This is a genomic window from Pseudomonas sp. ZT5P21 (genome assembly GCF_054897785.1).
Window position 1 is genome coordinate 3,024,577 of the sequence record NZ_CM142705.1, and the last position, 57,671, is coordinate 3,082,247.

General features: G+C 60.4%; 49 protein-coding genes and 1 pseudogene (2 of these 50 only partly in view). 33 read left to right on the forward strand and 17 right to left on the reverse strand.

Features of this window, described 5'->3' with window-relative positions; translation table 11 throughout:
- The 4 genes from ACYZT9_RS14215 to ACYZT9_RS14230 all read right to left on the reverse strand — a co-directional run.
- Positions 1-495, reverse strand: partial view of an MFS transporter gene (locus ACYZT9_RS14215; RefSeq protein ID WP_462006073.1) — the start only. The gene continues 825 nt to the left of window position 1, outside the view; the window shows 495 of its 1,320 coding nt (coding positions 1-495); its start codon is at positions 493-495; its stop codon lies off the left edge, out of view.
- 91 nt (positions 496-586) lie between these two features.
- Positions 587-1,639 (reverse strand): beta-keto acid cleavage family enzyme, encoded by a 1,053-nt coding sequence (locus ACYZT9_RS14220; protein ID WP_462006074.1) that lies wholly within the window; start codon positions 1,637-1,639, stop codon positions 587-589.
- Between the two features lie 86 nt (positions 1,640-1,725).
- Positions 1,726-2,574 carry a TauD/TfdA dioxygenase family protein gene (locus tag ACYZT9_RS14225; RefSeq protein ID WP_462006075.1) on the reverse strand — a complete coding sequence of 283 codons (849 nt, stop codon included), beginning with the start codon at positions 2,572-2,574 and terminating at the stop codon, positions 1,726-1,728.
- A 14-nt stretch (positions 2,575-2,588) separates the two neighbouring features.
- On the reverse strand, positions 2,589-3,569 hold the full coding sequence (locus ACYZT9_RS14230) for a quinone oxidoreductase family protein (protein ID WP_462006076.1): 981 nt from the start codon (positions 3,567-3,569) through the stop codon (positions 2,589-2,591).
- Positions 3,570-3,895: 326 nt separating this feature from the next.
- Here ACYZT9_RS14230 and ACYZT9_RS14235 point away from each other — a divergent pair, with 326 nt between their 5' ends.
- Genes ACYZT9_RS14235 through ACYZT9_RS14245 form a run of 3 tightly spaced genes read left to right on the forward strand, consistent with a single transcriptional unit; the run spans position 3,896 to position 9,622 of the window.
- The gene (locus ACYZT9_RS14235) at positions 3,896-4,978 is read left to right on the forward strand and encodes an efflux RND transporter periplasmic adaptor subunit (RefSeq protein ID WP_462006077.1); all 1,083 of its coding nucleotides are present in this window, start codon (positions 3,896-3,898) and stop codon (positions 4,976-4,978) included.
- Positions 4,975-8,184, forward strand: a complete 3,210-nt coding sequence (locus ACYZT9_RS14240; protein WP_462006078.1) for an efflux RND transporter permease subunit — start codon at positions 4,975-4,977, stop codon at positions 8,182-8,184. Before ACYZT9_RS14235 ends, ACYZT9_RS14240 begins: the two co-directional genes overlap by 4 nt.
- Position 8,185: 1 nt before the next feature.
- Entirely contained in the window at positions 8,186-9,622 is a 1,437-nt protein-coding gene (locus ACYZT9_RS14245; RefSeq protein WP_462006079.1) for an efflux transporter outer membrane subunit, read from the forward strand.
- A gap of 58 nt (positions 9,623-9,680) precedes the next feature.
- Here ACYZT9_RS14245 and ACYZT9_RS14250 read toward each other — a convergent pair whose 3' ends face one another.
- Positions 9,681-11,468 carry a SulP family inorganic anion transporter gene (locus ACYZT9_RS14250; RefSeq protein ID WP_462006080.1) on the reverse strand — a complete coding sequence of 596 codons (1,788 nt, stop codon included), beginning with the start codon at positions 11,466-11,468 and terminating at the stop codon, positions 9,681-9,683.
- Positions 11,469-11,514: 46 nt separating this feature from the next.
- The gene (locus ACYZT9_RS14255) at positions 11,515-12,177 is read right to left on the reverse strand and encodes a hypothetical protein (protein WP_462006081.1); all 663 of its coding nucleotides are present in this window, start codon (positions 12,175-12,177) and stop codon (positions 11,515-11,517) included.
- Between the two features lie 179 nt (positions 12,178-12,356).
- On the opposite strand from ACYZT9_RS14255, the gene ACYZT9_RS14260 reads away from it, so the two are divergent.
- The 5 genes from ACYZT9_RS14260 to ACYZT9_RS14280 all read left to right on the forward strand — a co-directional run bounded on the left by ACYZT9_RS14260 (position 12,357) and on the right by ACYZT9_RS14280 (position 18,647).
- Positions 12,357-14,069 (forward strand): cation:proton antiporter, encoded by a 1,713-nt coding sequence (locus ACYZT9_RS14260; protein WP_462006082.1) that lies wholly within the window; start codon positions 12,357-12,359, stop codon positions 14,067-14,069.
- 137 nt (positions 14,070-14,206) lie between these two features.
- Positions 14,207-14,881: a DUF3313 domain-containing protein gene (locus tag ACYZT9_RS14265; RefSeq protein ID WP_462006083.1), complete on the forward strand. Its 675-nt coding sequence runs from the start codon at positions 14,207-14,209 to the stop codon at positions 14,879-14,881.
- Positions 14,882-14,990: 109 nt separating this feature from the next.
- Positions 14,991-16,511, forward strand: coding sequence for an efflux transporter outer membrane subunit (locus ACYZT9_RS14270; protein ID WP_462006084.1), 1,521 nt, complete (start codon positions 14,991-14,993; stop codon positions 16,509-16,511).
- Complete coding sequence (locus tag ACYZT9_RS14275) at positions 16,508-17,632, forward strand: HlyD family secretion protein (RefSeq protein WP_462006085.1); 1,125 nt, start codon at positions 16,508-16,510, stop codon at positions 17,630-17,632. The genes ACYZT9_RS14270 and ACYZT9_RS14275 overlap by 4 nt, the downstream gene beginning before the upstream one ends.
- A complete protein-coding gene (locus ACYZT9_RS14280; RefSeq protein ID WP_462006086.1) occupies positions 17,622-18,647 on the forward strand; it encodes a DUF2955 domain-containing protein in 1,026 nt (341 codons plus the stop codon). Before ACYZT9_RS14275 ends, ACYZT9_RS14280 begins: the two co-directional genes overlap by 11 nt.
- Here the strand turns inward: ACYZT9_RS14280 and ACYZT9_RS14285 are convergent.
- On the reverse strand, positions 18,632-19,084 hold the full coding sequence (locus ACYZT9_RS14285; protein ID WP_462006087.1) for a hypothetical protein: 453 nt from the start codon (positions 19,082-19,084) through the stop codon (positions 18,632-18,634). The genes ACYZT9_RS14280 and ACYZT9_RS14285 overlap by 16 nt on opposite strands.
- Positions 19,085-19,148: 64 nt before the next feature.
- Positions 19,149-20,060, reverse strand: coding sequence for a helix-turn-helix domain-containing protein (locus tag ACYZT9_RS14290; RefSeq protein ID WP_462006088.1), 912 nt, complete (start codon positions 20,058-20,060; stop codon positions 19,149-19,151).
- Between the two features lie 161 nt (positions 20,061-20,221).
- On the opposite strand from ACYZT9_RS14290, the gene ACYZT9_RS14295 reads away from it, so the two are divergent.
- From ACYZT9_RS14295 to ACYZT9_RS14365, 15 genes are all read left to right on the forward strand, one after another.
- Positions 20,222-21,580, forward strand: coding sequence for a glutamine synthetase family protein (locus tag ACYZT9_RS14295; RefSeq protein WP_462006089.1), 1,359 nt, complete (start codon positions 20,222-20,224; stop codon positions 21,578-21,580).
- 144 nt (positions 21,581-21,724) lie between these two features.
- Positions 21,725-22,813: a polyamine ABC transporter substrate-binding protein gene (locus ACYZT9_RS14300; RefSeq protein ID WP_462006090.1), complete on the forward strand. Its 1,089-nt coding sequence runs from the start codon at positions 21,725-21,727 to the stop codon at positions 22,811-22,813.
- Positions 22,810-24,102: an NAD(P)/FAD-dependent oxidoreductase gene (locus ACYZT9_RS14305; RefSeq protein WP_462006091.1), complete on the forward strand. Its 1,293-nt coding sequence runs from the start codon at positions 22,810-22,812 to the stop codon at positions 24,100-24,102. Before ACYZT9_RS14300 ends, ACYZT9_RS14305 begins: the two co-directional genes overlap by 4 nt.
- 250 nt (positions 24,103-24,352) lie before the next feature.
- Positions 24,353-24,949 carry a paraquat-inducible protein A gene (locus tag ACYZT9_RS14310; RefSeq protein WP_462006092.1) on the forward strand — a complete coding sequence of 199 codons (597 nt, stop codon included), beginning with the start codon at positions 24,353-24,355 and terminating at the stop codon, positions 24,947-24,949.
- Complete coding sequence (locus ACYZT9_RS14315; protein ID WP_462006093.1) at positions 24,946-25,596, forward strand: paraquat-inducible protein A; 651 nt, start codon at positions 24,946-24,948, stop codon at positions 25,594-25,596. Before ACYZT9_RS14310 ends, ACYZT9_RS14315 begins: the two co-directional genes overlap by 4 nt.
- The gene (locus ACYZT9_RS14320) at positions 25,577-27,232 is read left to right on the forward strand and encodes a PqiB family protein (protein WP_462006094.1); all 1,656 of its coding nucleotides are present in this window, start codon (positions 25,577-25,579) and stop codon (positions 27,230-27,232) included. Before ACYZT9_RS14315 ends, ACYZT9_RS14320 begins: the two co-directional genes overlap by 20 nt.
- Positions 27,233-27,248: 16 nt before the next feature.
- On the forward strand, positions 27,249-27,809 hold the full coding sequence (locus ACYZT9_RS14325) for a PqiC family protein (RefSeq protein WP_462006095.1): 561 nt from the start codon (positions 27,249-27,251) through the stop codon (positions 27,807-27,809).
- Positions 27,810-27,860: 51 nt separating this feature from the next.
- Positions 27,861-28,874 carry an iron ABC transporter substrate-binding protein gene (locus ACYZT9_RS14330; RefSeq protein WP_462006096.1) on the forward strand — a complete coding sequence of 338 codons (1,014 nt, stop codon included), beginning with the start codon at positions 27,861-27,863 and terminating at the stop codon, positions 28,872-28,874.
- Between the two features lie 4 nt (positions 28,875-28,878).
- Entirely contained in the window at positions 28,879-30,477 is a 1,599-nt protein-coding gene (locus ACYZT9_RS14335) for an ABC transporter permease (protein WP_462010225.1), read from the forward strand.
- Positions 30,474-31,544, forward strand: coding sequence for an ABC transporter ATP-binding protein (locus tag ACYZT9_RS14340; RefSeq protein WP_462006097.1), 1,071 nt, complete (start codon positions 30,474-30,476; stop codon positions 31,542-31,544). The genes ACYZT9_RS14335 and ACYZT9_RS14340 overlap by 4 nt, the downstream gene beginning before the upstream one ends.
- 54 nt (positions 31,545-31,598) lie before the next feature.
- A complete protein-coding gene (locus ACYZT9_RS14345; RefSeq protein ID WP_462006098.1) occupies positions 31,599-31,733 on the forward strand; it encodes a hypothetical protein in 135 nt (44 codons plus the stop codon).
- 3 nt (positions 31,734-31,736) lie between these two features.
- Entirely contained in the window at positions 31,737-33,116 is a 1,380-nt protein-coding gene (locus tag ACYZT9_RS14350) for a UDP-glucose dehydrogenase family protein (protein ID WP_462006099.1), read from the forward strand.
- A 210-nt stretch (positions 33,117-33,326) separates the two neighbouring features.
- Positions 33,327-34,022 (forward strand): HPP family protein, encoded by a 696-nt coding sequence (locus tag ACYZT9_RS14355; RefSeq protein ID WP_462006100.1) that lies wholly within the window; start codon positions 33,327-33,329, stop codon positions 34,020-34,022.
- Between the two features lie 245 nt (positions 34,023-34,267).
- Positions 34,268-35,374, forward strand: a complete 1,107-nt coding sequence (locus ACYZT9_RS14360) for an enoyl-CoA hydratase/isomerase family protein (RefSeq protein ID WP_462006101.1) — start codon at positions 34,268-34,270, stop codon at positions 35,372-35,374.
- A 3-nt stretch (positions 35,375-35,377) separates the two neighbouring features.
- Positions 35,378-36,529 carry an acyl-CoA dehydrogenase family protein gene (locus ACYZT9_RS14365; RefSeq protein WP_462006102.1) on the forward strand — a complete coding sequence of 384 codons (1,152 nt, stop codon included), beginning with the start codon at positions 35,378-35,380 and terminating at the stop codon, positions 36,527-36,529.
- A 94-nt stretch (positions 36,530-36,623) separates the two neighbouring features.
- Here the strand turns inward: ACYZT9_RS14365 and ACYZT9_RS14370 are convergent, their stop codons facing one another.
- The 6 genes from ACYZT9_RS14370 to ACYZT9_RS14395 all read right to left on the reverse strand — a co-directional run bounded on the left by ACYZT9_RS14370 (position 36,624) and on the right by ACYZT9_RS14395 (position 43,600).
- The gene (locus ACYZT9_RS14370; RefSeq protein ID WP_462006103.1) at positions 36,624-37,397 is read right to left on the reverse strand and encodes an enoyl-CoA hydratase; all 774 of its coding nucleotides are present in this window, start codon (positions 37,395-37,397) and stop codon (positions 36,624-36,626) included.
- Between the two features lie 13 nt (positions 37,398-37,410).
- On the reverse strand, positions 37,411-38,538 hold the full coding sequence (locus ACYZT9_RS14375; RefSeq protein ID WP_462006104.1) for an acyl-CoA dehydrogenase: 1,128 nt from the start codon (positions 38,536-38,538) through the stop codon (positions 37,411-37,413).
- A gap of 146 nt (positions 38,539-38,684) precedes the next feature.
- The gene (locus ACYZT9_RS14380; protein WP_462006105.1) at positions 38,685-39,878 is read right to left on the reverse strand and encodes an acetyl-CoA C-acyltransferase; all 1,194 of its coding nucleotides are present in this window, start codon (positions 39,876-39,878) and stop codon (positions 38,685-38,687) included.
- Between the two features lie 12 nt (positions 39,879-39,890).
- Entirely contained in the window at positions 39,891-40,652 is a 762-nt protein-coding gene (locus ACYZT9_RS14385; protein WP_462006106.1) for an SDR family NAD(P)-dependent oxidoreductase, read from the reverse strand.
- Between the two features lie 16 nt (positions 40,653-40,668).
- Positions 40,669-42,333, reverse strand: a complete 1,665-nt coding sequence (locus tag ACYZT9_RS14390) for an AMP-binding protein (protein ID WP_462006107.1) — start codon at positions 42,331-42,333, stop codon at positions 40,669-40,671.
- Between the two features lie 250 nt (positions 42,334-42,583).
- Complete coding sequence (locus ACYZT9_RS14395; protein WP_462006108.1) at positions 42,584-43,600, reverse strand: AraC family transcriptional regulator; 1,017 nt, start codon at positions 43,598-43,600, stop codon at positions 42,584-42,586.
- A 158-nt stretch (positions 43,601-43,758) separates the two neighbouring features.
- Between ACYZT9_RS14395 and efeU the strand changes: the two genes are divergently transcribed.
- The 4 genes and pseudogenes from efeU (at position 43,759) to efeO (ACYZT9_RS14415) (ending at position 48,061) form a co-directional block, all read left to right on the forward strand.
- Entirely contained in the window at positions 43,759-44,598 is an 840-nt protein-coding gene (gene efeU / locus ACYZT9_RS14400) for an iron uptake transporter permease EfeU (RefSeq protein ID WP_462006109.1), read from the forward strand.
- 111 nt (positions 44,599-44,709) lie between these two features.
- Positions 44,710-45,897 (forward strand): iron uptake system protein EfeO, encoded by a 1,188-nt coding sequence (gene efeO / locus ACYZT9_RS14405; RefSeq protein WP_462006110.1) that lies wholly within the window; start codon positions 44,710-44,712, stop codon positions 45,895-45,897.
- Between the two features lie 16 nt (positions 45,898-45,913).
- The gene (gene efeB / locus ACYZT9_RS14410) at positions 45,914-47,212 is read left to right on the forward strand and encodes an iron uptake transporter deferrochelatase/peroxidase subunit (protein WP_462006111.1); all 1,299 of its coding nucleotides are present in this window, start codon (positions 45,914-45,916) and stop codon (positions 47,210-47,212) included.
- A 25-nt stretch (positions 47,213-47,237) separates the two neighbouring features.
- Positions 47,238-48,061 (forward strand): annotated as a pseudogene (efeO, locus tag ACYZT9_RS14415) (iron uptake system protein EfeO).
- 114 nt (positions 48,062-48,175) lie between these two features.
- On the opposite strand, the gene pssA reads toward efeO (ACYZT9_RS14415), so the two are convergent.
- Positions 48,176-49,519: a CDP-diacylglycerol--serine O-phosphatidyltransferase gene (pssA, locus tag ACYZT9_RS14420; RefSeq protein ID WP_462006112.1), complete on the reverse strand. Its 1,344-nt coding sequence runs from the start codon at positions 49,517-49,519 to the stop codon at positions 48,176-48,178.
- A 217-nt stretch (positions 49,520-49,736) separates the two neighbouring features.
- On the opposite strand from pssA, the gene ACYZT9_RS14425 reads away from it, so the two are divergent.
- The 4 genes from ACYZT9_RS14425 to ACYZT9_RS14440 all read left to right on the forward strand — a co-directional run bounded on the left by ACYZT9_RS14425 (position 49,737) and on the right by ACYZT9_RS14440 (position 52,138).
- Complete coding sequence (locus ACYZT9_RS14425) at positions 49,737-50,300, forward strand: TetR/AcrR family transcriptional regulator (RefSeq protein ID WP_462006113.1); 564 nt, start codon at positions 49,737-49,739, stop codon at positions 50,298-50,300.
- A gap of 56 nt (positions 50,301-50,356) precedes the next feature.
- Entirely contained in the window at positions 50,357-50,833 is a 477-nt protein-coding gene (locus tag ACYZT9_RS14430) for a nuclear transport factor 2 family protein (RefSeq protein WP_462006114.1), read from the forward strand.
- Positions 50,834-51,099: 266 nt separating this feature from the next.
- A complete protein-coding gene (locus ACYZT9_RS14435) occupies positions 51,100-51,243 on the forward strand; it encodes a hypothetical protein (RefSeq protein WP_462010299.1) in 144 nt (47 codons plus the stop codon).
- Between the two features lie 115 nt (positions 51,244-51,358).
- Positions 51,359-52,138, forward strand: coding sequence for a TSUP family transporter (locus ACYZT9_RS14440; protein WP_462006115.1), 780 nt, complete (start codon positions 51,359-51,361; stop codon positions 52,136-52,138).
- On the opposite strand, the gene nudC is transcribed toward ACYZT9_RS14440, so the two are convergent.
- Both nudC and ACYZT9_RS14450 read right to left on the reverse strand, forming a co-directional pair.
- Entirely contained in the window at positions 52,106-52,936 is an 831-nt protein-coding gene (nudC, locus tag ACYZT9_RS14445; RefSeq protein WP_462006116.1) for an NAD(+) diphosphatase, read from the reverse strand. The two genes, ACYZT9_RS14440 and nudC, sit on opposite strands and share 33 nt — an antisense overlap.
- A 7-nt stretch (positions 52,937-52,943) precedes the next feature.
- Positions 52,944-53,756 (reverse strand): crotonase/enoyl-CoA hydratase family protein, encoded by an 813-nt coding sequence (locus ACYZT9_RS14450; protein WP_462006117.1) that lies wholly within the window; start codon positions 53,754-53,756, stop codon positions 52,944-52,946.
- A 553-nt stretch (positions 53,757-54,309) separates the two neighbouring features.
- Here ACYZT9_RS14450 and glgA point away from each other — a divergent pair.
- Both glgA and treZ read left to right on the forward strand, forming a co-directional pair.
- Positions 54,310-55,896 carry a glycogen synthase GlgA gene (gene glgA, locus ACYZT9_RS14455; RefSeq protein ID WP_462006118.1) on the forward strand — a complete coding sequence of 529 codons (1,587 nt, stop codon included), beginning with the start codon at positions 54,310-54,312 and terminating at the stop codon, positions 55,894-55,896.
- 14 nt (positions 55,897-55,910) lie between these two features.
- Positions 55,911-57,671, forward strand: partial view of a malto-oligosyltrehalose trehalohydrolase gene (gene treZ / locus ACYZT9_RS14460; protein WP_462006119.1) — the 5' portion only. 36 nt of this gene lie beyond the right edge of the window; only the first 1,761 of its 1,797 coding nucleotides appear in the window; its start codon is at positions 55,911-55,913; its stop codon lies off the right edge, out of view.

A 57,671-nucleotide genomic window follows, 5' to 3' on the forward strand; every position in this document is an offset into this window, starting at 1 on the left:
CATGCCCAACACCGAACCGAACATGCCGCCCGCCATGAAGGCGCTGGCCAGCGTGGCCCGTAGATGTTTGGGGAACACCGAAATGACCACGGCGATGCCGACACTGCCATACGCGGCTTCGCCGACGCCGACCATGAACCGGGCAATGAACATCTGTTGATAATCCTGCGCCAGCGCACAGCCCAGAGTAGCCAGACTCCACAACGCCGCCATCAACGCCAGGCTCTTGACCCGCCCGAAACGGTCCGCCAGCAGCGACAGTGGAAAGGTCAGCAGGCCCACCATCAGGGCAACGATGCCGCTGAGCAGGCCGAGTTGACTGTCACTCAGCAACCACTCGCTCTTTAGCAGGGGGAACACGGCGTTCAGCACCTGGCGCGACATGTAATCCGAGATCAACAGGCCGAACGTCAGTGCGAAGACGATCCAGGCATACGGGCGTGCAACAGCGACGACACCGTCGTCATTGTCTGCGGCAATCGGGTGAAAGGCCATTCAGCCTCCTCAAAGCTTTGTTTTATTGTTGTTATCAAGCGTGTTGCGGTTCAGCGAACGAGAGGTCACGGCCTCTCGTTCCGTCTACCGGTCAGCCGCGTTGCGGCACGCCTTTCTGCCCGGTCTTGCGGTTGGGGGCCATGCCGTTGGCCAGTAGGGTTTCTTCGATGCTTTGGTACTGCACACCGATGCGGTAGATCTCACGGGCTTCCTTGCCGCTGGCAATTTCACGACCCAGTTCGTGGGCGACGCGCACGGTTTGTTCGATCTGCTGCACGGAGCTGAACCGCTTGCCCTTGTGATCAATAATAGTGTCTTCAATGCCCACGCGCGGATGCATCCCCATGGCCATTGCCATGGTGTTGAACGGCAGTACGTTTTTCAGCAGCGACTCGGCGGTCAGGGTGCAACCGTCTGGCGCGCGGTGAATGAAATTGAAGAAGTTGAACGGATTGGGGCCGTCGAAACCACCGCCGATGCCGATCCAGGTCAGGTTCAGTGGTCCCATGTAAATGCCCTTGCGCACCAGACGCTCGAGGGTTTCCATGGCGTGCATGCCGGTCAGCTGGAAATGCGGTTGTACGCCAGCGGCGGTCAGGCGACGCAAGTGCTCCGCAACCCAGGCCGGGCCCGCTGGCACGGTCATCTCGCTGTAAGCCGCCTGATACAGCGGGTTCGCCAGGGATGTGCCTTCCAGGTATTCCGGATAGAGCAATTCCATGATGTTCATCTGGGTGGTGTTAATCGCCACGGTCACCTGATCCGGTTTCGGCGTCAGATCCGCCAACATGTGGCGCGTGTCGTCCGACAGCCACTTCGCGGCTTCGCCATCGCTTTCAGGGGCGAAGGAAATCGAACCGCCAACCTGAATGATCATGTCCGGCACGGCTTCACGCACACCAGCGATCAGTTCGTTGAACTTGGACAGGCGCTTGGAGCCCTTGCCGTCCAGTTCACGCACGTGCAGGTGCAGGACAGTGGCCCCGGCTTCATAGCAATCGACCGCTTTCTGCACCTGCTCGTCCATGGTCAGTGGGATGTCTTCGGGAAAGTCTTCCGGCATCCATTCCGGGCCATACGGGGCTGCGGTAATGACCACTTTTTCCATGTTTTCCGGGTGCAGGGAATCGTCAAAAAATTGCATGAGTTACTCCGGTTCTTATGATTGTCCGCCCACCCGGGAATGCGCCGGGAGGACGTGTCTACGAGTTCGAATGCAGAAAGGGGCGATCAGAACGTCTTGTCGCCGATGATCCCGGCACGTTCCATCTTGCGATGGCACGGCGGGTAATCCATGACGGCGTAATGCTGCGTACTGCGGTTGTCCCAGATGGCGATGCTGTTCGGCTTCCAGCGCCAGCGCACCTGGTACTCGGGGATGTACGCCTGGCTGACCAGATACCGCAGCAACTCGCTCGCGCCAGGGTTGGCGTCCTGGCCGAAGCGCACTCGATCAGGGGTGTGGTAGTTGCTGAAATGGGTCGTGAAGGCATTGACGAACAGCACTTTTTCCCCGGTTTCCGGGTGAGTGCGCACCACCGGGTGCTCGGCATCCGGGTACATCGCCTTGAGCGCCAGGCGTTTCTCGATCGGCATCGCCGCGCCGAAGCTCGCTTCGATGCTGTGGCGGGCGCGCAGGTCGGCAATTTTCACTTTCACGTCATCCGGCAACTGCGCATACGCCTCGACCATGTTGGCCCACATGGTGTCACCCCCCACTGGTGGGCACTCCACGCAACGCAGCACGCAACCCATCGGCGGCGCCTCCCGCCAAGTCGCGTCGGTGTGCCAGGCGTTTTCGTAGCGGTCCATCGGCTGGTCCGGGTTCTTGTAAATGCGCACCAGCCCCGGATGGTCCGGATCGCTGCCGGCCACCGGATGGTCCTCCAGCTCGCCGAAGCGATGGGCGAAAGCCACGTGCTCGGCGCGGGTAAGGTTCTGGTCGCGCAGGAACACCACCCGATGCTTGAGCAACTGAGCACGAATCTCGGCGAAAAGACCGTCGTCGTGGACCGCATCGGCGAGGTTCACACCGATCAGTTCCGCGCCAATGTTGCAGGTCAATTGTTCGACTTTCATGGCGAGCAACTCCCTTAAATGACGAAAATCGACGAGCCTGTGGTCTTGCGTGACTCCAGGTCGCGATGGGCCTGCACGGCATCTTGCAAGGCGTAATACTGGTTGATTTCAATCTTGATCCGGCCACTGCCGACGTGGTCGAACAACTCGCCGGCCAGGGCGGCTTTTTCCGCCGGATCGGCGATGTAGTCGGCCAGCGCCGGGCGGGTCAGGAACAACGAACCCTTCATCGCCAGCATCACCGGATCGAAGGCCGGAATCGGTCCGGAGGCCGTGCCGACGCACACCATCAGGCCGCGACGCTTGAGCGAATCCAGCGAACCCGCGAAGGTGTTTTTGCCGACACTGTCGAACACTACGTTGACGCCCACACCGTCAGTCAACTCGCGCACGCGCTGGGCGACATCTTCGTGGCTGTAGTTGATGACATGATCGCAGCCATGGGCCTTGGCGATTTCGCCCTTGACCTCGGTGGACACGGTGCCAATGACGTTCAGGCCGAGCAATTTGGCCCATTGCGAAACGATCAGGCCGACACCGCCGGCGGCAGCGTGCAGCAGGATGCTGTCGCCGGCCTTGAAGTCGTAGATGCGGCGCATAAGGTACGACGAGGTCAGGCCGCGCATGGTCATGGCCGCGGCTGTCTCGAAACTGATGGTTTCCGGCAACTTGATCAGCGGCGCGGCCGGGACCAGGCGCTCGGTGCTGTAAGCACCCAAAGTATTTAGGAAGCCGGTGTAGGTGACGCGATCTCCCACTTGTACGTTGGTCACGCCCTCGCCGATGGCCTGCACCACGCCGGACGCTTCAACGCCCATGCCGTTGGGCATCGGTATCGGGTAGGTGCCGTTGCGAAAGTAGGTGTCGGCATAGTTCAGGCCAACGGCCACATGACGAAGACGAACCTGGCCCGGACCGGGTTCGCCGACTTCGACCTCTTCATAACGAAGTACATCGGGACCACCGGTTTCATAGAAGCGTACGGCTTTGGCCATTTTTGTTATTCCCCAGTCTGCATTATTGGCGAGCTGCGTCGAATTGCGCTGATTGGACTGTAGGACGGCCTATGGCGAACCGCTTCTCATCAGACGACAATGCCTTTTCATTTCGTGACAGCGGCCGTGGTTAGCGTTGCGCGAAAAATGAAACTACGCTTCTGATCGGACGACCGTGACGGAGCGTAGGGATGGGCGTAAAAACATTCGTTGTCAGGCTGCACGTGAGCGTGCCGATTGCAGTTCTGTTGGGTCTCTCGAGCCTCCTGGGGGGCTGTGGAAAAGAGCCTGTTTCACCGGCTCGCCAAGCACCCGATGTGACCGTCATGACGGTCACATCGGGCGACACCCCGGTCACCTTCGAATTCGTCGCCCAGACCCAGAGCTCCCGTGAAGTGGAAATACGAGCGCGCGTCGCCGGGTTTCTGGATCGGCGGCTGTACACCGAAGGCGATCTGGTGAAGACCGGGCAAACCCTGTTTCAGATGGACCGCAAACCTTTCGAGGCAGCACTGGCCTCGGCCCAGGGGCAAATGGCCCAGCAACAGGCTCGCTGGGAAGTGGCCAAGGCCACCCTCGCCCGCGTCCGGCCACTGGCGGCGCAGAACGCGGTCAGCAAGATGGACCTGGACAACGCCGTCGGTGCAGAGCGTGAAAGCAAGGCCGCCGTACTGGCTGCCGAAGGCGCGGTACGCACCGCGCAACTGAACTTGAGTTACACCACCATCACGTCACCGCTCAACGGCCTTTCCAGCGACGCGAAAAAGCAGGAAGGCAGCTACGTGACGCCCGGTGAGTCGGGACTGCTGACGTCCGTGTCGCAAATGGACCCGATGTACGTCAACTTCAGTCTTTCGGAAAACGAAACCCTGAAATACCGCGACGAAATCGCCGCCGGGCGTCTCAAATTTCCGCCACGCAGTGACTTTGTCGTGGAAGTGGTGTTGGCTGACGGTACGGTTGTGCCTGAGCGCGGCAAGGTGAATTTCCTGGCGCCTTCCTATAGCCAGGAAACCGGCACCTTCCTGGTCCGCGCAGTGCTCGCGAACCCCAATGGCCTGCTCCGCCCCGGCCAGTTCGTGCGCGCCCTGGCCAAAGGCGCCACCCGACCGAACGCTATTCTGGTGCCTCAGAAAGCGGTGCTTGAGGGGGCCAAGAGCCACTTCGTCTGGGTCGTCAATGCCGAGGGCAAGCCGGAGCAACGGATTGTCGAAGTGGGCGAGTGGCAAGGTGATGACTGGTTCATCAGCAAGGGGCTGCGTGCCGGCGAACGGATTGTGATCGATGGCGCGCTCAGGGTAACGCCGGGAGGGCCATTGAAAATTGTCGAAGCGCCTGGTGCCGCGCCGGCCGGTGCCGCATCCACCCAACCGGTAAAAGCCGGTGCAACCTCCGGGAATAGCCAATGAGCATTTCCCACTATTGCATTGACCGGCCGATCTTCGCGTCGGTGATCTCGATCATCATCACCCTGGCCGGCGCCGTGGCCATGCTGGCGCTGCCCGTTGCCCAGTACCCGGATATCACACCGCCGCAAATCACGGTCGCGGCGACCTATCCCGGTGCCGACGCGCAGGTTGTGGCCAATAACGTCGCGGCGCCCATCGAGCAGCAGGTCAACGGCGCGGACAACATGATCTACATGAACTCGTCGAGCTCGGCGACGGGCAACATGACCCTCAACGTGTTCTTCGAGATCGGTACCGACCCGGCCCTGGCCCAGGTGGATGTGCAGAACCGGGTCAACCTGGCCCTGCCCCAACTGCCCTCCGCGGTGCAGAGCCAGGGCATCCAGGTGCAGAAAAAATCCTCGGCGTTCATGATGGTGCTGGCGGTCTATTCTGCTGGCGACCGCTACGACAGCACCTACGTCGCCAACTACGCCAACCTATATATTCTGGATGCGATCAAGCGTATTCCGGGTGCCAACCAGGCCAGCATTTTCGGAACGCCGGATTACGCCATGCGGATCTGGCTCAAGCCCGATCGCATGGCCCAGCTAGGCATCACCGCCGCCGATGTGCAGAATGCCGTGGCCAACCAGAACCAGCAATTCGCGGTCGGCCGCGTCGGCCAATCGCCCACCGGCGCCGCCGTGGAACAGTCGTTCGCCGTCACCACCAAAGGCCGCCTGACCGAACCGGCGGAGTTTGAAAACATCATCCTGCGCGCCAGCAACGAAGGCGGCGCCATCGTGAGGCTCAAGGACATCGGGCGTGCCGAACTCGGGCAGAAAGACTACTCGCTGCGCAGCACCTATCAGGGCAAGCCGGCGACGCTGATTGCGGTGTATCAACAACCCGGCGCCAACGCCCTCGACGTCTCGGCGGCCGTTACCAAGACGCTGGCGGACATGAAGGCCACCTTCCCCGAGGGCATCGAATACAAGATCGTGATGGACACCACCGCCTTCACCCGCGCTTCGATTTCCGAGGTGATCCACACCTTCTTCGAGGCCCTGGTGTTGGTGGTCATCGTGGTGTTCCTCTTCTTGCAGAGCCTGCGAGCCACGCTGATCCCGGTGATTGCGGTGCCGGTGTCGATTGTCGGCACCTTTATCGGCATGTCGGCGCTGGGGTTTTCCGTGAACATGCTGACGCTGTTCGGCATGGTGCTGGCCATCGGTATTGTGGTGGATGACGCGATCGTGGTGATCGAGAACGTCGAGCGCAACATGCACGTGCACAAGATGAATGCCAAGGACGCCGCCAAGCGGGCGATGGACGAAGTGGCCGGTCCGGTCGTCGCCATCGTGCTGGTACTGTGTGCGGTGTTCATCCCGGTGGCGTTCATGGGGGGCATCACCGGCCAACTCTATAAACAGTTCGCGATCACCATCGCCATTTCCGTGGTGATTTCCGGTCTGGTCGCCCTGACTCTGTCACCTGCCCTCGCCGCCTTACTGCTCAAGCCGCAGCACGGCGATAAAAACGCGTTCTTTCGCTGGTTCGAACGCGGCTTCGAACGTATGACCGAGAGTTACTCGCGCTCGGTAGCGTTCATGATCAAACGCTTTGTGCTGGCGCTGTTGCTGTTTGCCGGCATGATCGTGCTGATTCTGTTGATGGCGCAGCGCATACCCAGTGCCTTCCTGCCACCGGAGGACCAGGGCTATCTGCTGGGCGCGATCATCATGCCCGACGCCGCCAGCCTGGACCGCACCGGCGAGGTCGGCAAAGTGGCCAGTGATTTCTTCATGAACGATGAGGCCGTCGAGGGCGTGGCCATCGTCAACGGCTACAGCCTGCTCGATGGCCAGAACAAGAACAACGCCGCCGCGTTCTTCGTTGGCTTCAAGGATTTCGAAGGGCGCTACAAGGACTCGGACACCATCGAGCAGCAAAGCGCCCCGGCGGTGATCCAGAAAGCGGCCCGCGCCTTTTCCACCGTACAGGAAGGGATCATTCTGCCGGTCAACCCTCCGTCCATTCCCGGCCTGGGCACCACCGGCGGCATGGAAGTGTGGGTACAGAGCAAGGGTGACGCGAGCATCGACCAGCTAGCCGAAGTAGTCGGCACGCTCGTGGCGAAGGCTAAAGAGCGCCCGGAACTCGGCGCCATCACCTCGACCTTCAATGTGCATTCCCGTCAATTGATGGTCGATGTGGACCGGGAAAAAGCCGAGAGCCTGGGCGTGCCGGTAGAAGATGTCTACAGCACCATGCAGACCATGTTCGGCTCGCTGTATGTGTCGCAATTCAACAAATTCAGCCGGTTGTGGCAGGTAATCCTGCAAGCGGAACCGTCCTATCGCCTCAAGGCTGAAGACTTGCAACAAATCTACGTGCGCAGCAAGAACCTCGGGATGGTGCCGCTCAAGGCCCTGCTGACCACCCGCTACGTGACCGGTCCCGACCTGCTGACCCGTTTCAACAATTTCCCGGCGGTCAAACTGACGGCCAACGCAGCGCCCGGCTACAGTTCCGGTCAGGCGCTCGCGGCTCTGGAAGAGATCAGCGCCGAAATCATGACCAATGATTATTCGCTGGCCTTGAGTGGCGAGGCATTCGAGGAGAAAAAGAGCGGCGGCGCCTCGTCCCAGGTGTTCATCTTCGGGCTGGTGATGGTGTTCCTGATTCTGGCCGCGCAATACGAGAAATGGTCGCTGCCGGTGGGTGTCCTGCTGGCGGTGCCGTTTGCATTGTTCGGCGCCCTGCTCGCCGTGCTGATCCGGGGCCTGAGCAACGACGTGTACTTCCAGATCGGCTTGACCATGCTGGTGGCCCTCGCCGCCAAGAACGCCATCCTGATCTTCGAGTTTGCAGTCCTCAATCGGGAAAACGGCATGTCGGCCTACGATGCCGCCATGACCGCAGCCAAGGAGCGTTTGCGCCCTATCATCATGACGTCGCTGGCATTCATTCTGGGCTGCGTGCCGCTGGCGATCGCTGTCGGCGCCTCGGAAAACAGTCGCCACTCCATCGGAACCGGAGTGATCGGCGGCATGTTGGCGGCGACAGTCATCGCGATCTTCTTCATTCCCCTTTTCTACTACCTGGTGGAGCGAATGTTCGGGGACAAGGACGCCGATCAAAAAGCTGCTGAGGCAGGACAACCGACGCTTCCTGCGCCGGTTCCCCACGGTGCGGCGCAACGACGACACGAGGGGGACTGACATGCGCAAACCGCCTCTCCCGCTTTTGCTGTGCCTGAGCCTGGCCGGCTGTATGGTCGGCCCGGATTACCAGCACCCCGACATTGAAACCCCGGCGGCCTACCGCTATGCGGACAAGGAAGCGAAGAACCTGTCCAATACACTGTGGTGGGAGCAGTTCCAGGATCCCGTGCTGAATGAACTGATCCGCAGCGCCCTGCTTGAGAACAAGGACATCAAGATCGCTGCCGCACGCGTGGAACAATTCCAGGGACGTTATGGCGAAACGCGCTCTCTGTACTTTCCGCAGGTCGGATTGAGTACACAAGGTCAGCGCACTCGATCTCCCCGAGACAACGGTCCGGTGCCGCTGGACTCGTCGGTCGATCCGTTGTTCAACAACTATCAGGCCATTCTCAGTGTGGACTGGGAACTGGACGTCTGGGGTCGCTTGCGGCGTCTCAACGAATCCGCTCGTGCCGATCTGTTGGCCTCCGAGGAAGGTCGTCGCAGTGTCATTCTCAGCCTTGTTTCGTCGGTGGCTACGAGCTACGTGACGCTGCGCGATCTTGATCGCGAGCTGGAAATCGCCCGCACCACTGCCAAGGTGCGCGGCGATTCCTACGAAATATTCAAACTGCGCTTTGGTGCCGGAACCATCTCCGAAATGGAGTTGGCGCAGAATCAGTCCGAGTACCAGCGGACCCTGGCTTCGGTGGCACAGCTCGAACCCCTCGTCGCCCAGCAGGAAATTTTGCTCGCTGTGCTTATCGGGCGAAATCCGGGCCCGATCCTGCGCGGGCGCGAACTGGCGCAACTGACGCTGCCGTCGGTGCCTGCCGGTTTACCTTCGGACTTGCTGGAACGACGCCCCGATCTGCGTCAGGCCGAGCTGAACCTGATCTCGGCGAATGCCCAGATCGGTGCGGCCAAGGCCCAGTATTTCCCGACCATTTCCCTGACCGGGCTGCTGGGCTCGGTCAGTAACCAGCTCTCGAACCTGTTCACCGGGCCCGCTGCCACCTGGTCTTATGGTGTCGCGGCGAGCATGCCGATCTTTACCGGTGGCGGGATTGCCGGGCAGGTTCAACAGGCAGACGCGTTCCAGCAACAAGCCCTGCTGACCTACCAGAAAGCCATTCAATCGGCCTTCGGCGATGTAGAAAACGCCTTGGTCGCGTCCAGCAAGTCCCGCGAACAAATGGCCTTTCAAGCCAGTCAGGTCGAGGCGCTGCGCACCTATGCCTATTACGCACGGCTACGCTATGACAACGGCTATACCAGTTACATCGAGGTGCTGGACGCTGAACGCAGTCTGTTTGATGCCGAGCTGAACTACACCCGCACCCGGGGCTTAGTGTTCACTTCCATGATTGATCTATACAAGGCAACCGGCGGCGGCTGGGTGACCGAGGCGGACAAACTGACGGCGGTTGGTGCCGATCAGTTGAACGAATGATTCCACCGTAGGAGCAGGCGGTCGACGCTCCTACAATTGACTGGCATTACTCGTGCCTCTATTCGAGTTCTTCGTGTTCCCCTTCCCTCCACTCCACCGGATAGGTTTTAAGGTAGCTGCTGACGGCGGCACCTAACGTGGCGAAGAACGCCGCTTCGCCAAAGCGCGCGAACAGCCCGAATCGCTTCAGCTTGTCCTTGACCGGGTCTTTCATCTCGGCCAGGCACAGCTTGATGCCGGCCACGTTCAATGTTTCATCCAGCTCGGCGAGCATGTCGGCGGAAGTCACGTCCACGCTGGTGACCGGTTCCGCCGCCACGACCAGCCAGCGCACCGGCGTGGGTGATGTCGCCACAGCGTCCAGTACTCGGTCATGAAAAAGCTCTGCGTTAGCGAAGAACAATGGCGCATCCCAGCGAAACAAGACCAGGCCGGGGATAAGGCGCGCCTGCGGATAACGATTGATATCGTGATAACCCTGGACGCCTTGGGCACGACCCAGCACCGTCGAGTATGGGCGCCAGGCATCCCACAGAAATTCGATGACGGCAATGACAATGGCCAGGCCAATGCCCTCGATCGCGCCGAATACGGCCACCCCGACTGTACAAACGATTGACAGCCAGAATTCCCAGCGCTGGATGCGATAGATCCGCCGCAGGTCGGTGACCTCGATCAGTCCGATGGCCGAGGCGATCACCACCGCCGCCAGGGCGCTGGTGGGCAAGTTCTTCAGCAAATCCGGCGCCACCATTAGCAGCAAAGCAACGGCGAGTGCACCGACGACGCCGGCCAATTGGGTTTTCGCGCCGGCGGCCTCGGCGACGGGCGTCCGCGACGAACTGCTACTGATCGGGAAGCCCTGGAACAAACCGCCGGCCAGATTGGCGATACCGAGTCCCACCATCTCCTGGTTCGGATCGACATGGGACTGGGTCCGCGCCGCATAAACCCGCGAGAGCACGCTGGTGTCAGCGAACGAAACCAGCGCAACGGCGCAACCACCGATCAGCACCGGGACGATATCGGCGCTGGTGATCCACGGGATGGCGAACGCTGGCAGGCCTTGAGGAAGTGTCCCGAGGACCGCTACGTTTTGCGCAGCAAGGTCCAGCATGCCAACGGCGAGGGTGGCTCCGGCGACGGCGATCAGAATGCCAGGCACGCGCTTGTATTTCTTGAGCGACAAGATCACCACGAGGGTGGTCGTGCCGATCAGGAACGTGGTCAAGTTGGTTTTTCCATCCATTACCGCGGTGGCGGTGGCCCACAGGTCTCGCAATGGCCCGTGGGACTCGATCGAAAAGCCGAAAAACTTGGGCAATTGGCTAATCAATACCGTCAGCGCGATGCCGTTCATGTAGCCATAGCGAATCGGTTTGGACAGCAGCTCGGTGACGAAACCCAGGCGCGCTATCCCGGCCAGGATGCACACCGTGCCCGAGACGATCGCCATCATGCCGGCGAGGGCGATTGCGCGATGCGGGTCGCCGCCGGACAGCGGCAGGACGACGGCGAGGATGACGGCGGCCAACGATGAGTCCGGCCCCAGCACCAGGATTCGGCTAGGGCCGAACAACGCATAGGCGAGTAGCGGAACGATGGTCGCGTAAAGGCCATAAATGCCCGGCACCCCCGAGGCTACCGCGTAGGCGATGCCAACAGGCACCAGCATGGTGGTGAGCACCAGTCCGGCCACGATATCGTGCTGCAACCACGCCAGCTTGTAGCGGCGCAATGTCGTGAGACCCGGTAGCCACCGGCTCCAGCCGGTCTGGTCGGCCGTATTGCTGCGCGCAATGCGGCCGGAACCCGGGGGCGGAGGTGACGTATCCGAATGATTCATACGACTAGGCCCTCTGGGGGAATGCAGGCTGGAGCGCTATGACTGCTCATCCACCGAGCGCGATGATCACGAGGATCAGCAACGCGCCAGTGACCGCCAGCGCAACGGCGCCCTGCCACGGTTTCGCACCGGCGTATCGCGCCAGCATCCAGCCGGCCAGGAACAGTACGATGAGTCCGATCAGGTTGGACAGGCGTACTGCAAGCAGGGTCTGGTCAAGCAACAGGAACGGCACCACAAGCGGAAATGTCGCGAGCACCACCAGCAGGAAAACCCCGAGCGCGCCCTTGAAATCATCCAGGCCCAGCGACTGACGGGAGGGTATCGATGGCGCTTCAATCAATCGCAAACGCAAGGCTTCCAGTTCTTTGGGCCCGGCTGCTTGAGCGATCAGCGGCGGCAACGCGTCGGCAATCAGCGCCTGTCCGGTGGCGGCATCGGCTCCGCCGGCCAACCTGACAAACAAGGTGCGGTTGCGCGTGCGGTCGATCCGGGCTCGCAGCAGATACATCACCGCGTCCGCCAGGCCCCACGCCAGATTACAGCCCAGCGCGGCCATCATCATTGTGCGCTCCGCCTCCTGGTCGGCGGTTGCCACGCTGATCGTTCCGGTGAACGTCATGGCCATGAGCAGGCCGAAAATCACTTCTGTGACACGATCGACTGGATTGAGCACCCGCGCCGACGTTTCTCTTCCATTGTTCTGCATGCAGTCAACCTTTGCAGATCCGATCCAAGGGTTTTTAGCCGTCCTATCCCAGTGTAGGTTCAAACAGTTTTGCTGCCACAGCGGATGCGAATGTCATTCGCCTTCTTGCACTCGCCCGTCGTACCTTGGGGTGCGAGCTACAATGCTCACTTTCAGCCCGGAGCCGTTACGGAGCATCCATGTTCGTCAGCCTATTGGTCATTTTCACGGCCTCATTGGTCGTTATTGCCTTGTTCAATCGCCTGCACTTGCCGCCAGTGCTGGGTTATCTGTGCGTGGGGCTGATGGTCGGGCCGTTGGCTTTCGACTGGGTAAAAGACGGTGACGCGTTGCCCTTGATTGCAGAACTGGGGGTGGTTTTTTTGCTGTTTTCCCTGGGGTTGGAGTTTTCGTTGTCGAAAATGATTGCGCTGCGTCGGGTGGTGTTCGGTCTGGGTACCCTTCAAGTGCTGGTGTCCGGTGCTGCGTTGGGTGCCTTGCTGATACTGGCGGGCGTGCCGACGGCCGCGGCGTTTTTACTCGGTGGCGGTCTGGCGCTGTCCTCGACAGCGATTGTCAGCAAGGAGCTGGGCAGCCTTGGCGAAGTTTTCAGCAGCCATGGCCAGAATGCGATTGGTGTATTGCTGTTCCAGGACGTGGTGGCGGTGTTATTGCTGACGCTGGTCCCGGTGTTCGCCGGCACCAGCGATCAAGCCTGGTATTGGGCGCTTCCCATCACGCTGGGCAAAACGCTGGTGCTGTTTGTCGGGCTGTCATTGGTCAGTCGCTGGGTTTTGCCCCATCTGTTTCATGAGGTAGCGGCCTCCCGTTCCGCCGAGCTGTTTGTCCTACTGGCGCTGGTGATCGTGCTGCTGACGGCGGGGCTGACGCACCTGATCGGACTCTCACCGGCCCTCGGTGCTTTTCTGGCCGGCATGCTGCTTGGGGAAAGCCATTACCGGCATCAGATCGAGGCGGACATTCGCCCGTTTCGCGACATTCTGCTCGGCGTGTTCTTCGTCAGCATTGGCATGTTGATCGACTTGCGCCTGTTTGCCAGCCACGGTCTGCTGATCCTCGGTCTGACCTTGGGGCTGTTGCTGATCAAGGGCTGCGTAGTCGCGCTACTGGTCAAGTTGCGGGGCAGCGACAGTGAAACGGCCTGGCGCAGCGGGCTGGCCCTGGCCCAGGGCGGCGAGTTCTGCTTTGCCTTGATGACGCTGATGCTGCAGAACAAGCTGATGCCCGCTGATCTCGGCGGCCTGCTGCTCGCCGCGACGTTCTGCTCGATGCTAGTCACGCCGTCCCTGCTGCGTGTGGCCCCGCGCATTGCCGCACGATTGCACCGCAAGCCGAACGAAGAAGCGCGGCTGGAAGAAATCAGCACGCTCAATGCGCAAGCGAAAAGTCATGTGGTGATCTGTGGTTACGGTCGCGTCGGCCAATCCATCGGTCGATTCCTGCAAAACGCTCAGCAGTCCTATGTCGCACTGGATAGCGATCCGGTGAGGGTGCAAGAAGCAACGGTCGCTGAAAAGGCTGTGCATTATGGAGATTCGCAGCGTGGCGACCTGTTGGCAGCGGTCGGGCTGGAGCGCGCGAGTCTGCTGGTCATCGCCGTCGACCAGACAGATACCGCCCTGCTGATCCTGCAGGCGGCACGTCGAATCAACCCGACTGTGCCGATCCTGGTGCGCACCCGGGACGACACTCGGGGGCCCGAGTTGAAGGCGGCTGGCGCCACTGAGGTGGTCCCGGAGCTGATGGAGTCCAGCTTGATGCTGGCCTCGCATGCGCTGATCCTGTTGGGCTTTCCTGAACAGCAGGTGCAGGACCGGGTTGATCAGATCCGCAGTGATCGCTATCAACTGCTGCACGGCTTTTATCCGGGCGCCGACGACGAAGAGTCCTGATCTTACTGACTGAAAGCCGCTTTGAAAAAAGTTGCGCCCCCTAAAATACAAACTAGCTTGATAAACCAGACAGGTCGTTTTTTCGCGTACACCTTCGGTAGAAAAAGACCTCTTTTAAACCTGGAGCACACAACATTATGAGTCTTACCCGAAAACTGTTTATCGGCACTGCCCTGGCCAGCCTGCTACTCGGCGGTTGCACCTCGAAAGTCACCGAACGTGAGCAATATTCCGGCTTTCTGTCGAACTACAACAACTTGCAGCAGGTCACCACCACCAGCGGAGAAACAGCCATGCGCTGGGTAAGCCCGTCCTGGAATCCGGATGCCTATAACACCGTGGTCTTCAACAAACTGGAACTTTACCCTGCGCCCAAACCCAACGAGCGTGTCAACCGACAAACGCTGGATGATTTGCAGAGCTACATGACCAGTAAAACCAAAAGCGTGCTGGGCCTGAAGTACCGGATCGTGCCTGGCACGAACGCAGCGCCCGCCGGATCGAAAGCATTGATCATGCGCGCGGCGATCACCGGTGTGACTGCAGAAAACGAAGGCATGAAATGGTATGAAGTGGTGCCGGTGGCTGCCGTGGTTGGCACTGTTTCCGCAGTCAGTGGCCATCGAGATCAGGAGACCACGCTGTTCATCGAGGCTGAGCTAATCGATGCCCGCAGTAACCAGACCGTGGCCAAAGTGGTTCGCAAAGTCTTTGGCGCTACCAAGGAGAATGCCAGCGAGAAGATCACCTCCAAGGATTTCAAAGTGGCAATCGACAAGCTGACTCAGGATTTGCAGGCTTTCATCAAATAACGGGAGTATTACCCGGTCGTGGCGGATGTGAAAACGCTTGAAACCGTAGCAGTCAGGTGATCGTCAGGGCGTCTATGCTCCTGTGATCTTCCTGGATTGGAAAACATGCATGCATCTGACGCGACCGGGTCAACTGCTCCTGCTGGGTGTGCTGAGTTTGAGCGGCTGCGTCCGTCTGGGGCCGGATTTCCAGTCGCCAAAGCAGCCGTGGATTGACCGGTGGAGCTCCCCTGCCCTTGAGCAATCCACCCAACGCAGCCTGAACCCGGATCTGCGTCAGTGGTGGCAGGTTTTCGGCGACCCGGTGCTTGATCGCCTGATCGCCGAAGCGGATGCCCGAAATTCGGATTTGAAAATTGCAGGCCTGCGAGTGATGGAGGCCCGAGCCCAATTGGGTATCGCCCAGAGCGGACGTTACCCGCAATTGCAGCAAGCCAGCGTCGACAGTCTGTACTTCAACCGCCGGCAATCTGGCGGAAACAATCCTCAGGACAGCCATTTCTGGCAACACAGCGCCGGCTTCGACGTGGGCTGGGAGCTGGATTTCTGGGGCCGCTTCAGCCGGGCCATCGAGTCGGCCGACGCCGGCTACTTCGCCGCGCAGGCCAACTATGAAGACGTACTGGTTCTACTGCGCGCCCAAGTGGCGGACACCTACTTTTCACTGCGCACCACCGAGGCGCGTTTGTGGGTGGCAAAGGAGAATGCCAAACAGCAAAAGCGCAACTTCGAGATCACTGAAAAGCTGTTTAACAGCGGCCAGCAAGCCGAACTCGATCTGCAACAAGCCAGGACCCAATACCTGGGCACCCTCAGCACCATTCCAAACTTCGAGGATCAGGTACTGCGTACACGCAACGCGTTGGCCGTGCTGATCGGTCAGCCGCCCGGCGCACTGCCGCAGTTGCTTGAGAATCAAGGACTGATCCCGCTGGTGGACCGCGCCGTACTGCAGGATGTACCGGCCAATCTGCTGCTGCGCCGGCCCGACGTGCGCGCCGCCGAACTCAATGTCGCGGCACAGTCGGCGCTTATTGGTGTGGCCGAAACCGATTTCTACCCGTCGCTGACCTTGCTCGGTAGCATCGTCTGGTCTACCGACACGCTGAATGGCACTCCCAAAAGTCTGGACCTGATCGGCGGCCCCAGCCTGCGCTGGAACCTCTTCGACCACGGCCAGATCAGCAACAACGTGCGTGTACAAGATGCGCGGTTGCAGCAGCTGATCGAGGCTTACCGCGACAAGGTTCGCCAGGCGGCACGCGAGGCAGATGACGCCGCCAGCGGATTGATCAAATCTCTGGAGCGCGAACAAATCCTGCGTGAGGCCGAAGTCGCCGCCAAACGCTCGCTGGTGCTGGCCAGCGCGCAATATCGTGAAGGCTACTCGGATTTCCAGCGGGTGCTGGATGCACAACGGGCATTGTTGGAGCAGCAGGACAATTACCTGGTCAGCCGCAGCAATGCGGTCAGTAACGTGATCGCCCTGTACAAAGCGCTGGGCGGAGGCTGGTACAGCGCGCTGCCGAAGGTCGATCAGGCCACCCGCCAACAAATGGAGCAACGCACGGACTGGGGCGATCTGTTGGATGAGCCTTCGGCGGCGCCACAAAAAGGTAAACAACCATGAATGAAGCTGCACCGCCCTCCCCTCAAGCGCCCGAGCCGCCCGCTGACCCCGCGAAGAAAGGCATCAGATGGGTGTTGCTGGTCATCGTCCTTAGCCTGGCCTGGTACCTCGCGGCTGACCGGCTCACGCCTTATACCCAACAGGCCCGAGTGGGCGCCTTTGTGATTCCGGTCGCTACTGAAGTGGCCGGTCGGGTCATTCGCGTCAACGTGCGCAACAACCAGGACGTCAAGGCCGCAGACGTGCTGTTTGAAGTGGATCCCCAGCCGTATCAAATCGCAGTCGACCGTGCCCGCGCAGACCTCGAATCGACACGCCGACAGATCGGCGCCAGCACCGCCGGCATTGCTTCGGCACAGGCCAATCTGCGTGCCGCCCAGGCCAACGAACTCAAGGCGCGCCAGGATAATCAGCGCCTTGAGGGCTTGTACCGCGACGACCCCGGCACCATCTCCGTGCGTCTGCTCGAAGTGTCTCGCGCCAGTCGCGAACAAGCCGTCAGCCAGGTTGCCGCCGCCCGTGCCGAAGTCCAGCGCGCGCGCGAGCAAGAAGGTGGAGACGCGGAAGACAATGCCCTGCTGCGCAGCGCCGCCACGGCGTTGTCGAAAGCCGAACTCGATCTGGCCAATACGCAAATTCGTGCGCGTTCGGCAGGCCTGATCACTGACCTGCGCACCGACGCCGGACAGTTCGCCGCCGTCGGCAGTCCGGTGATGACCCTGATCGCCATCCACGATGTGTGGATCAGCGCCGACATGACCGAAAACAACCTCGGTCTCGTCAAGGTCAATACGCCGGTATCCATCGTTCTGGATGCGCTGCCGGGCGAGGTTTTCGACGGTCGGGTACGCAGTGTCGGCTACGGCGTCAGTGTCGGCCAGGCACCGCCGCCCGGGACATTGCCGAGCGTACAGAACAGCCGCGACTGGCTGCGCCCGGCCCAGCGTTTTCCGGTGATCATCGAGTTTTCCGAAGCGTCGATGGCGAAGCTGCGTGACAGTCGCGCCATGCGCGCCGGTGGTCAGGCGGAAATCATGGCGTTCCCGTCCGAGGGCAACCCGCTGAATCTGCTGGGCCGCGGATTCCTCGCCCTGATGAGCTGGCTGTCGTATGCCTACTGAGCGTTCGCCCCGGGATCAGCGCGCGCTACGCCTGGCGACGGGCACCGCGTTGAGCCTCGCGACGAGCTTTGGCCTGGGATTGCCGATTCCGTTTATCGCACCCGTACTGGCTCTGTTGCTGCTCGCCAGCGTCAATCGCCCGCTACCGCTAAAGGCGGGTCTGGTGCTGGGAGTGGTCGCGATGTTGACCACGGGCGTTGGCCTGTTGTTGATCCCGATCCTGCGTTACTACCCGCTGAGCGGCGTACTGCTGATCGGCGTCAGCCTGTTTCTGGTTTTTCGCTTTGGCTTGCGTGGCGGCAACAATCTGATCGTAACGTTCCTGATAATCGGCCTGACCATGATTTCCTCGGCGGGTGTCGCCGAGTACGACCTCGCGGCGATGGTCATTGGCGCGCTGGTCAAAGGGTTGCTCCTTGCCGTGATGGTGGTAGCGGTGAGTCACTGGCTGTTTCCTGAACCGGCCAACGCGCCATCGCCCCCCGCCGCTGCGCCGCTGCCGGCGGAAGAAGTCAGTCGGGTTGCGCTGCGTGCAACCCTGATCGTGTTGCCCGCTTTTTTGCTGGCGCTGATCGACCCGGCGGGTTACCTGCCCATCATCCTGAAGGCGGTCAGTCTGGGACAGCAGAGCTCCACCACTGCCCGGCACGCCGGTCGCGAACTGGTCGGTTCGACTCTGCTCGCCGGCGTGTTGGCCGTGCTGTTCTGGTGTGCCCTGAGCCTGTTTGTGCATCTATGGATGTTTTTTCTATGGATGCTGCTGTTCGGCCTTGTCCTGGCGCGCAAGCTGTACGGGTTGAGCCCGACCCGGTTAAGCCCGGGCTTCTGGCTCAACAGCCTGATCACGATGATTATCCTGCTCGGTCAGTCGGTGCAGGACAGTTTCGCGGGCAAAGACGTCTACACGGCATTTGCCGTGCGCATGGGACTGTTCATCCTGGTGACGTTGTATGCCTGCCTGATGGTTTATCTGCTGGATCAGCGACCGGCAAAACGCGTTCAGGGATTAACCTGATACCCCTTGCCTTGCAGGCAACTGGTGTATGCCGTCGAACTGGTGGAAGCGGCGGTTTTCTGCTGCGCCCGGCGCTCCTGGCGTTGACGCGATGCACCCACCATCGCTCCAGCGGCGGCCGTCTCTTTGGCCCGGTTCTGCCGATAATCCTGCTTCACGTCGTCATCCACACGATCATAAAACTCATCGTGCTGGCGCCCGCGAACCTGAGCGCCAGTTGCTCCGGCAGCGGCACCGACTGCCGCACCTTTCAGGCGGCCACCGGATGTAGGCGGCGTCGTTGAACTCTGACTGGCGGCGACGTTGTGGCACGCGTCGATGTCGAGTTGGGTTTGTTGCGAGCTCTGCCCCTGCATCGGGACAACCGATTCGGCCCATGCCTGCGTGGCAGCAACCGACAGCGCGACAGACAAACCAAGGGAAGACAACCTGTTCATGATGACCTCCGAGCATTCCTCAGCCATCCAGAGTGTAGTTCACCCCCGCTCGCCCTCCCCCGACTTATGACTGACGGCTCGTACGCTTCAGCGTTTCACTCGGCAATTCTTTAAACAGTGCGTGGTAGCTGCTGGAAAACCGCCCCAGATGCCAGAACGACCACTGCATCGCGACCTCGGCCACCGTGGTTTCCGAGGGCGAGCGGCTGAGCAATTCGCGGTGGGCGCTGTTGAGGCGGCGCAGGCGCAGCCAATGGGTCGGCGTCATGCCGGTGTACGCCTTGAACGCATGCTGCAACTGACGCAGTGAAACCCCGGCCACCCGGGACAGTTCCATCAGGTTAAGGGTTTCTTCCGGGGAATCGGCCGCCCATTCGCCGATGCGCTTCATCACCGCCCGCTCTTGCGCCCGACGCTGCAAACCACCGCGATCCAGGCAGACACAAGCGTTGTCGAGGAGGTACAGACAGTCTTCCAGCAACTGCTGGGTCAAGGCCTCTTTGCTCGGCGGATCGAGGGTCTGCGCCAACCGGGTCAACGTCCCGCTCAGCCAGCGGCTGAACAGCGCGTTCTGCCCCGAATTCAACGGCGCCATGAACAGACCTTCGAGCCTGGCAACATTCAGGCCGTGTCGTTGAACGAACGCAGGCCCGAACACCACGGCAATCTCCTGATAGTTCTCCGGCGTGATCCAGATGTTGCGGCTCTCTTCGTTCAACACGTACAGCGCGTTGTCACTGCGATCAAAACAGAACGCCAGCGACCCCTCGGGCGCGCTGAAATTCTGCTCGACCCGGGTGTTCATGTGCTCTTCGTAAATCTCTACGCCCTGCAGGTCGAGGTAACGCACCCGCCCGGCGAAATGCCCCGGCGACATCTGCTGGTAATGCTGGACCCAACCGGGCGTGGCGCGGATTTGCTCGGCGACATCGTCGGTGTTGAACGCTTGGACCTGTAACGGAATGCACGCTGTCATGGGTGACCTTACGCACTCGTTTGGTGCGTTTTGGTGCTGCTGAAAGTGGATAGATGGAACCTCAAGGGTCGCCCAAGATAGTCGTCAACGCGTCCCAGGGGAAGTGTGTGGCCGATGAAACCACCCTCTCCGGCGTTAATAAAACCAATAACGAGGTCTTTATGAATGTCCCTTTCGATCAGCTGCTCACGTGGCTGAAAGATCACAAGATTACCGAAGTCGAGTGTGTCGTCAGCGACCTGACCGGCATTGCACGCGGCAAGATTGCACCCACCAACAAATTCCTGCATGAGCGAGGCATGCGCCTGCCGGAAAGTGTGCTGTTGCAAACGGTAACCGGGGACTTTGTCGACGACGACATCTACTACGACCTGCTCGACCCGGCCGATATCGACATGGTGTGCAAACCGGTGTCCGACGCAGTTTACGTGATTCCATGGGCCATCGAGCCGACCGCCATCGTGATCCACGACACCTTCGACAAATTCGGCAACCCGATCGAACTGTCGCCGCGCAACGTGCTGAAAAAAGTCTTGCAGCTGTACACCGACAAAGGCTGGAAGCCGATTGTCGCGCCGGAAATGGAGTTTTACCTGACCCAGCGTTGCGAAGACCCGGACTTGCCGCTCAAGGCACCGATGGGCCGTTCGGGTCGGGCGGAAAGTGGTCGGCAGTCGTTTTCCATCGACGCCGCCAACGAATTCGATCCGCTGTTCGAAGACGTCTACGACTGGTGCGAATTACAGGGGCTGGACCTCGATACGCTGATCCACGAAGACGGCCCGGCGCAGATGGAAATCAACTTCCGTCACGGCGACGCGCTGGACCTGGCCGACCAGATCACCGTGTTCAAGCGCACCCTGCGCGAAGCGGCACTCAAGCACAACGTCGCGGCGACGTTCATGGCCAAGCCGATAGGCGACGAGCCGGGCAGCGCCATGCACATCCACCAGAGCGTGGTGGACATCGCCACCGGCAAGCCGATATTCGCCAATGCCGACGGGCAAATGAGCGAGCTGTTCCTGCACTACATTGGCGGCCTGCAAAAATACATTCCCAAAGTGCTGCCGATGTTCGCGCCCAATGTGAACTCGTTCCGCCGCTTCCTGCCGGACACCTCGGCGCCAGTGAACGTCGAATGGGGCGAAGAAAACCGTACCGTGGGCCTACGGGTGCCGACTTCGAGCCCTGAGGCGATGCGTGTGGAAAACCGCTTGCCGGGCGCGGATGCCAACCCGTATCTGGCGATCGCCGCCAGCCTGTTGTGCGGTTACCTCGGCATGGTCGAACGCATTGAGCCGAGCGCTGCGGTGCAAGGCCGGGCCTATGAACGACGCAACCTGCGCCTGCCGATCACCATCGAAGACGCACTGACGCAGATGGAGGAATGCCAAACCGTCGGGCGTTATCTGGGCAGCAAGTTTGTCCGCGGTTATGTCGCGGTCAAGCGAGCCGAGCACGAGAACTTCAAGCGGGTGATCAGCTCCTGGGAGCGGGAGTTTCTGTTGCTGAGTGTCTAAAAAAACTACATGAACTCACACACCCTGTGGGAGCGAGCTTGCTCGCGATGGCGTCCTGACAGTCAGCGATGATGTTGAGACTACCTGCCTCATCGCGAGCAAGCTCGCTCCCACAGAGAATCCAACAATTCCAAGAGGTGCCGTATGCGTCTATTGAAATCCGTGGTTCCGCTCACGCTGGCTACGTTGTTCAGCGCAGTTGTCCAGGCTCAACCACAGGTCAGCGTCTACAACTGGACCGATTACATCGGCGAAACCACACTCGCCGACTTTCAGGTAAAAACCGGGACCAAGGTGATCTACGACGTCTTCGATTCCAACGAAACCCTTGAGGGAAAATTGCTCGCCGGCCGCACCGGGTATGACGTGGTGGTGCCATCCAATCACTTCCTCGCTCGCCAGGTGAAGGCCGGCGCGTTCCTCAAGCTTGATCGCGCGCAGTTGCCAAACTTCAAGAACCTCGACCCTAAATTGCTGGCACTGCTGGAAAAGAACGATCCGGGCAACGAGCATTCCGTGCCGTACCTATGGGGCACCAACGGCATCGGTTACAACGTCGACAAGGTCAAGCAAGTGCTGGGCATTGATCATATCGATTCCTGGGCCGTGATGTTCGAACCGGAGAACATCAAGAAACTCAGTCAATGCGGCGTGTCCGTGATGGATTCGGCGGACGAAGTGTTCCCGGCGATCCTCAATTACATGGGCATGGACCCGCGTAGCGAAAACCCGGAAGACTTTAAAAAAGCCGAAGCCAAGCTGTTGAGTATCCGGCCTTACATCACCTACTTTCACTCGTCCAAGTACGTGTCAGACCTGGCCAACGGCGACATCTGCGTGGCCTTCGGTTACTCGGGTGACGTGTTCCAGGCGGCCAATCGTGCCAAGGAAGCCAGGAACGGCGTAAACATCGCTTACGCGATTCCGAAGGAAGGCAGCAATTTGTGGTTCGACTTGCTGGCGATTCCCGCCGATGCCAGCAACCCGAAGGAGGCTCACGCCTTCATCAATTACCTGCTGGACCCACAAGTGATTGCCAAGGTCAGCGCTTCGGTCGGTTACGCCAACCCGAACCCGGACGCCAAGCCATACATGGACGCTGAGCTGGTGAACAATCCAGAGGTTTACCCGCCTCAGGCGGTTCTGGACAAACTCTACATTTCCACCACCCCGCCCCAGGCGATCATGCGTTTGATGACCCGTTCCTGGAGCAAAGTGAAGTCCAACAAATGAATAACGAGCACGCGAACTCCTATTACGCCGCATCGGCCCACTCGCTGACGCCCTTCCCCACGCTGGCCGAAGACCTTGTGGCTGATGTCTGCGTGATCGGCGGTGGATTTACCGGGGTCAACACCGCCATCGAACTGGCGCAGCGCGGGCTCTCGGTGATTCTGCTGGAGGCTCGGAGGATCGGCTGGGGCGCCAGCGGGCGCAACGGGGGCCAGTTGATTCGTGGCATCGGGCATGACGTCAGCGGTTTCACCCGACATGTCGGCGTAGAAGGTGTGCGCTACCTTGAGCGTGCCGGGATCGAATCGGTGGAACTGGTGGGCAAGCGCATCCGTGAGCACAACATCGATTGCGACCTGCGCTGGGGCTTCTGCGAACTGGCCAACACCAAGGCGCAGTTCGCGGCGTTCAAGACTGAGCAGGAAGGCTTGGTCGCAACCGGCTACGCCCATGAAACCCGACTGGTCGGGCCGGAGCAGATCCGTGAGCAAGTGGTCAACTCCGGCGTGTATGCCGGTGGCCTGGTCGACATGGGCTCGGGGCACTTGCACCCGCTGAATCTGGTGCTGGGCGAAGCGCGGCTGGCGCAATCTCTCGGGGTGCAGATCTTCGAACAAAGCCCGGTGCTGGAGTTGATCCATGGCAGCACGGTGCAGGTTCGTTGTGCCGGCGGCACGGTGCGTGCCGGCAGTCTGGTACTGGCGTGCAATGCGCACCTGGACGAACTTGAACCGAAACTCAGCGGCAAAGTGCTTCCGGCGGGCAGCTACATCATCGCCACCGAGCCTTTGGCGCCGGAGGTTGCCGCGCAATTGATCCCGCAGAACCTGGCGCTGTGCGACCAAAAAGTCGGCCTGGATTACTACAGGCTCTCGGCGGACCGGCGTTTGCTGTTCGGCGGCGCCTGTCATTATTCCGGGCGCGATCCGGTGGACATCGCTGCTTATATGCGGCCGCACATGCTAAAGGTCTTCCCGCAGCTAGCCGATGCACGCATTGATTATCAATGGGGCGGCAAGATCGGCATCACGGCCAATCGCTTCCCGCAGGTCGGTCGCTTGCGCCAGCACCCCAACGTGTTTTACGCCCAGGGTTACTCCGGGCATGGGCTGAACGTGACCCACTGGTGCGCAAAACTGCTGGGCGAAGCGATTCATGCCGGGCATAGCCAAGGCTTTGACGTGTTCAGCGCGGTGCCGCACATGACATTCCCTGGCGGCCCGATGCTGCGTTCTCCGCTGTTGGCCCTCGGCATGTTCTGGTATCGGCTGCGCGAAGTCCTCGGCTGATACGTTAAACCAGGCACTCTGAGAACCTTGTGGGAGCGAGCTTGCTCGCGATGGCGTTTGTTTGATCGACATATCCGTCGTCTGACACTCCGCTATCGCGAGCAAGCTCGCTCCCACATTGGATCTTCAGTGGACACGAGAACGGTTACGCGATCGATCAGTCGTTTGAGCCTTTCGATTTGCTCATTCGCGAGGCACTTCTATATTGAGGAGGTGCTCTGACTTTCCTGTCTCCTGGCGAGTGCGGCCTATGGCTACGACTGACCAACTGATCATCTGCGAGCACTGCGACTGCGTGTATCAAAAAGTCACGCTCGCCAAACATCAGAAAACCCTGTGTACGCGCTGCGGCGGTGTGCTTCAGCGCTATAACGGCCTGTCGGTGGAGCAGCGGCTGGCGCTGACCGTCACGGCATTGATGCTATGGATCTTCGCCAATTTCTACCCGGTGATGAGCATCAGCCTCAAAGGCTTGAAAAACAGCGCGACCCTGTGGGATTCCGTACTGGCCCTGAGTCTGGGCCCGATTACCTTCATTGCTCTGGTGGCGGCCATCGCCATGATCATCGCGCCGATTTTCCAGTTGCTGCTGCTGATCTGGGTACTGAGTTTCGCCCTCGCCTCCCGTCGCGCGCCGGGCTTCAGATTCTGTATGCGCTGGCTGGAAACCCTGCGACCCTGGAGCATGCTGGAAGTCTGCCTGCTGGGGGCAATGGTCGCGGTGATCAAACTCGCCGGGTTGCTCGACGTGCTGCCCGGGATCGGCCTGTTTGCTCTGGCCATTCTCAGCCTGATGATGATCCGCATTGCCGGACGCGATGTGCGTGAACTGTGGGACATTCTATGACAACGCCTCCGATCGCCAGCGAACTCAACCTGTGCCTCTGCCACACCTGCGGGCTGGCCTGTGACATGACCGATGCACCCGACGAATGCGAGCGTTGCGGTGCGCCGCTGCATCGGCGCAAAACCAACGCACTGACCCGGACCTGGGCCTACCTGCTCACTTCCCTGGTGTTTTACGTCCCGGCCAATGTGTTGCCGGTGATGAACACCAAAATGGTCGGCGCCGGCGCCGACAGCACAATCATGGGCGGCGTGATTGATTTTTGGCAGCACGGCGCCTGGGACATTGCCCTGATCATTTTCATCGCCAGCATCGCAGTGCCGGGCATCAAGTTCGTCGCCCTGACGCTCCTGCTGGTAACCGTTCAGCGCGACAGCCAATGGGCGCGAAAGGAGCGGTCAAAAATGTTTCGCCTCGTTGAACTCATCGGTTATTGGTCGATGCTCGACGTCATCGTGGTGGCCCTGGTGGCTTCGCTGGTGAAATTTCAAGCCCTGGCCGACATCGAACCGCGCGCGGGCATTCTGTTCTTTGGTCTGGTGGTGGTGTTCACCATGCTCTCGGCGATGAGTTTCGACCCGCGTCTGATCTGGGACCAGCACAATTCGAAAAACGAGGAGGTCATGGATGAAGTCACAAGCCACTGACGGGCCGCAAACTCCCGGGCAGGCCCCGATCAAGACCCGTCGCTTCAGCGTATCGCTGGTGTGGATCGTCCCGATTGTTGCGGTGCTGGTGGGTATTTCGCTGGTGGTGCACAGCATCCTTCAAGAAGGACCAACCATCACCGTGACCTTCAAGACCGGCAGCGGTCTGACTGCCAACAAGACCGAGGTCAAGTACCGCAACGTGGTGATCGGGCAGGTGTCCGACGTCGAACTGAGCAACGACCAGAAGAGCGTCAACGCCACCATCAAACTGGCCAAGCAGGCGGAAAGTTTCACCCGTGAAGATTCGCAATTCTGGGTCGTGCGGCCGCGTATCGGTGCTGGCGGCGTGTCGGGCATCGATACCCTGCTCTCTGGGGACTACATCGGCGCCGATATCGGCCAGTCCAATGCCCGGGCCAAGAACTTCACCGGGCTGGAAAATCCGCCGCCGATTACCTATGGCGAGCCCGGAAAGCGCTTCACCCTTCACACGCCAGACTTGGGCTCGCTGGACATTGGTTCCCCCGTTTACTACCGCAAGATTCCGGTCGGCCAGGTAGTCGCCTATGCTCTGAACGCCGACGGCAAGGGAGTGAACATCGAAGTCTTCATTCACTCACCCAACGATGCCTACGTCACCGAAAACACCCGGTTCTGGAACGCCAGCGGGATCGACGTGAATGTCGGCGCCAACGGTTTTGCAGTGAGGACCGAGTCGCTGTCCTCCCTATTGGTGGGTGGCATCGCCTTCCGCGCCCCGGAATACAGCCCCAACGATAAACCGGCTACTGAGGAAAAAGCCTTCGACCTGTTCGAAGACCAGCAAACCGCCCTCGCCCCGCCCAACGGCAAGGAGCAATACCTGAGCTTGCGTTTCGACCAGGCCTTGCGCGGGCTCAAGGTCGGTGCGCCAGTGGAGTTCCTCGGCATCGAGTTCGGCAGAGTGGTCTCGGTCAATTTGGATTTCGACGCGAAAAAGCGCAGCTTCCCGGTCAACGTCGGCATCGTGATCTACCCGCAACGACTGGGTCAGGCCCACGTCAAAATGCTTGAGGTCTTGAAGCATGATCCCAATGACGAAGCCGCTAGCGTTCGTCTGATGGGATCGTTCATTGAGAATGGTCTGCGCGCTCAGGCCCGCAGTGGCAACCTGTTGACCGGTCAGCTGTACATCTCGCTGGACTTCTACCCGAAAGCCGAGAAGGTCGTGTTCGACCCGGCCGCCCGTCCCGTCACCATTCCGACCGTTCCTGGCAGCCTTGAGCAGTTGCAGGAAAAACTCGAGAACATGGTTACCAAAATCAACGATCTGCCGATCGGACGCATTGCCGGCAACCTCGACAGCAACCTTGTCGAACTGCGCAAAGGCCTCGCGCAATTCAATGCCAAGACCCTGCCGGGCGTGCAGACCACCCTGGCGGACGTCAGCAAAACCTTGCAGTCGGCCAGTTCGACCCTTGCTGAAGACTCGCCGCAACGCGAACAGTTGACCCAGACCCTCGACGAACTCGGACGCATGTCGCGCTCGTTGCGTGAACTTTCAGATTACCTGGGCCGGAATCCGGAATCGCTGATTCGCGGTCGCCCCGACAATGCCGCGCCGATCGATTTGAAGGCGCCACCGCGCAACTGACCCAGGAGCTTCGCCCATGGTTTCTACGTTGAAGATCACGTTGGTCGCTGTGTTTATGCTGCTCGCCGCGTGTCGCAGTGAGCCGATTCAGTTTCACACGTTGACCCCGACGCAATTCGGCGGGACGGCGCGTGGCAACGGTGGGGAAATTTTCATCGAAGGCCTGAGCGTACCGCCTCAGGTCGATCGTCCGCAGATCGTCATTCGTCAGGGCAACAGCGGCCTGGCCATTCTGGAAACCGAATGGTGGGCGGCGAGCCTGGTGGACGAATTGCGAAGTGCTCTGGTGGATCAGCTGGCCAACAGCAATCCGCAACGCAAGGTGTCGGTGCGCGTGGACGTGCAGCGCTTCGATTCGATTCCTGGGCAATACGCATTGATGGACGTCAAATGGCGCCTGCGCGGCGCAGGTGAAGGCGATAACACGTTGGTCAGTTGCCGCAGCACGTTGCAAACACCCTCTGGCCCGTCCATCGACGACTTGGTCCTTGCCCAACAGAACAACGTCAAACGCCTCGCTGCGCTGATCAGCCGGGCCGCGAGCGGAACACAAAAAGGTTGCCCGGCGACACAGTGAATTGACGTTTCCAGCGTGCACGATTCTGAAAATAACGGGAGCCGCCACTGCATGAATCGCCCTATCCCCGCTTTCCTGACAAAAGCCCTGTTCGTCACTGCCCTGCTGAGTGTCGGTCATGCTAACTCAACCGATGCCGACGGCATCGTGGTCTACAACGCCCAGCACGAAAGCCTGACAAAAGCCTGGATCGAGGGCTTTACCAAAGAGACCGGAATCAAGGTCACGGTGCGCAACGGCGATGACAGCGAAATGAGTAACCAGATCGTGCAGGAAGGTACGGCGTCACCCGCTGACGTGTTCCTGACCGAAAACTCCCCGGCCATGGTGCTGGTGGACAACGCGGGGCTGTTTGCACCCGTTGCGCCGACCACACTGGAGCAAGTCGACGCGGCTTATCGTCCGGCCAATGGCAAGTGGGTCGGCATTGCTGCGCGCTCTACGGTATTTGTCTACAACCCGGACAAACTGCCTGAAGCCGGGTTGCCGAAATCGCTGATGGACCTCGCCGATCCGAAATGGAAAGGTCGCTGGGCGGCGTCACCGGCCGGCGCCGACTTCCAGGCCATTGTCGCTGCGGTGCTGGAGCTCAAGGGTGAAGCCGCCACGCTCGAATGGTTGAAAGGGATGAAATCCAACTTCACTGCGTACCGGGGCAACAGCTCTGTATTGAAAGCGGTGAATGCAGGGCAGATCGACAGCGGTGTGATTTATCACTATTACCGCTTCGGCGATCAGGCCAAAACCGGCGAAAACAGCAAGAACACCGCCCTGCACTACTTCAAACACAAGGATCCGGGGGCGTTTATCAGCCTCTCCGGTGGCGGTGTTCTGGCGTCCAGTCAACACAAGGAACAAGCCCAGGCGTTCCTTAAATGGGTGACCGGCAAGGACGGCCAGGCCATCCTCAAGACGGGTAAATCGTTCGAATATGCCGTGGGTAAAAACGCTGAATCCAACCCGAAACTGGTGCCTCTGCAGCAGCTCGACGCGCCGACAGTCGATGCGTCAAAACTCGACAGTAAAAAAGCCGTGGAACTGATGACTCAGGCCGGACTGCTCTGAATTGATACCTGAAACGCTACCGGTGGGTGTCGCTGCGGCGATACCCGAACATTTACGCCGCCGCTCCCGCGGAATGTTCGCGGGTCGCGGCGGTGCGTGGGTGATCGGTTTGTCGGTAATGATTTCATTGCTGGCGCTGCTACCGATTGCTTTCGTCATCGGCGTTTCCGTGCAGACCGGCTGGGCCACCCTTGCAACGCTGGTGTTTCGGCCACGGGTCGGCGAGTTGTTGATCAACACCGTGTTGCTGGTAGTGATCACGATTCCCGTGTGTGTCGCCCTCGGCGTGACGCTGGCCTGGCTGACAGAGCGCAGCAATCTGCCGGGCCGGCGCTGGTGGTCGTTGCTGGCAACCGCGCCGCTGGCGGTCCCGGCCTTCGTTCACAGTTATGCGTGGGTCAGCCTGGTGCCGTCGATCAACGGGCTGTTTGCCGGCGTGCTGGTCTCGGTGATTGCCTACTTCCCGTTTCTCTATCTGCCGATTGCAGCGTCCCTGCGCCGGCTCGATCCAGCCATAGAGGATGTCGCAGAATCGATGGGGCTCAAACCCTGGGCGGTGTTTTTCCGGGTGGTGCTGCCGCAGCTGCGTCTGGCCATCTGTGGCGGTGCCTTACTGGTTGGGCTGCATTTGCTGGCCGAATATGGTTTGTACGCGATGATTCGCTTCGACACCTTCACCACGGCGATCTTCGATCAGTTCAAGTCCACCTTCAACGGACCCGCCGCCAACCTGCTGGCCGGCGTGCTCGCCCTCTGTTGCCTGGCGATGCTGACCGTCGAATCGGCGGCGCGAGGCCATGCGCGGTATGCGCGGGTCGGTTCGGGAAGCGCCCGGGATCAGCGAATAGTGCGCTTGAAAACCGGTTCGACCGTACTCGCGCAGGCCTTGCTGATGGTGACCTGCGCCCTGGCGCTCGGTGTGCCTCTGATTACGTTAGGCAAGTGGTTGATCGCAGGGGGTACGCACGTCTGGCAGATGGCCGAGCTGATGCCAGCGCTGCAGCAGACACTGCTGCTCGGGATCGCGGGCGCCGCGCTCACCACCTGCGCAGCCATCCCGATGGCCTGGCTGTCGATTCGCTCGCCCGGTCGGTTGCAACGGATTCTCGAAAGCTGCAATTACATCACCAGTTCCTTGCCGGGTATTGTGGTCGCCCTGGCCTTGGTAGCGGTCACGGTGCATTTCGCCCGGCCGATTTATCAGACCACGATCACCGTTCTGCTGGCTTATCTGCTGATGTTCTTGCCCCGGGCGCTGGTGAGTTTGCGTGCCGGCATTGCCCAAGCGCCGGTGGAGCTGGAGAACGTGGCCCGCAGCCTCGGTCGTTCGCCCGGTCGGGCGCTGTGGCTGATTACTTTGAGGCTGGCGGCGCCCGGCGCTGCCGCTGGCGCCGCATTGGTGTTCCTGGCGATCACCAACGAGTTGACGGCCACCCTTCTGCTCGCCCCGAACGGCACGCGCACGTTGGCGACCGGGTTCTGGGCGTTGACCAGTGAAATCGACTACGCCGCAGCGGCACCCTACGCCTTGCTGATGATTCTGCTGTCACTTCCGTTGACCGGACTCCTCTATCACCAATCCAAACGAACGGCGGGCCGATGAACGCACTTGAGCTGCATTCGATCTGCAAATCCTACGGCCCACAAATGGCTCTGGAAGACATCAACCTGTCGGTGCCGACGGGGAGCCGCACAGTGATCGTCGGCCCTTCGGGTTCAGGCAAAACCACCTTGCTGCGCATGATCGCAGGCTTCGAGTTCCCGGACGCGGGGCGCCTGACCCTCAACGGCCAGACGCTGGTCGACGACACCCACGAAGTGCCGGCGCACCAACGCCAGATTGGTTATGTCCCTCAGGACGGCGCCCTCTTCCCGCACATGACTGTGGCCGCCAATATCGGTTTCGGACTGGCGGTCCGGGGCGTCCGGAAACGGGACCGTATCGCTGAGTTGATGGACAGCGTGGAACTTGCGGCCAGCATGGCCAATCGTTGGCCCCATGAGTTGTCTGGCGGCCAGCAACAACGGGTTGCACTGGCGAGAGCCCTCGCGCAACACCCGCGATTAATGCTGCTGGACGAACCGTTTTCCGCGCTCGATACCGGCCTGCGCGCGTCCATGCGCAAACTGGTCGCGCGGTTGTTGGCCGACGCCGGTGTCACCACGATTCTGGTGACCCATGACCAGAGTGAAGCGCTGTCGTTTGCCGATCTACTGGCTGTCATGCGCGAGGGGCGCCTGGTTCAGTCCGGTCACCCGCTGGACCTTTACCGCTACCCCGGCGACGAACAAATCGCGCTGTTCCTCGGCGAGGCCGTGGTGCTGCCGGCCAGGATCGAGGCCGGCTGGGCCCATTGCGATCTGGGGCGGATACCTGTCAACAATCACCGCAACAACCGCTGCGCGCAGATCATGCTGCGACCCGAGCAGTTGCAACTGGCAGGCTTCGTGACCAGCGCGGTGGAACCCGCGGGGTGTCGTGCCGTAGTGACCGAGCGGGATTTCAGTGGCAATACCTGCACGCTGACCGTGGAGTTGGAGCCGTTGAAATCCGGTGACCAACCAGGGCGATCCTTAATGGTGCGCAGTTCAGGCCTGTACGCGCCACCGACTGGCAGTGAGGTTCACGTCTCGACCATCGGCCACGCTCATGTTCTGAACGAAACTTAAAGATCAGAGCGGTCCACTGCCCGCCGCCGGACGTTATACAACCCGATAGCCGAATTGAAATATGGCCTCGCTTATCCTGATGGCGCGCAGCAGCGCGTCGACCCTGATCACGTGCAGCTGTGGATGCGCGATGCCCGCCAGAACGGTTCGGTGGGCGTACTGATGCGGGTCGAAGGGGAGAACGAGTGACCTATGAAAATCAGTGTATTCGGTAGCGGTTACGTGGGCCTGGTGCAGGCCGCTGTGTTGGCTGAAGTCGGCCATGACGTGGTCTGCATGGACATCGACGAGAAAAAAGTCGAGTTGCTGCAACAGGGCCACGTGAGCATATTCGAACCCGGGCTCGCCAGCCTGGTGCGCGAAAGCCTGGAAGCAAAACGGCTGCAGTTCACCACCGACGAAAAACTCGCGGTGCAACACGGTCAGGTGTTGTTCATCGCGGTGGGCACGCCGTCCCGGGACGATGGCTCAGCGGATCTGCGCTACGTGCTGTCGGTGGGCGAAGCGGTGGCCCGTCATCGCGAGCACCCGGTGATTCTGGTGGAGAAATCCACGGTCCCCGTGGGCACCGGCGATACCCTGCGCGCGCACATCGACAAGTGCCTGATCAAGGTCGGGCGGTTGTTGCAGTTCGAGATCGTCTCCAACCCGGAGTTTCTGAAAGAAGGCTCAGCGGTGGCCGATTGCCGACGCCCGGACCGAATCATCATCGGCTGCGAAAGCGATGAGGTGCGCGACGTCATGCGCGATCTTTACGCGCCATTCAACCGCAACCATGACCGGATCATGTTCATGGACGTGCGCAGTGCCGAACTGACCAAGTACGCCGCCAACTGCATGCTGGCGACCAAGATCAGCTTCATCAACCAGATCGCCGAACTGGCCGAGCACCTGGGCGCCGACATCGAATCGGTGCGCCTGGGCATCGGCGCGGATTCGCGCATCGGCTATCACTTCATCTACCCCGGTTGCGGTTACGGCGGTTCATGTTTCCCCAAAGACATGCGCGCCCTGATCCACAGCGCCGAAGAAGCGCATTGCTCCAGCGATCTGCTGCAAGCGGTGGAAGCGATCAACCAGCGACAGAAACACAAGCTGTTCGAGCGCATCAACGCGTTCTACAAGGGCGATTTGCGCGGCAAGACGTTCGCCGTGTGGGGCCTGGCATTCAAACCCAACACCGATGACATGCGCGATGCACCGAGCCGCGTACTGCTCGAATCGCTGTGGGCCGCCGGCGCCAGCGTGCGGGCGTTCGATCCGGAAGCGATGCAGGAAACCCAGCATTTGTACCCCGACGAAGCAAAGCTGATGCTCATGGGCACCCCGGAATCGGTGCTGACCGGTGCCGATGCATTGATCATCTGCACCGAGTGGCAACAGTTCAAGGCGCCGGATTTCAACCTGATCCAGCAGCGGCTCAAAGCTCCGGTGATCTTTGACGGACGCAACCTGTACGACGCCGATCGCCTGGCGCGCAACGGGTTCATGTACTTCCCGATGGGGCGCGGTGACTCACGCAAGCTACCGATTCCGCATCAGCAATGGCGGGCGCAATCAGTTGTTGCGTGATTGATGGAATATTCATGAGCGGTCGCCGAGTCGCTTTACAGCAACATTAATGCACTCAAACTGCATTAATATGAATTTGTCAGCATCGCGAATGATCGGCACACTGTCCCTCGTTCCTCCCCCAATAGTTGGAACTCCTTCAAGGGCTTTCTGGGTATCCCAGCTAAGCCTTTTTTTTGCCTCGATTTTTTGAATGGGGTCGTTTGCCAAATGCTTGCTCGCTGGTTACCTGCCGCCATCAACACCCGCCCCTCGGAATGGAGCCGCGCCGCCATCGGCATGGCCTTGGGTACGATGTTCAGCGTCTGGCTCTGCTCGCGGGTATTCGGCATCGAAGTCGCGCAGCACCTGATCGGACCGCTGGGTGCCTCGGCGGTGCTGCTGTTTGCGGTGTCCTCCGGGGCGCTGGCACAACCCTGGTCGATACTCGGCGGCTACTTGAGCGCCGGCGTGATCGCGCTACTGGTCGCTCACGTGCTCGGACGAACCCTCGGCAGCGCATGCCTCGCCGCTGGCATGGCACTGCTCCTGATGTGTTGGCTGCGCTGCCTGCATCCGCCGGCCGGCGCCCTCGCGTTGCTGTTGGTATTGGCCGATCCGGCAACCATCGCGCTCGACTGGAAAGCCCTCGGCCCGGTGATGCTCAGCGCAGCGACCATGCTGCTCAGCGCCTTGGTCTACAACAACCTGACGCGCATTCGTTACCCGAAACGACCCGCCGAACCCGCGCCAGCCCTGCCGTCGGCCGGCAGCCAGGCCATCACCGCCGAGGATTTGAAACGGGCATTGGCGGACATGGAAGCATTCATCGACGTCACGCCGGAGGACCTCGAACAGCTGATTCATGCCAGTGAGTTGCATGCAAGGCGCCGCAGCATCAGTGAAGTGCTTCGCAAGCGAACCTGAGGGAGCACAGTCCTTTGTGGGAGCGGGCTTGCTCGCGAAAGCGGTTTGTCATCCAGCATCAATGTTGACTGCCAGGGCCCCTTCGCGAGCAAGCCCGCTCCCACGGTATGAGTGATCGCCCTTGCAAAAATGCATACTCGACCTGCACATATCCCGGTTGTACATGGCAAATTTGCACTGGTACGATCCGGGATCGCTCGCGTGCGAGCATCTCTATAAAGAACAATAAAAGCAGGGAGTTAGTGATGACTGCTCAGGTTTCTTCTCCGGGGACTCAGTCCATGGATGCCACGCAAAATGAAGTGCTGGCCGAGGTTCGCAACCACATCGGTTACCTGACCCTCAATCGCCCCGCCGGTCTCAACGCGATCACCCTGGACATGGTCCGCCACCTGCACCGCCAGCTCGACGTCTGGGCAAACGATCCGCAGATTCGCGCCGTGGTTTTGCGCGGTGCCGGCGAGAAAGCCTTCTGCGCCGGCGGTGATATCCGCTCGCTGTACGACAGCTTCAAAAACGGCGACACCCTGCACGAAGATTTCTTTGTCGAGGAATACGCCCTCGACCTCGCAATCCATCACTACTGCAAACCCGTACTCGCCTTGATGGACGGTTTCGTCCTGGGCGGCGGTATGGGCCTGGTGCAAGGCGCCGACTTGAGGGTGGTGACCGAACGAAGTCGTCTTGCAATGCCGGAAGTGGCCATCGGTTACTTTCCTGACGTCGGTGGCAGCTACTTTCTGCCGCGCATTCCCGGGGAGCTGGGCATTTACCTCGGCGTCAGCGGCGTGCAGATCCGCGCGGCCGACGCGCTCTATTGCGGATTGGCTGACTGGTGCCTGGACAGCGACAAACTAGGCATCCTGGACGAGCGCCTCGATCAGCTGGAATGGCACGACACCCCGCTGAAAGACCTTCAAGGCCTGCTCGCACAACTCGCTGTGCAGCATCTGCCCAATGCGCCGCTGAGCAAACTGCGCCCGGCCATCGATCACTTCTTCGCCCTGCCCGACGTGCCGAGTATTGTTGAACAATTGCGCGAAGTCACAGTCGCCGACAGCCATGAATGGGCGACAACCACGGCTGATCTGCTGCAAAGCCGTTCGCCGCTGGCCATGGGCGTGACCCTTGAAATGCTGCGGTGCGGTCGGCACTTGAACCTGGAAGACTGCTTCGCCCTCGAGCTGCACCTGGACCGTCAGTGGTTCGAGCGCGGCGACCTGATCGAAGGCGTGCGCGCCTTGCTGATCGACAAAGACAAGCGCCCGCGCTGGAACCCGCCGACCTTGCAGGCGCTGGACGCCGAGCATGTTGCGAGTTTCTTCACAGGGTTTGACCGGAGCGGGAGCTGAGCCATGCACGATATCGAATTGAGCGAAGAGCAAGTCATGATTCGCGACATGGCCCGGGATTTTGCCCGTGGCGAAATCGCGCCCCATGCGCAAGCCTGGGAAAAGGCCGGCTGGATCGACGACGGTCTGGTGGCGAAGATGGGCGAACTGGGCCTGCTGGGCATGGTGGTGCCTGAAGAATGGGGCGGCACTTATGTCGATTACGTCGCCTATGCCTTGGCGGTGGAAGAGATTTCCGCCGGCGACGGCGCCACGGGCGCACTGATGAGCATCCACAATTCCGTGGGCTGCGGGCCGGTTCTGAACTACGGCACCGAAGAACAGAAAAAGACCTGGCTGCCGGATCTCGCCAGTGGCCAGGCCATCGGCTGCTTCTGCCTGACCGAGCCGCAAGCCGGCTCCGAAGCGCACAACCTGCGCACCCGCGCCGAACTGCGTGACGGCCAATGGGTGATCAACGGCGCCAAACAATTTGTCAGTAACGGCAAACGGGCGAAACTGGCGATCGTGTTTGCCGTGACCGATCCGGACTTGGGCAAGCGTGGGATTTCAGCGTTTCTGGTGCCAACCGATACCGCCGGTTTCATCGTCGATCGCACCGAACACAAGATGGGCATTCGCGCCTCCGATACCTGCGCGGTGACCCTGAGCAACTGCACGATTCCCGAAGCCAATCTGTTGGGTGATCGTGGTAAAGGCCTGGCGATCGCCCTCTCCAACCTCGAAGGCGGACGCATCGGTATCGCCGCGCAAGCGTTGGGGATCGCTCGTGCGGCGTTCGAAGCGGCGCTCGCCTACTCGCGTGATCGCGTGCAGTTTGACAAGCCGATCATCGAGCACCAGAGCATCGCCAATATGCTGGCCGACATGCACACCCGCCTGAATGCGGCCAGGTTGCTGATCCTGCATGCCGCGCGGTTGCGCAGCGCGGGCAAGCCTTGTTTGTCTGAGGCTTCGCAAGCCAAGCTGTTTGCCTCGGAGATGGCCGAGAAGGTCTGCTCGTCAGCGATGCAGATCCATGGCGGGTACGGGTATCTGGAGGATTATCCGGTGGAGCGTTACTACCGGGATGCGCGGATTACGCAGATATATGAAGGGTCTAGCGAGATTCAGCGAATGGTGATTGCCCGAGAACTGAAAAATTATTTGGTTTAAAGCCTTAAAAGCATCGCGAGCAAGCTCGCTCCCACCTTGGACCTCAGCGTTTATGAGATCCCTTGTGGGAGCGGGCTTGCTCGCGATGGCCGCATTACTTACCGACGAACTCAGCTTCACGCTTGGCAATAAACGCCGCCATCCCTTCCTTCTGATCCTGCGTCGCAAACGCCGCATGGAACACCCGACGTTCAAAACGCACACCTTCCGACAGGCTCACTTCAAACGCACGGTTGACGCTTTCCTTGACCATCATCGCTATCGGCAGCGATTTTTTGGCAATCAGTGCCGCGACTTTCAACGCTTCGTCCAGCAACTCATCCGCCGGCACGATCCGCGCGACGATCCCGCAACGTTCCGCTTCCACCGCATCAATCAAACGACCGCTCAGGCACATTTCCATCGCCTTGGCTTTACCGACGGCGCGGGTCAGGCGCTGGGTGCCGCCCATGCCTGGCAGCACGCCGAGGTTGATTTCCGGCTGACCGAATCTGGCGTTGTCGCCGGCCAGGATGAAGTCGCACATCAGCGCCAGTTCGCAGCCGCCGCCGAGGGCAAAACCGTTGACCGCGGCAATGATCGGTTTACGGCGGTTGGCCACCCGGTCGCTGTCGCTGAACAGGTCATCGAGGTAAATCTGCGGGTAGGTCAGTTCGGCCATTTCCTTGATGTCGGCACCGGCGGCGAAGGCTTTTTTCGAGCCCGTCAGCACGATGCAACCGATGTTGGAATCAGCTTCCAGACCATCCAAAGCGTGGTTGAGTTCGCTGACGATCTGCGCGTTCAACGCGTTCAGCGCCTGCGGGCGATTCAGGGTGATCAGGCCGACACGGCCTTGGGTTTCCAGCAAAATCGTTTCGTAATTCACAATGGACTCCTTATTAAAGACTGCGCGAAATGACCATGCGCTGAATATCGCTCGTGCCTTCGTAGATCTGGCACACCCGCACGTCGCGGTAGATCCGCTCCAGCGGGAAATCGTTCAGGTAACCGTAACCGCCGAGGGTTTGCAACGCGGCGGAGCAAACCTTTTCCGCCATTTCCGAAGCAAACAGTTTGGCCATGGAGGCTTCGACCAATGCCGGTTTGCCGCTGTCTCTCAAGGCCGCTGCGTAGTGCACCATCTGCCGGGCGACCGCGATCTGGGTGGCCATGTCCGCCAGGCGGAACGCGACCGCTTGATGTTCGATGATCGGTTTGCCGAAACTTTCGCGCTCACGGGCATAATCCCGGGCCGCTTCGAACGCGGCGCGGGCCATGCCCACCGCTTGCGAAGCGATGCCGACGCGACCGCCTTCGAGGTTAGCCAGGGCGATCTTGTAGCCTTCGCCCTCTTCGCCCAAGCGGTTGGCCACCGGCACTTTGACGTCTTCGAACAGAATCTGACAGGTATCGGACGCGTGCTGGCCGAGTTTGTCTTCGACGCGGGCGACTTTGTAGCCCGGCGAATCAGTCGGCACGATCAGCGCGGTGATCCCGCGTTTGCCGGCGCTCGGGTCCGTCACCGCAAACACGATCACCACGCCGGCGTTCTGCCCGGAGGTGATGAACTGTTTGCAGCCATTCAGAACGTAGTGATCGCCTTCAAGACGGGCGCGGGTTTTCAGGCCGCTCGCATCGGAGCCGGCTTGTGGCTCGGTCAACGCGAATGCGCCGAGCATCGAGCCGCTGGCCAAGGGTTTGAGGAAGCGCTCTTTCTGATCGTCGTTGCCGTAGTTGAGGATCGGCACGCAACCCACCGAGTTGTGCACGCTCATGATGGTCGAGCAGGCGCCGTCACCGGCGGCGATTTCTTCCAGGGCCATGGCGTAGGCCAGGTAACCGGTGTCGCAACCGCCCCACTGCTCCGGCACCAGCATGCCGAAGAAACCCAGTTCGGCCATCTCACCGATGGCTTCCTTGGGGAACCGGTGTAAACGGTCCCATTCGGCGGCGAACGGTTTCAGCCGTTCCTGGGCAAACTGCCGTGCAGCCTCGCTGATCTGGAGTTGTTCGTCATTGGGAATCATGGCAAGTCCTTGAAAATAAGCTGAATGCGAAACCCTCCTGTGGGAGCGAGCTTGCTCGCGATGGCGGACTTGCATTCAATATTTCTATCAACTGATACACCGCTATCGCGAGCAAGCTCGCTCCCACATTGGGATTGGCGTTTGCCTTAGTACAGGCATTCCACGGCCATCGCCGTGGCTTCTCCGCCGCCGATGCAGATCGCTGCCACCCCGCGCTTCAGGCCTTTCTGACGCAGGGCCGAGAGTAAGGTCACGAGGATCCGCGCGCCGGACGCACCGATCGGGTGGCCCAAGGCGCAGGCGCCGCCGTGAACGTTGATCTTCTCGTGGGGGATTTCCAGATGGGTCATGGCTGCCATGCCGACGACGGCGAAGGCTTCGTTGACTTCCACCAGATCGACCTGGTCCAGCGACCAGCCGGTTTTCTTCATCAGCTTCTTGATCGCGCCCACCGGCGCGACCGGGAACAGGCCCGGCGTGTCGGCAAACGCTGCATGACCATGAATCACCGCGAGTGGTTTCAAACCGCGTTTTTCAGCTTCGGAACGGCGCATCAACACCAGGGCCGCCGCGCCATCGGAAATCGAACTGGAGTTCGCCGCTGTCACGGTGCCGCCTTCGCGGAATGCCGGTTTCAGCGAGGCAATCTTGTCCAGTTTGGCTTTCGGTGGCTGTTCGTCGTTGCTGATCAGTACCTGCTCTTTGCCGACGGTCACGGTCAGCGGAACGATTTCGTCCTTAAAGCTGCCGTCCTGGATCGCCTGCTGCGCGCGGGTGGTCGAGGCGATGGCAAACGCGTCCTGCGCTTCGCGGCTGAAACCGTTGGTTTCTGCGCAATCCTCGGCAAAGGTGCCCATCAAGCGGCCTTTGTCGTAGGCGTCTTCGAGGCCATCGAGGAACATGGAATCGAGCACGCGACCGTGGCCCATGCGGTAACCGCTGCGGGCGCGGTCCAGCAGGTACGGCGCGTTGGACATGCTTTCCATGCCGCCGGCGACTACCACATCGGCGCTGCCGGCGACCAGCATGTCGTGGGCCAGAATGGCCGCTTCCATGCCCGAACCGCACATCTTGTTCAGGGTGGTGCAGCGGGTCGATTTATCCAGCCCGGCGCCCAGTGCAGCTTGGCGTGCAGGGGCCTGGCCGAGGCCGGCGGACAGCACGCAGCCAAACAATACTTCTTCAACCGAGTCCGGTGCCACACCGGCACGTTCGACGGCGGCACGAATCGCGGCAGCGCCTAGTTGCGGCGCGGTCAGGCTTTTCAGTTCGCCCTGAAAACCGCCCATCGGGGTGCGGACGGCGCTGACGATTACGATTGGATCGTTGGACATAGTCATGACAAATCCTCCTTACTTGGCGGCCATGCGCAAGGCACCGTCGAGACGGATCACCTCGCCATTGAGCATGCTGTTTTCAATAATATGCCTGACCAGCGCCGCATACTCGCCTGGTTTGCCCAAACGTGGCGGGAACGGCACGCCGGCAGCCAGGGATTCGCGGACTTCCGGGGTCATGCCGGCCATCATCGGCGTTTCGAAAATGCCCGGAGCGATGGTCATCACACGAATGCCGAAGCGCGCCAGTTCACGGGCGGCGGGCAAGGTCAGGCTGACAATCGCGCCTTTGGACGCGGCATAAGCCGCCTGGCCGATCTGGCCATCGTAAGCCGCAGCCGAGGCGGTGTTGATGATCACCCCGCGCTCGCCATCGGCATCCGGCTCGGTTTCGGCAATGGCCGCCGACGCCAGACGCAGCATGTTGAAGCTGCCGATCAGGTTGACGTTGATCACCTGGCTGAAACTGGCCAGCGCGTGCGGACCGTTTTTGCCGAGGATCTTCTCGCCACGGACGATGCCGGCGCAGTTGACCAGACCGTTGAGTCCGCCAAAGACCTTGACCGTCGCCTGCACCGCCGCTTCGGCCGCAGCTTCGTTACTGATATCCGCAACCACGCTTTGCACACCCAAACGTTCAGCCTGAGCCGCAACCGCGTCGGCGTTCATGTCCACCAGCATCACTTTGCCTCCGGCCGCGACCAGCATTTCAGCCGTGGCCGCACCGAGTCCGGAGGCACCGCCGGTGACGAGAAAAACCTTGTTTTCGATCTGCATCATTGTTTCCTTGGATTCAAGCTGAAACGTTCTTCGCCGCGGCCTCTTGAGCCTTGGCGATTTCCTGGTTGCGCAAGATAAAGCGCTGCAACTTGCCGCTTGGGGTTTTCGGCAACTCGCTGACAAATTCGATTTCACGGGGGTACGAGTGCGCGGCCAGACGCTTGCGCACGTGTTGACGCAGTTCCTCGGCCAGTTCGGGTGCGGCGCGGTATTGCGCGCTGAGAACGACGAACGCTTTGACCAGTTCGGTGCGTTCCGGGTCGGGTTTTCCGACCACGGCGGCTTCGATGACGGCCGGGTGTTCGATCAACGCACTTTCGACGTCGAACGGGCCGACGCGGTAGCCGGAGGTGGTGATCACGTCGTCGCTGCGACCGACGAAGCTGATGCTGCCGTCCGGGTTCCACTCGACGGTGTCGCCGCTCAAGTAATAGTTGCCGACGAAGGCCTTGGTGGGTGCGCCTTCGTAACCGCCGAACCAGCACATCGGCGACTGGGTGCGGTCGATGGCCAGGATGCCGGGCTGGCCGACGCCCAGTTCCTTGTAGTCGTCATCCAGCACCACGATGCGGTGGCCCGGCGAGGCAAAACCGGCGGCGCCCATGTGGATCGGATGTTTCAGGCCGTGGTGGTTGCACAGGACCATGCCCAACTCAGTCTGGCCGTAATGGTCATGAATCACCACGTCGAGGTTGTCGGCGAACCAGCGGATCACTTCCGGGTTCAACGGCTCGCCGGCACTGCTGACAATGCGCAGCTTGCCCTTGATCGCTTTCGCGAACTCGTCACCTCCGGCGATCAACAGGCGATACGCGGTCGGCGAGCCGGTGAGGTTAGTGATTCTGTATTTGTTGATCACCCGGCAGGTGCTTTCGAGGGTAAACGGGCCATCGTAAAAGGTGATCGGATGCCCCATCGCCATCGGCCCGGTGACGCCGAAATAGATGCCATAGGCCCAGCCCGGATCGGCGACGTTCCAGAACGCGTCTCCCGGGCGCAGGTCCACGGCGTCACGGGTGTAACTCTGGAACGCGACGATGGCTTTCAGCGGTACAGACAGCGCTTTCGACGGGCCGGTGGTGCCCGAAGTGAACATCAGCAGAAACGGATCTTCGCCGGTCAGCAGCACCGGTTCGCACTCGGGGGAATAGTTGGCGAGCTCGGCCCAGAAACTGAAGTCGCCACGAACGATGCCCTGGCCTTTCGTACCGCCGACAGTGACGATGGTCGGGCAGTCGGCGACTTCAGCGAGTTTGGCGCGGTTGACCGCGTCGGTGACCACCACTTTGGCGTCAGAGCAGCTCAGGCGGTGTTCAATGGCTTTGGGGCCGAACGCGGTGAACAACGGCTGATACACCGCGCCGATACGCCATGTGGCGAACACGGTGATCAATAATTCGATATTGCGTGGCAACAGACCGGCAACCTTGTCGCCTTTCTGCACACCCTGGGCCAGAAGGAAATTGGCGAAACGCGCGGCTTTGTCCTGCAGGTCGCTGAAGGTGTAGGTCGCGCTGGCGCCGTCGCGGCTTTCCCAGAACAGCGCGATGCGACCTGGCAATGCATGCCGGTCGCAACACTCAACGCAGGCATTGAGGGCCGTCAAATTGCCCGTGAGCGCGGCGTCGACGGTGTGCTGATAGTTGAACTGTGACGTGGCAGACAAGTAATCGCGCATTGCCAGAATCCCTCTGTATTTTTATTAGGTTGGGGGAACCGTAATCAACAGGGAAATACTCGCTCTGTGCGGGGGGTGGGGCAATGGTCAAAGCTATCAAGTTGTCTGACTGGTTTGGCCAAGATCTAACAGGTGTGGCGCCTTGAAGGGCGCCTTCGCGAGCAAGCCCGCTCCCACGGTTGGAATGCATTTCCCCTGTGGGAGCGGGCTTGCTCGCGAAGAGGCCCGCTGCATCAATGCAAAATCCAAATCAGGTGGCCTCGTTCAGAATCAAACTCCGATAATGCCCCGGATTCGACCCCGACCACTTGCGAAACGCTTTGTAGAACGAACTCGTATCGGCAAATCCCAGCCGGGTGGCGATCTCGGCGAAGCTGATACTCGGTTCGGCCAGCCAAACGATGGCCAACTCCTTGCGCACGCTGTCCTTGAGCCCCTGATACGTCTGCCCTTCTTCCGCCAGCCGCCGACGCAAGGTCGATGCCGACATGCACAGTTGCTGCGCCAGGGCTTCGGTTTCCGGCCAATGTTCGGCAGGCAATTTGCGCAAATCCTGTTTGATGCGACTGGCGAGGCTCTGCGGGTCGCGGTACTTGACCAGAATGTTCGCGGGCGCATGGGCCAGGAATCGCTTGAGCTCTTCAGCGCTACGTTTGATCGGCAAATCCAGGCAATCAGCCGAGAAGATCATCCGGGTGCGCGGTCGGTCGAAACGCAGGTTTTCGGAAAACATCACCTGATAGTCATCGCAGAAGTCTGGCGCCGGGCAACGCAACTCGATGGCCAGAATCGGGATCCGTCGTCCCGCCAGCCAGCAGGCCACGCCGTGAACAATCATCCAGTAGGTGAAATACGTAAAGGCGCGACGCGGGTCTTGGTCGTCCTCCAACAGCACGATCTCCGCGAGGCTTTGCTGGCGAACCAGCTGCGCGGGGAGGTGTTCAAGCATCAACGACAGAAACGCCAGTCCTGAAGTCAGGCCGGCGGCGAGGCTCGGCTGGACCATGGAGCAGCGACACAGAAACTCCAGGCTGCCGGATTTGAGCTTGCGCGGGTCCATGCCAAAAAACTCATCGTCACGACGCCGGGCCAGTAAACGCCACAGCCGTGCATATGCCGTGGCCGGCACGCGGGCTTTGGAAGATTCGAGCAGCGCCGGATCGATGCCGACTTTGTTCAACACCTCGTCGGTGGCGGCGCCCGGGGCGCAACTTTGCAACAGCGCTTCACGCACCAGTTGAATGGAGATGGTGTCTTTTTCCGACATTGCGCGAGGTAAGCCCTGTTGTTATCAGTGGTGCGCATATTAGCCCGATCTTTTGATCTGTTCAGCTTAGGTTCAGGTTAATGCCAATTATTGCCATTTGGGAATTAGTGTCATTATGCTACAACTTAGCACCCTATCTAATCCTGTGACGGTGCTGAATGCTGGTTCCTTTTTTGATCATGCTGCGCGAAGGCATTGAAGCGGCATTGATCGTTGGCATCATCGCCAGCTACCTCAAGCAAACCGGTCGCGGCCAGTGGATGCCGGCCGTTTGGATCGGTGTGTTTCTCGCTGTTGCCCTGGCCCTGCTGGTAGGTGGTGGCCTGGAGCTGGTCAGTGCCGAGTTTCCGCAGAAACAACAGGAATTGTTCGAAGGAGTGGTCGGCCTGGTCGCCGTCGGCATCTTGAGCTCCATGGTGTTCTGGATGCGTAAAGTGGCGCGTTCGATCAAGCATTCGCTGCACGTCTCCCTCGATCAGGCGCTGACCGGCTCCAGACACAAGGTCACCGCGCCGATCGCCATGGTGTTTTTCGCCGTCGCCCGGGAAGGCCTCGAAACGGTGTTCTTCCTGCTTGCGGTGTTCCAGCAAAGCGAAGGCCCGGGCGCCCCGATCGGTGGCCTGCTTGGCCTGGTCCTGGCGATCATCGTCGGTTTCCTGATCTACACCGGCAGCATGCGCCTGAACCTCGGTGCGTTCTTTCGCTGGACCGGCCTGTTCATCCTCGTGGTGGCCGCCGGCATTCTCGCCAACTCGGTGCAGGCGCTGCATGAGGCCGGGGTCTGGAATCGCCTGCAAACGGTGCTATTCGACCTCAGCGTCACGCTGCCGATGGACGGCCCGCTAGGTTCGGTGCTGGCCAGCATGTTCGGTTATCAGGATGCTCCAACCGTCAGCACCCTGGGCGCCTATGCGGTTTATCTGGTGGTGGCACTGGTGCTGTTTTTTCTCCCCGCGCCGGCCCCTTGCAGGAGCGAGCTTGCTCGCGATGGTCGTTAACGATTACGCGGGAACACCGGTTCCCCGCAGCGCCCTCAGGTTTTTCGCGAGCGGGCTCGCTCCTACACGGGGCAGGTGCGTTGAGACATTCACAAATCAGTAAGGGCACCCATGCCAAATCAATCCTCCCCTCCCCGCGCCTTGCGCTGGGCGGTGGCCGGTTCGGTGATCGTGATGATCGCCGCCGGCGGCCTGTTCTACTACGCCTCGAAAATGGCCGCAGCCAAACGTCAGGCCCACCATGACGAAGTGCTGGTGACCATCCACCCACACAGCTGCGAGCCGAATGCGTTGACGGTGCCGGCCGGTCGCGCCAGTTTCCGCATCGTCAACCGCTCGGACCGCGCCGTCGAATGGGAAATCCTCGATGGCGTGCTGGTGGTCGAAGAACGGGAAAACATCGCGCCCGACCTGAGTCAGGTGATCAACGCCAACCTGCTGCCTGGTGATTACGCGATCACCTGCGGCCTGCTGAGTAACCCGCGCGGCACGCTGCACGTGACACCTACCGCGGCTTCCGATGCGGCAGCCAAAGCCAAGCCGTCAATGGTGACTTTCGTCGGCCCATTGTCGGAATTCCGCGTCTACCTGAGCAGCCAGAGCACCGCGTTGATCAAAGCCGTCACCGCCCTTGAGCACGCCATCGAAGCCGGTGACCTGAGTCAGGCGCAAGCGTTGTACGTTCCGGCCCGCACCGCGTATCAACGCATCGCCCCGGCTGCACAGCGGCTCGCCGAACTCGACAACACGATCAACGCCCGTGCCGATTACTTTGAAAAACGCGAGCAGGATCCGGGCTTCAGCGGCTTCCATCGCCTCGAACATGCGCTGTTCCAGCAACGCAATCTCGACGGCCTGACACTGGTCTCCCAGCGACTGCTGAACGACGTCACCACGCTCAAGCAACAACTGCTCGCCCAATCGCTGCCGCCGGAACAACTGGTCAGCATCGTGGTGCGCAACCTCGACAATCTGGACGACGTACGCGCTCGCAGCGGCGAAGAAGAACGCTACAGCCACACCGACCTGAACGGTTTCGCCGGCAACCTCGACGCGGCGCGCAAAGTGGTCGACCTGTTGCGCCCGCTGCTGAGCAAGTCCGCCGCCGAACTGCTGCCGACCATCGACAACGCCGCCGCCAGCCTCGATGCCGAACTCAACGGCTTCAAGGTCAAGGACGGCTACGCGAGTTACGACACGGTCAGTGCCGAGCAACGCAAACAGATCGCCGACAAGGCCAAGGCGCTGGCCCACGCCCTCGATGGCATCGATCCCGCCCTTGGCCTTTCCGGCCTCTAGCAGAGACGAATTTCAGATGAACGACTCAGAGCAATTCAACCTTCAGCGGCGCCGGGTATTGATGGGCATGGGCGCCGCTGGCGTGGCCTTGGCCGGTTCGGCCTTGAGCTGCCCGGCCTTGGCCGCCAGCCCCGCGCAGGTCACCGAAGCGCCGAGCAGCGACAAGACCGAAGACCGCCGCGATTTCCACGGTCGGCACCAGAGCGGCATCGTCACCCCGCGCCCGGCGTCCGGCATGCTGGTGTCGTTCGATGTTTTGGCCAGCGACCGTGAAGAGATGGAGCGGCTGTTCCGCACGCTCAACGAGCGCATCGCGTTCCTGATGAAGGGTGGCCCGGTGGCGCAGGTCGACCCGAAACTGCCGCCGGTGGATTCAGGGATTCTTGGCCCAGTGGTCACACCCGACAACCTGACCATCACCGTGTCGGTGGGTGAATCGTTGTTCGACGAGCGCTTCGGTCTGGCCAATGCAAAACCGAAACGCCTGAGCCGCATGGTCGGTTTTCCCAACGATGCGCTGGAAGCCGATTGCTGCCACGGCGACCTGAGCTTGCAGTTCTGCGCCAACACCACCGACACCAACATCCATGCCCTGCGCGACATCGTGAAAAACCTGCCGGACCTGCTGCTGGTGCGCTGGAAACAGGAAGGCAGCGTGCCGCCGCAAGCTCCGGCGAAACCCGGCATACCGGCGCAGAGTGCGCGCAACTTTCTGGGCTTTCGCGACGGCTCGGCCAACCCTGATTCCAACGACGCCAAGGCCATGGACAGCATCGTCTGGGTCCAGCCCGGCGGCGACGAACCGGCGTGGGCCGCGAATGGCAGCTATCAAGCGGTACGGATCATCCGCAACTTCGTCGAACGCTGGGACCGCACGCCGTTGCAAGAGCAGGAAAGCATCCTCGGCCGGATCAAAAGCACCGGTGCACCCATGGGCGGCGCCCGTGAAACCGAAGTGCCGGACTACGCCAAAGACCCCGAAGGCAAGCTGACTAAGCTCGACTCCCACATCCGTCTGGCCAATCCACGTACTGCCGCGAGCCAGGCCAACCTGATCCTGCGCCGGCCGTTCAACTACTCCAACGGCGTGAACAAGAACGGTCAGTTGGACATGGGTTTGCTGTTCATCTGCGACCAGGCCGATCTGGAAAAAGGCTTCATTGCTGTGCAAACCCGACTCAACGGCGAGCCGCTCGAGGAATACCTCAAGCCGGTCGGTGGCGGGTACTTCTTCACCCTGCCGGGTGCGATGGGCGAACAGGACTTCATCGGTCGCTCGTTGCTTGATGCAACACAACCAGTAGCCACCGCATAACCAAACGCCAACACGGAACCGTCCTATGAAAAATTCGCCACTCGCGTTACTGCTGACCCTCGGTTGGCTCAACACCCCGCTTTCGGCTTTCGCGGCGACGGCGCCGCTGGAGCTGGTGGGGCCGATCTCGGACTACAAAATCTACGTGACCGAACAACTGGACGAACTGGCCAGCCACACTCGGAAATTCACCGACGCCGTGAAGAAAGGCGACCTCGCCACCGCGCAGAAACTCTACGCGCCGACTCGGGTTTACTACGAGTCGATCGAGCCGATCGCCGAGCTGTTAAGTGACCTCGACGCGTCCATCGACTCTCGTGTCGACGACCACGAAAAAGGCGTGAAGGCCGAAGACTTCACCGGTTTCCACCGCATTGAGTATTCGCTGTTCTCCGAGAAGAGCACCGAAGGTCTGGGCGAGCTGGCCGACGGCTTGAACAAAGACGTCAAAGACCTGCAAACCCGCGTGGCCGGCCTGACCTTCCCGCCCGAGAAAGTGGTGGGCGGCGCTGCTGCGCTGCTGGAGGAAGTGGCGGCGACCAAGATCTCCGGTGAAGAGGATCGCTACAGCCACACTGACCTGTATGACTTCCAGGGCAACATCGACGGTGCGAAGAAAATCGTCGACCTGTTCCGCCCGCAGATCGAGCAGGAGGACGCGGTGTTCATTGCCAAGGTCGACAAGAACTTTGCGATCGTGAACAAGACCTGGCCAAGTACAAAACCAGGGATGGCGGTTTTGAGACTTACGACAAAGTGAAGGAAAGCGACCGTAAAGCGTTGGTCGGGCCGGTGAATACGTTGGCTGAAGATTTGTCGACGTTGCGTGGGAAGCTGGGGCTGAACTGAGTTTTATAGCGTCTGATCAAACTCCTTCGCGAGCAAGCCCGCTCCCACAATTGGAATGCGTTCCAATGTGGGAGCGGGCTTGCTCGCGAAGGGACCAGCGGGCACGCTACATAATCAAAGGATGCGATACAACAACCGCTCGATCCGCACTCGACTCACCCGCTTGAGAAACTTGGCCACCGCCGCCGGGTAATCCGGCAGGGTTTCCAGATCCTGATAACGCTCAATGCGCGTGGTGTGCTGGAAAATCTCTGCCAGCTCGCTGCGACGTGGCGCCATCAGTTCCCCTTTCGGGTCATCGATCAGCAGCGCGTTTTCCAGGTCGAGGCGAAACGCCCGCGGGTTGAGGTTGTTGCCGGTCAGCAAGGTATAACGCTGATCGATCCACATGCCTTTGAGGTGATAGGTGTTATCGCCGTCCTTCCACAGGTGCAAATTCAACTGACCGCTGTCGACGCTGCGATGATGACGCTTGGCAAAGCGGCGCAGGCTGATCTCGTAGAGGTACGGTAACGCTGCAATGACCTTGAAGGGCTCACTTGGCGGAATGTAGAAGTCGTTCGCCGTTTTGTCGCCCACCACGATATCGATCTTCACGCCCCGCGCGAGCGCCCGGTTGATTTCCCGGGTCACCGCCAGCGGCAGGTTGAAGTACGGCGTGCAGATCGTCAGTTGATGCTGGGCGCTGGCGATCAACTCGCAAATCACCCGGCTCAACGGGTTGTTCTTGCCGACACCGAGCAACGGGCTGACCGATAAACCGTCCTTGGCCGTGCTGCCCGTCGTGGTGTCGTACGCCGCGTGCTTGAGCCGGCTGCGCAGGTCGCCGATGTCGCTGCGCAGGCTGCGGGTGGTCGGCAGGTTCGGCAAATCGAGACGGTGCACCGCTTTCGACGCGATCAGGCCGTGCTGGACCAGGTGCTGCATCGAATCGGCCAAAGCGCTGTTCTGCAGCAGGTGATAACGGTCGTAGCGGTATTTGTCGAACTTGTGCAAGTAGACGTTGTTGAGACTCGCGCCGCTATAGATCACGCAGTCATCAATCACGAAGCCTTTCAAATGCAGCACGCCGAACAGCTCGCGGGTCTGCACCGGCACGCCGTACACGGGGACCACACTGGCGTGGGTTCGGGTGGTTTCCTGATACCACGCCGAATTGCCCGGCTGTTTGCCCGCACCAATCAAGCCACGCTGGGCGCGCAGCCAGTCGACGACCACCACCACGTCCAGTTCCGGACGTGCGAGTTTGGCGGCGTGCAAGGCATCGAGAATTTCCTGGCCGGCTTCATCCTGTTGCAGGTACAGCGCGACGATGTAGATGCGCCGAGTCGCCTGGGCGATTTTTTCCAACAGGCAACGGCGGAATTCGGCAGCGCCAGAGAGGATGGTGACGGCATCGGCGGTCAGCGGAAAACTGCGCAGTTTGGGCAGCAGAGAGCGTTTGAAAAGCGACGGCATAGGGCTCGCAATTGGGTCGAATCCGGAGAGTTTGAGAGCTTACACCATGGATGGGCTTGGGTCTTGCTGGTGTCTGTGAGGGCCCCTTCGCGAGCAAGCCCGCTCCCACAGGGAGAACACATTTCAAATGTGGGAGCGGGCTTGCTCGCGAAGGCGATTTCACTAACGTCACAAATACTCGCTTGACCAAGGAGAACGATCGTTCTACTGTCTACACATGAACGAAATCACTAACAACGAAACCCGCGACATCATTCTGGACGTCACCGAAAAGTTGATCTACAAAAGTGGCATCGCTGCCACCGGCATGGATCTTCTGGTGAAGACCGCCGGCGTCTCCAGAAAAAGTATCTACCGCTACTTCGCCAACAAGGAGGAGCTGACCGTTGCGGCCCTGCAACGCCGCGACGTCCGTTGGATGCACTGGTACAGAAGCGCCGTCGACCAGGCCGAAACCCCGGCCGATCGCCTGCTTAACCTGTTTAACGTGCTCAAGGCCTGGTTCGGCTCGGAAGGCTTTCGCGGCTGCGCTTTCATCAACACCAGCGGTGAGATCGGCGACCCGCAAGACCCGATTCGCCTGGTCGCCAAAGAACACAAACAGAAGCTGCTCGACTACCTGCGCGAGCTCTGCACCGAACATGGCGCTGCCGACCCGGAGACGCTGGCCAGACAGCTGCTGATCCTGATCGACGGTGCCATTACCGTGGCGCTTGTCATGGGTGATCACAGTGCCGCCGATAATGCGCAATGCATGGCGCGAAAGTTATTGGACCTGTAACACTTTAACCAAGCCCGACAACTTGCTTGAACTTTTAATTGATAGGGAGACTGTAAATGTCTAACGCTGAAGTTCGTCCGCCATTGCCGCCCTTTACCCTTGAATCGGCCATCGAGAAAGTTCGCCTGGCTGAAGACGGCTGGAATTCTCGTGACCCGCAGCGGGTGTCCCTCGCTTACACCCTGGACACCCAATGGCGCAACCGCGCCGAGTTCGCCTACAACCGTGAAGAAGCCAAAGCCTTCCTGACGCGCAAATGGGCCAAGGAATTCGACTACCGCCTGATCAAGGAACTCTGGGCTTTTACCGATAACCGCATTGCCGTGCGCTACGCCTATGAATGGCACGACGACTCGGGCAACTGGTTCCGTTCCTACGGCAACGAAAACTGGGAGTTCGACGAAAACGGTTTGATGGCCAACCGGTTCGCCTGCATCAACGACATGCCGATCAAGGAAAGCGACCGCAAGTTCCACTGGCCACTGGGTCGTCGGCCGGACGATCACCCAAGCCTGTCCGATCTGGGTCTCTAAGCTCACATGGATCTCTTGTGGGAGCGGGCTTGCTCGCGAAAGCGGTGTGTCAGTCAGCGTTGATGCGTACTGACTCACCCCACTCGCGAGCAAGCCCGCTCCCCCAATGATCTGACTGTGTCAGGGGCAATTTGCTGCTGCGCTGTTGGTACAGCAACAGTTCAAGCCCATCCAAGTCCGAACATCCCTGCTGATCCTGCCTGCCCTGCTCCGGCATGGACCGTGCAATCAGCTCGATATCCACTGCCGATCCGAGGAGCTGTCCCATGACCGAACATCAGGTAATCAATCCGCTGTCCCTTGGCGCCGACTTTGAAGCGCTGACCTCGAAGTTCCGGCCGATCTTCCAGCGCATTGCCGCCGGGGCCCTTGAGCGAGAACACCCGCAAGTGATGTGTCGTCAGAGCTGACGCCTTCGCGATCGAGTCGAAGAGATCAGCCCGGTCGCCGCAAAGTCTGGATATAGGTAAGATATCGGCCCTTCCCGCAGCCCACTTGCTGCCCCCCGCCGAATAAGCCGATTCCATGCCTTTCGAACTCAGCGTTGACCTCACCACCCTGGCCATTCTGGCCGTTGTCGCCTTCATTGCCGGTTTTATCGACGCCATTGCCGGCGGCGGTGGGCTGTTGACCACTCCGGCGCTGTTGACCGCGGGCCTGCCGCCGCATCTGGTGCTGGGCACCAACAAACTCAGTTCGACCTTCGGTTCGGCCACCGCCAGTTTCACCTTCTACCGACGCAAATTGTTCCATCCCCGGCAGTGGGTGCACGCCATCGTCGGCACGCTGGTCGGTGCGCTGACCGGTGCGGTGGTTGCGCATTACCTGCCCGCCGAATGGCTGAACAAGATGCTGCCGGTGATCGTGTTCGCCTGCGGTCTTTATCTGTTGTTCGGCGGCACGCCAAAAGCGCCGCTGGACAGCAACGCACCGATCAGGAAAAAGTGGCAATCGACCCAAGGCTTCAGCCTTGGCTTCTACGACGGTGTCGCCGGACCGGGCACGGGCGCGTTCTGGACCGTCAGCAGCCTGCTCATGTACCCCATCGACCTGGTGAAAGCCAGCGGCGTGGCCCGCAGCATGAACTTCGTCAGCAACATTGCGGCACTGTCGGTGTTCATCTTTTCCGGGCAAGTGGACTGGGTGATTGGCCTGAGCATGGGCCTGTCGGTCATGGTCGGTGCTTTCTTCGGCGCCCGCTCCGCCATCAGTGGCGGAGCCAAGTTCATTCGCCCGGTATTCATCACCGTGGTGCTGGGCCTGACCGTGCGCCTAGCCTGGCAACACTGGTTCAGCGTGGCCTAAGCGCCGCGCCACGTAGACGTCGATCAGGTAACGGGCAATCGAGCGTGACGCCGGCAACGGCGGCAGCTCGTGCACGTTGAACCACTGGGCGTCCTCGATCTCGTCTTCCTGGCACACAATCTCGCCACTGGCGTACTCGGCATGAAAACCGAGCATCATCGAGTGCGGAAACGGCCAGCACTGGCTGCCCATGTACTGGATGTTCCTGACCTCGATCTGCACTTCCTCGCGAACCTCACGGATCAGGCAGTCCTCGGCCGATTCGCCCGGCTCGGCGAATCCGGCCAGCGTGCTGTAGACCCCGGTAACAAACCGCGGTGAACGCGCCAGCAGGACTTCATCGCCACGGGTGATCAGCACGATCATGCTCGGCGAAATGCGCGGGTAGTAACGCAGATCGCAGGGTTCGCAATACATCGCCCGTTCGCGGAAGACTTGCTTCGTGGCCTGCCCGCAGTTACCGCAAAAACGGTGTTCACGGGCCCAGGTGCCAATCTGCGCGGCATAACCAAGCACTTTGTAAACGGTGTGATCACTTTCGAGCATGAACGCCCGCAGGCCTTTCCAGCTGCAGCCCGGCACTTCGCTATGACTGCGCAGCTCCAGCAGATACACCGGCTCGCCATCCAGGTGGCCTATGCCATGTTCGGCGAGCATCGACAGGTCCTGACGCTTGAGCCATTCGCGCGGGAACAGCGCGCCATTGTCATCGAACAGAAAACCTTCGGGGCTGCGCGCAACGGCCCAGCCGCCCGGTTGTTCGGTGTCCAGTACTGCGGTGGTCCAGCGTGAAATCATTTTTCAATCAATCCAGAAATTCGGGTTTCTGTTTGCCCATATGGGCAGCCATGGCCACGCGCAGATCAGTGGATTGCAGCATGGCGGCGTTCCAGGTGGCGACGTATTCGAGGCCGTCGTCGATGCGATGGTCACGCATGTAACTGATCATCTCTTTGGTGCCGGTGATCGCAATCGGCGACTTGCCGGCGATGTCGCGGGCGATGCCCATGACGCCGTCGAGCAGGCTGGCGGTGTCGCTGTAGACGCGATTGACCAGCCCGATACTGCGTGCTTCCTCGGCGCCGAACGAGCGACCAGTGTAAGCCAGTTCACGCAGCATGCCGTCACCGATGATCCGCGGCAAGCGTTGCAGGGTGCCCACGTCGGCGGCCATGCCGATGTCGATTTCCTTGATAGAGAATTGCGCATCTTCAGCGGCGTAACGCATGTCGCAGGCGGCAATCAGATCAATGGCGCCACCCAGGCAATAACCCTGAATCGCCGCCAGCACCGGCTTGCGGCAATTGTCGACAGCATTGAAGGAGGCTTGCAGCGCCAGAATCTTGCGACGCAGCAGGCGCGCGTTGCGGCCAACGTCCTTGCCCAGCTCGTTAGCCACACCGGCCAGCATCATCAGATCGATGCCCGACGAGAAATGTTTGCCGGCGCCACTGAGCACCACCACCCGCACTTCGTCGGTGTCGTCGATCCACTGGAAGATCTCGATGATCTCGTTCCAGAATGCGGCGTTCATCGAATTGATCTTTTCCGGACGATTGAGTTGCACATGAGCGATCTTATCGGCGAGTTCGACAGTGAATGCAGTGTACTGGGACATGGCAACGATCCTTTACCGGGCAAAAAAAGTAGCCCGAACTATAACAAGGCATCCCGTCCGGCAGTAAGGCAGCGGTTCGGCCAAAAGCGGGACCTCAACGCCCCCACATAGTGCGCAGCCGTTGCAGTGCGCGCACATTCATGTGAACGCCAGGTTACTTTTTGGGGCGCGATTACCAAAAAACATGCCCTTCGTCGGAACGTTCAGCCGTACTTCATGCACGTTCGTACCTCTTTGCACCGATTGTCGAACAATTTTGCCATCTGCCCTTTACCGCTCTAAGTTCTGGCCTAGACTCATTTTCGCGGGGCAAAACCGGCTGGTCACAAAGTGCAAAAAAAATCGAAACTTTTGCCGTTCGTGGTCGGTCCTCTGACAGGTAGGTGCGTTGCGACTGGTGCAATCCTTGCAGCGGCCACTCCAGACATTCTGCTTCAACGCATGGGCAGCGTTTGCTTACCGATGCGTCGCGCGTTTGCGCCCGGCCAGAGGATTGGCCACGAAATACCGTTTGCCAGACTTGAGAATTAGATCAACAACACGGGAGATTCATATGATCAGTACGGCTTTAGACATTCAGGGAGAGCGTGCTCATCAGCAGGTCGGCGAATCGAGCGCCGTGAGTGCCCCAAGTGCCCAATCGATCAACGTCCCGAGCACCAAGACGCTGACGCCGGTCGCCATCCAGAATCCCAATCGAAAGAAAGTGTTGTTCGTGACCTCGGAAATCGCCGACCTGGTGAAGACCGGTGGTCTGGGCGACGTCTCCGCAGCATTGCCCCGGGCGATGGCTCAGTTGCACGATGTTCGTGTGTTGATCCCCGGTTACCCGCAAGTGCTGCACAGCGAAAACCCGATTCATATTATTGGTGAACTGGGCGGTCACGCCGCGTTGCCTCCGTGCAAGATCGGGCGCATGGACATGCCCGACGGCCTGGTCATTTACGTGCTGATCTGCCCTGAACTCTACGAGCGCGAAGGTTCGCCCTATGGCGCCAACAACGGCCGCGACTGGCCGGACAACCATATCCGCTTCGCCCGCCTCGGCCTGGCGGCTGCCGACATCGCCGCCAACCTCGCCCAGATTCACTGGTGCCCGGACCTTGTGCACGCTCATGACTGGCCCGCCGGGCTCGCGCCGGCGTACATGCACTGGCGTGGGCAGCGAACCCCGACGCTGTTCACCATTCACAACCTCGCCTATCAGGGTGTGACCGGTCTCGGATCCTGCCCGGAGTTGGGCATTCCGGCGCATGCCCTGCAACAGGAAGGCATGGAGTTCTACGGCAAGATGTCGTTTCTCAAGGCCGGTATGGCTTATTCGAGCCACATCACAACGGTCAGCGCCACCTACGCCCAGGAAATCACCACGCCGGCCTTCGGCTGTGGCCTCGACGGCTTTCTCGCCGCCAAGACCCAGCAGGGCTTGCTCAGCGGCATTCCCAATGGCATCGACGAGAGCTGGGACGCCGCCACTGACTCGCACCTGTTCCGCCCCTTCAGCATCGGTGACTGGGAAGGCAAAGCGGTCAATGCGGCGCACGTGCGTGACCTGTTCGGCCTGGACGATTCAGAAGGCCCGCTGTTTGCCGTGGTCTCGCGACTGGTCTACCAGAAAGGCTTGGATCTGACAGAAGCCGTGTCCGAGTACATCGTCAAATCAGGTGGCCAGATCGCGATCATCGGTCGGGGCGAACCGGAAGAAGAACAAGCCATGCGCGAACTGGCCCTGCGTTTCCCGGGGCAAATCGGTGTACGCATCGGCTTCAACGAAACCGACGCCCGCCGCATGTTCGCGGGCAGTGATTTCCTGCTGATGCCGTCGCGTTACGAACCTTGCGGCCTGAGCCAGATGTACGCCCAGCGCTTCGGTTCGTTGCCGGTGGCCCGCAACACCGGAGGTCTGGCCGACACCATCGAAAACGGCGTGACCGGTTTCCTGTTCGACGAATCCACCGTGGAGAGTTATCAGGAAGCCCTGAGTCGGGCCTTCAAAGTGTTTGCCTTTCCCGACCTGCTCAATGCCATGCGCTGCCGCGCCATGGCCGCACCGTTCAACTGGTGCAAAGCGGTCGAACCCTACGCCGAACTCTATGAACAGCTGGTGGCTAAAGCACTGGGGAAATCGAACAGACAGTAAGAGGTTTTTGAACAATGCCGTTACGGACCCTAGAGACCTGGCCCCACGGCGCAATCATGCTGGACGCCGAACACACGCGTTTTGCCTTGTGGGCGCCAGATGCGTTTTTTGTCAGTGTCGAACTGGAAGATGGACAATCCTTGCCGCTATTACCTCAGGCTGATGGCTGGTTCGTGATCAAGGCGCGCTGCCCCGCAGGCACGCGTTACCGCTACAACATTGATGGCGAGCTAGAGGTACCTGACCCGGCCTCACGCGCTCAGGACGGTGACATTCATCGGCACAGCGTGGTGGTCGATCCTCTCGCCTACACCTGGCAACACCGCGACTGGATGGGACGCCCCTGGCACGAAGCGGTGATCTACGAGTTGCACGTGGGTGCTCTCGGCGGTTTCGCCGCAGTCGAGCAGCATCTGGCGCGGCTCGCCGAACTGGGCATTACCGCAATCGAACTGATGCCGCTGGCGCAGTTTCCCGGTGATCGCAATTGGGGCTACGACGGGGTTCTGCCCTTTGCGCCCCAAGCCTCCTATGGCACCCCCGAACAACTCAAGCACCTGATCGACACCGCCCATGGCCATGGCCTGGCGGTGATTCTCGACGTGGTCTACAACCACTTCGGCCCGGACGGCAATTACCTGCATCGCTATGCCAAAGAATTCTTCAATGAAGACAAGCACACGCCTTGGGGCGCGGCCATCGACTTCCGGCGGCGCGAGGTGCGCGAGTTCTTCATCGAGAACGCGTTGATGTGGTTGCTGGAGTACCGCTTTGACGGTTTACGCTTCGACGCGGTGCATGCCATCAAAAGCCCGGACTTTCTACAGGAACTGGCGCAACGCATCCGGCAGCAGATCGACCCGGCGCGACATGTGTGGCTGACGGTCGAAAATGAACACAACCAGGCCAGCTTGCTGCAGGAAGGTTACGACGCGCAGTGGAACGACGACGGCCACAACGCCTTGCACGTGCTGCTGACCGGTGAAACCGACGCCTATTACGCCGACTACGCCGACAATCCCACCGAAAAATTAGCGCGCTGCCTGAGTCAGGGCTTCGTGTTTCAGGGCCACACCAACCGCAATGGCGACGCCCGGGGTGAGTCCAGCGGGCACTTGCCGACCAGCGCGTTCGTCTTGTTTTTGCAAAATCATGACCAGATTGGCAATCGTGCATTTGGCGAACGGCTGCACCAACTGGCTCACCCCGACGCGTTGAAAGCCGCGACAGCGTTGTTGCTGTTGTCGCCGATGATCCCGTTGATGTTCATGGGCGACGAGTTTACCGCGCAAGCGCCGTTCCTGTTCTTCACCAGCCATCACGGCGAACTGGCGAAGCTGGTTCGCGAAGGTCGACGAAACGAGTTTTCCGCGTTCGACGCATTTGCCGATCCGGATAAACGTGAACGGATTCCCGACCCGAACGCGCAGCAGACCTTTGAAGACTCACGTCCGGACCTGATGGCGAGCCGGCAATCGGCCACTTACGAGCTGTATCGCCAACTGTTGAAAATCCGCCACGAGCAGATCATCGCCCGCGTGCCCGGCACGCACCCGCTGGGTGCCGACGTGCTGGCCAAAGGTGCGGTGACGGCTCGCTGGCAACTGGGCGATGGCAGTCTGCTGCGCATTGACCTGAACCTCAGCGACAAGCCAGTGGTCCACTCCCCACAGGCCGACGCTTCGTTGCTGTTCGAACACCCACCGAAGTCCGCCGCCCTGCTGGATGAGGGCACGCTTGCCCCGTATTGCGCGCTAGTCAGCCTCACGGCCGCA

Excerpts from the sequence above, each read along its gene's own strand:
- ACYZT9_RS14220 (WP_462006074.1), bottom strand. The coding sequence starts at position 1,639 with ATGCAATTTTTTGACGATTCCCTGCACCCGGAAAACATGGAAAAAGTG.
- ACYZT9_RS14225 (WP_462006075.1), bottom strand. The coding sequence starts at position 2,574 with ATGAAAGTCGAACAATTGACCTGCAACATTGGCGCGGAACTGATCGGT.
- ACYZT9_RS14230 (WP_462006076.1), bottom strand. The coding sequence starts at position 3,569 with ATGGCCAAAGCCGTACGCTTCTATGAAACCGGTGGTCCCGATGTACTT.
- ACYZT9_RS14235 (WP_462006077.1), top strand. The coding sequence starts at position 3,896 with ATGACGGTCACATCGGGCGACACCCCGGTCACCTTCGAATTCGTCGCC.
- ACYZT9_RS14240 (WP_462006078.1), top strand. The coding sequence starts at position 4,975 with ATGAGCATTTCCCACTATTGCATTGACCGGCCGATCTTCGCGTCGGTG.
- ACYZT9_RS14245 (WP_462006079.1), top strand. The coding sequence starts at position 8,186 with ATGCGCAAACCGCCTCTCCCGCTTTTGCTGTGCCTGAGCCTGGCCGGC.
- ACYZT9_RS14250 (WP_462006080.1), bottom strand. The coding sequence starts at position 11,468 with ATGAATCATTCGGATACGTCACCTCCGCCCCCGGGTTCCGGCCGCATT.
- ACYZT9_RS14255 (WP_462006081.1), bottom strand. The coding sequence starts at position 12,177 with ATGCAGAACAATGGAAGAGAAACGTCGGCGCGGGTGCTCAATCCAGTC.
- ACYZT9_RS14260 (WP_462006082.1), top strand. The coding sequence starts at position 12,357 with ATGTTCGTCAGCCTATTGGTCATTTTCACGGCCTCATTGGTCGTTATT.
- ACYZT9_RS14265 (WP_462006083.1), top strand. The coding sequence starts at position 14,207 with ATGAGTCTTACCCGAAAACTGTTTATCGGCACTGCCCTGGCCAGCCTG.
- ACYZT9_RS14270 (WP_462006084.1), top strand. The coding sequence starts at position 14,991 with ATGCATCTGACGCGACCGGGTCAACTGCTCCTGCTGGGTGTGCTGAGT.
- ACYZT9_RS14275 (WP_462006085.1), top strand. The coding sequence starts at position 16,508 with ATGAATGAAGCTGCACCGCCCTCCCCTCAAGCGCCCGAGCCGCCCGCT.
- ACYZT9_RS14280 (WP_462006086.1), top strand. The coding sequence starts at position 17,622 with ATGCCTACTGAGCGTTCGCCCCGGGATCAGCGCGCGCTACGCCTGGCG.
- ACYZT9_RS14285 (WP_462006087.1), bottom strand. The coding sequence starts at position 19,084 with ATGAACAGGTTGTCTTCCCTTGGTTTGTCTGTCGCGCTGTCGGTTGCT.
- ACYZT9_RS14290 (WP_462006088.1), bottom strand. The coding sequence starts at position 20,060 with ATGACAGCGTGCATTCCGTTACAGGTCCAAGCGTTCAACACCGACGAT.
- ACYZT9_RS14295 (WP_462006089.1), top strand. The coding sequence starts at position 20,222 with ATGAATGTCCCTTTCGATCAGCTGCTCACGTGGCTGAAAGATCACAAG.
- ACYZT9_RS14300 (WP_462006090.1), top strand. The coding sequence starts at position 21,725 with ATGCGTCTATTGAAATCCGTGGTTCCGCTCACGCTGGCTACGTTGTTC.
- ACYZT9_RS14305 (WP_462006091.1), top strand. The coding sequence starts at position 22,810 with ATGAATAACGAGCACGCGAACTCCTATTACGCCGCATCGGCCCACTCG.
- ACYZT9_RS14310 (WP_462006092.1), top strand. The coding sequence starts at position 24,353 with ATGGCTACGACTGACCAACTGATCATCTGCGAGCACTGCGACTGCGTG.
- ACYZT9_RS14315 (WP_462006093.1), top strand. The coding sequence starts at position 24,946 with ATGACAACGCCTCCGATCGCCAGCGAACTCAACCTGTGCCTCTGCCAC.
- ACYZT9_RS14320 (WP_462006094.1), top strand. The coding sequence starts at position 25,577 with ATGAAGTCACAAGCCACTGACGGGCCGCAAACTCCCGGGCAGGCCCCG.
- ACYZT9_RS14325 (WP_462006095.1), top strand. The coding sequence starts at position 27,249 with ATGGTTTCTACGTTGAAGATCACGTTGGTCGCTGTGTTTATGCTGCTC.
- ACYZT9_RS14330 (WP_462006096.1), top strand. The coding sequence starts at position 27,861 with ATGAATCGCCCTATCCCCGCTTTCCTGACAAAAGCCCTGTTCGTCACT.
- ACYZT9_RS14340 (WP_462006097.1), top strand. The coding sequence starts at position 30,474 with ATGAACGCACTTGAGCTGCATTCGATCTGCAAATCCTACGGCCCACAA.
- ACYZT9_RS14350 (WP_462006099.1), top strand. The coding sequence starts at position 31,737 with ATGAAAATCAGTGTATTCGGTAGCGGTTACGTGGGCCTGGTGCAGGCC.
- ACYZT9_RS14355 (WP_462006100.1), top strand. The coding sequence starts at position 33,327 with ATGCTTGCTCGCTGGTTACCTGCCGCCATCAACACCCGCCCCTCGGAA.
- ACYZT9_RS14360 (WP_462006101.1), top strand. The coding sequence starts at position 34,268 with ATGACTGCTCAGGTTTCTTCTCCGGGGACTCAGTCCATGGATGCCACG.
- ACYZT9_RS14365 (WP_462006102.1), top strand. The coding sequence starts at position 35,378 with ATGCACGATATCGAATTGAGCGAAGAGCAAGTCATGATTCGCGACATG.
- ACYZT9_RS14375 (WP_462006104.1), bottom strand. The coding sequence starts at position 38,538 with ATGATTCCCAATGACGAACAACTCCAGATCAGCGAGGCTGCACGGCAG.
- ACYZT9_RS14380 (WP_462006105.1), bottom strand. The coding sequence starts at position 39,878 with ATGACTATGTCCAACGATCCAATCGTAATCGTCAGCGCCGTCCGCACC.
- ACYZT9_RS14385 (WP_462006106.1), bottom strand. The coding sequence starts at position 40,652 with ATGCAGATCGAAAACAAGGTTTTTCTCGTCACCGGCGGTGCCTCCGGA.
- ACYZT9_RS14390 (WP_462006107.1), bottom strand. The coding sequence starts at position 42,333 with ATGCGCGATTACTTGTCTGCCACGTCACAGTTCAACTATCAGCACACC.
- ACYZT9_RS14395 (WP_462006108.1), bottom strand. The coding sequence starts at position 43,600 with ATGTCGGAAAAAGACACCATCTCCATTCAACTGGTGCGTGAAGCGCTG.
- efeU (WP_462006109.1), top strand. The coding sequence starts at position 43,759 with ATGCTGGTTCCTTTTTTGATCATGCTGCGCGAAGGCATTGAAGCGGCA.
- efeO (WP_462006110.1), top strand. The coding sequence starts at position 44,710 with ATGCCAAATCAATCCTCCCCTCCCCGCGCCTTGCGCTGGGCGGTGGCC.
- efeB (WP_462006111.1), top strand. The coding sequence starts at position 45,914 with ATGAACGACTCAGAGCAATTCAACCTTCAGCGGCGCCGGGTATTGATG.
- pssA (WP_462006112.1), bottom strand. The coding sequence starts at position 49,519 with ATGCCGTCGCTTTTCAAACGCTCTCTGCTGCCCAAACTGCGCAGTTTT.
- ACYZT9_RS14425 (WP_462006113.1), top strand. The coding sequence starts at position 49,737 with ATGAACGAAATCACTAACAACGAAACCCGCGACATCATTCTGGACGTC.
- ACYZT9_RS14430 (WP_462006114.1), top strand. The coding sequence starts at position 50,357 with ATGTCTAACGCTGAAGTTCGTCCGCCATTGCCGCCCTTTACCCTTGAA.
- ACYZT9_RS14435 (WP_462010299.1), top strand. The coding sequence starts at position 51,100 with ATGACCGAACATCAGGTAATCAATCCGCTGTCCCTTGGCGCCGACTTT.
- ACYZT9_RS14440 (WP_462006115.1), top strand. The coding sequence starts at position 51,359 with ATGCCTTTCGAACTCAGCGTTGACCTCACCACCCTGGCCATTCTGGCC.
- nudC (WP_462006116.1), bottom strand. The coding sequence starts at position 52,936 with ATGATTTCACGCTGGACCACCGCAGTACTGGACACCGAACAACCGGGC.
- ACYZT9_RS14450 (WP_462006117.1), bottom strand. The coding sequence starts at position 53,756 with ATGTCCCAGTACACTGCATTCACTGTCGAACTCGCCGATAAGATCGCT.
- glgA (WP_462006118.1), top strand. The coding sequence starts at position 54,310 with ATGATCAGTACGGCTTTAGACATTCAGGGAGAGCGTGCTCATCAGCAG.